This window comes from Martelella alba, assembly GCF_005217455.1.
Lineage (GTDB): Bacteria > Pseudomonadota > Gammaproteobacteria > Enterobacterales > Enterobacteriaceae > Acerihabitans.
The window spans coordinates 57,672-99,670 of the sequence record NZ_SZPQ01000023.1; the positions used below are offsets into that span (position 1 = coordinate 57,672).

The 41,999-nt window shown below is 56.9% G+C and carries 37 protein-coding genes; 12 read left to right on the plus strand and 25 right to left on the minus strand.

Annotation, left to right across the window (positions count from 1 at the left end):
- The first annotated feature begins 13 nt into the window (after positions 1-13).
- A complete protein-coding gene (gene pckA / locus FCN80_RS15920) occupies positions 14-1,633 on the plus strand; it encodes a phosphoenolpyruvate carboxykinase (ATP) (RefSeq protein WP_136991158.1) in 1,620 nt (539 codons plus the stop codon).
- An 85-nt stretch (positions 1,634-1,718) separates the two neighbouring features.
- Here pckA and envZ read toward each other — a convergent pair whose 3' ends face one another.
- From envZ to greB, 3 genes are all read right to left on the minus strand, one after another.
- Positions 1,719-3,041: a two-component system sensor histidine kinase EnvZ gene (envZ, locus tag FCN80_RS15925; protein ID WP_230492711.1), complete on the minus strand. Its 1,323-nt coding sequence runs from the start codon at positions 3,039-3,041 to the stop codon at positions 1,719-1,721.
- A 44-nt stretch (positions 3,042-3,085) separates the two neighbouring features.
- Positions 3,086-3,805 (minus strand): osmolarity response regulator transcription factor OmpR, encoded by a 720-nt coding sequence (gene ompR / locus FCN80_RS15930; protein WP_003853014.1) that lies wholly within the window; start codon positions 3,803-3,805, stop codon positions 3,086-3,088.
- 340 nt (positions 3,806-4,145) lie between these two features.
- A complete protein-coding gene (gene greB / locus FCN80_RS15935) occupies positions 4,146-4,628 on the minus strand; it encodes a transcription elongation factor GreB (RefSeq protein WP_136991160.1) in 483 nt (160 codons plus the stop codon).
- A 195-nt stretch (positions 4,629-4,823) separates the two neighbouring features.
- Here greB and FCN80_RS15940 point away from each other — a divergent pair, with 195 nt between their 5' ends.
- The 6 genes from FCN80_RS15940 (at position 4,824) to FCN80_RS15965 (ending at position 13,383) form a co-directional block, all read left to right on the plus strand.
- On the plus strand, positions 4,824-7,148 hold the full coding sequence (locus FCN80_RS15940) for a Tex family protein (RefSeq protein ID WP_136991161.1): 2,325 nt from the start codon (positions 4,824-4,826) through the stop codon (positions 7,146-7,148).
- A gap of 226 nt (positions 7,149-7,374) precedes the next feature.
- Positions 7,375-7,596 (plus strand): ferrous iron transporter A, encoded by a 222-nt coding sequence (feoA, locus tag FCN80_RS15945; RefSeq protein ID WP_136991162.1) that lies wholly within the window; start codon positions 7,375-7,377, stop codon positions 7,594-7,596.
- 129 nt (positions 7,597-7,725) lie between these two features.
- Positions 7,726-10,044: a Fe(2+) transporter permease subunit FeoB gene (gene feoB, locus FCN80_RS15950; RefSeq protein WP_136991163.1), complete on the plus strand. Its 2,319-nt coding sequence runs from the start codon at positions 7,726-7,728 to the stop codon at positions 10,042-10,044.
- A complete protein-coding gene (locus tag FCN80_RS15955) occupies positions 10,044-10,319 on the plus strand; it encodes a FeoC-like transcriptional regulator (RefSeq protein WP_136991164.1) in 276 nt (91 codons plus the stop codon). Before feoB ends, FCN80_RS15955 begins: the two co-directional genes overlap by 1 nt.
- Before the next feature lie 373 nt (positions 10,320-10,692).
- Positions 10,693-12,387, plus strand: a complete 1,695-nt coding sequence (locus FCN80_RS15960; protein WP_170975417.1) for an alpha-amylase family glycosyl hydrolase — start codon at positions 10,693-10,695, stop codon at positions 12,385-12,387.
- A gap of 18 nt (positions 12,388-12,405) precedes the next feature.
- A complete protein-coding gene (locus FCN80_RS15965; protein ID WP_136991166.1) occupies positions 12,406-13,383 on the plus strand; it encodes a LysR family transcriptional regulator in 978 nt (325 codons plus the stop codon).
- Here the strand turns inward: FCN80_RS15965 and mdcH are convergent.
- The 10 genes from mdcH to bioH form a co-directional block, all read right to left on the minus strand.
- Positions 13,364-14,299: a malonate decarboxylase subunit epsilon gene (gene mdcH, locus FCN80_RS15970; RefSeq protein ID WP_136991167.1), complete on the minus strand. Its 936-nt coding sequence runs from the start codon at positions 14,297-14,299 to the stop codon at positions 13,364-13,366. The two genes, FCN80_RS15965 and mdcH, sit on opposite strands and share 20 nt — an antisense overlap.
- A 63-nt stretch (positions 14,300-14,362) precedes the next feature.
- Positions 14,363-15,007, minus strand: coding sequence for a malonate decarboxylase holo-ACP synthase (locus tag FCN80_RS15975; RefSeq protein WP_136991168.1), 645 nt, complete (start codon positions 15,005-15,007; stop codon positions 14,363-14,365).
- Between the two features lie 14 nt (positions 15,008-15,021).
- Complete coding sequence (locus FCN80_RS15980) at positions 15,022-15,981, minus strand: AEC family transporter (RefSeq protein ID WP_136991169.1); 960 nt, start codon at positions 15,979-15,981, stop codon at positions 15,022-15,024.
- Between the two features lie 175 nt (positions 15,982-16,156).
- Entirely contained in the window at positions 16,157-16,963 is an 807-nt protein-coding gene (gene mdcE, locus FCN80_RS15985; protein WP_136991170.1) for a biotin-independent malonate decarboxylase subunit gamma, read from the minus strand.
- Positions 16,960-17,793, minus strand: a complete 834-nt coding sequence (locus FCN80_RS15990; RefSeq protein WP_136991171.1) for a biotin-independent malonate decarboxylase subunit beta — start codon at positions 17,791-17,793, stop codon at positions 16,960-16,962. The genes mdcE and FCN80_RS15990 overlap by 4 nt, the downstream gene beginning before the upstream one ends.
- On the minus strand, positions 17,786-18,085 hold the full coding sequence (gene mdcC, locus FCN80_RS15995) for a malonate decarboxylase acyl carrier protein (RefSeq protein WP_136991172.1): 300 nt from the start codon (positions 18,083-18,085) through the stop codon (positions 17,786-17,788). Before mdcC ends, FCN80_RS15990 begins: the two co-directional genes overlap by 8 nt.
- Before the next feature lie 24 nt (positions 18,086-18,109).
- Entirely contained in the window at positions 18,110-18,961 is an 852-nt protein-coding gene (locus FCN80_RS16000) for a triphosphoribosyl-dephospho-CoA synthase (RefSeq protein ID WP_170975418.1), read from the minus strand.
- The gene (gene mdcA / locus FCN80_RS16005; RefSeq protein WP_136991174.1) at positions 18,961-20,622 is read right to left on the minus strand and encodes a malonate decarboxylase subunit alpha; all 1,662 of its coding nucleotides are present in this window, start codon (positions 20,620-20,622) and stop codon (positions 18,961-18,963) included. The genes FCN80_RS16000 and mdcA overlap by 1 nt, the downstream gene beginning before the upstream one ends.
- Positions 20,623-20,879: 257 nt before the next feature.
- Complete coding sequence (locus FCN80_RS16010; RefSeq protein WP_136991175.1) at positions 20,880-21,149, minus strand: YdgH/BhsA/McbA family protein; 270 nt, start codon at positions 21,147-21,149, stop codon at positions 20,880-20,882.
- 94 nt (positions 21,150-21,243) lie between these two features.
- Positions 21,244-22,023 (minus strand): pimeloyl-ACP methyl ester esterase BioH, encoded by a 780-nt coding sequence (bioH, locus tag FCN80_RS16015; RefSeq protein ID WP_136991176.1) that lies wholly within the window; start codon positions 22,021-22,023, stop codon positions 21,244-21,246.
- Between the two features lie 49 nt (positions 22,024-22,072).
- Between bioH and gntX the strand changes: the two genes are divergently transcribed.
- Together gntX and nfuA are read left to right on the plus strand one after the other, a co-directional pair.
- Positions 22,073-22,759, plus strand: a complete 687-nt coding sequence (gene gntX, locus FCN80_RS16020) for a DNA utilization protein GntX (protein ID WP_136991177.1) — start codon at positions 22,073-22,075, stop codon at positions 22,757-22,759.
- Between the two features lie 59 nt (positions 22,760-22,818).
- Entirely contained in the window at positions 22,819-23,394 is a 576-nt protein-coding gene (nfuA, locus tag FCN80_RS16025) for a Fe-S biogenesis protein NfuA (RefSeq protein WP_136991178.1), read from the plus strand.
- A 50-nt stretch (positions 23,395-23,444) separates the two neighbouring features.
- Here nfuA and malQ read toward each other — a convergent pair whose 3' ends face one another.
- From malQ to glpG, 4 genes are all read right to left on the minus strand, one after another.
- On the minus strand, positions 23,445-25,565 hold the full coding sequence (gene malQ / locus FCN80_RS16030; protein ID WP_136991179.1) for a 4-alpha-glucanotransferase: 2,121 nt from the start codon (positions 25,563-25,565) through the stop codon (positions 23,445-23,447).
- A gap of 9 nt (positions 25,566-25,574) precedes the next feature.
- A complete protein-coding gene (gene malP, locus FCN80_RS16035; RefSeq protein ID WP_136991180.1) occupies positions 25,575-27,980 on the minus strand; it encodes a maltodextrin phosphorylase in 2,406 nt (801 codons plus the stop codon).
- Positions 27,981-28,210: 230 nt separating this feature from the next.
- On the minus strand, positions 28,211-28,969 hold the full coding sequence (locus FCN80_RS16040) for a DeoR/GlpR family transcriptional regulator (protein WP_136991181.1): 759 nt from the start codon (positions 28,967-28,969) through the stop codon (positions 28,211-28,213).
- 24 nt (positions 28,970-28,993) lie between these two features.
- Entirely contained in the window at positions 28,994-29,839 is an 846-nt protein-coding gene (gene glpG / locus FCN80_RS16045) for a rhomboid family intramembrane serine protease GlpG (protein ID WP_136991182.1), read from the minus strand.
- 416 nt (positions 29,840-30,255) lie between these two features.
- On the opposite strand from glpG, the gene FCN80_RS16050 reads away from it, so the two are divergent.
- Together FCN80_RS16050 and FCN80_RS16055 are read left to right on the plus strand one after the other, a co-directional pair.
- The gene (locus tag FCN80_RS16050) at positions 30,256-33,069 is read left to right on the plus strand and encodes a hypothetical protein (RefSeq protein WP_136991183.1); all 2,814 of its coding nucleotides are present in this window, start codon (positions 30,256-30,258) and stop codon (positions 33,067-33,069) included.
- 202 nt (positions 33,070-33,271) lie between these two features.
- Positions 33,272-33,469, plus strand: coding sequence for a hypothetical protein (locus FCN80_RS16055; protein WP_136991184.1), 198 nt, complete (start codon positions 33,272-33,274; stop codon positions 33,467-33,469).
- A gap of 76 nt (positions 33,470-33,545) precedes the next feature.
- On the opposite strand, the gene tnpC is transcribed toward FCN80_RS16055, so the two are convergent.
- The 3 genes from tnpC to FCN80_RS16070 form a co-directional block, all read right to left on the minus strand.
- Positions 33,546-35,120 (minus strand): IS66 family transposase, encoded by a 1,575-nt coding sequence (gene tnpC, locus FCN80_RS16060; protein WP_136991185.1) that lies wholly within the window; start codon positions 35,118-35,120, stop codon positions 33,546-33,548.
- A 361-nt stretch (positions 35,121-35,481) separates the two neighbouring features.
- A complete protein-coding gene (locus FCN80_RS16065; RefSeq protein ID WP_136991186.1) occupies positions 35,482-35,787 on the minus strand; it encodes a type II toxin-antitoxin system RelE/ParE family toxin in 306 nt (101 codons plus the stop codon).
- The gene (locus FCN80_RS16070) at positions 35,784-36,068 is read right to left on the minus strand and encodes a damage-inducible protein J (RefSeq protein ID WP_136991187.1); all 285 of its coding nucleotides are present in this window, start codon (positions 36,066-36,068) and stop codon (positions 35,784-35,786) included. Before FCN80_RS16070 ends, FCN80_RS16065 begins: the two co-directional genes overlap by 4 nt.
- A gap of 66 nt (positions 36,069-36,134) precedes the next feature.
- Here FCN80_RS16070 and FCN80_RS16075 point away from each other — a divergent pair, with 66 nt between their 5' ends.
- Positions 36,135-36,773 (plus strand): integrase core domain-containing protein, encoded by a 639-nt coding sequence (locus FCN80_RS16075; RefSeq protein ID WP_136991188.1) that lies wholly within the window; start codon positions 36,135-36,137, stop codon positions 36,771-36,773.
- A 985-nt stretch (positions 36,774-37,758) separates the two neighbouring features.
- On the opposite strand, the gene FCN80_RS26860 is transcribed toward FCN80_RS16075, so the two are convergent.
- From FCN80_RS26860 to FCN80_RS16105, 5 genes are all read right to left on the minus strand, one after another.
- Entirely contained in the window at positions 37,759-38,670 is a 912-nt protein-coding gene (locus FCN80_RS26860; protein WP_230492712.1) for a hypothetical protein, read from the minus strand.
- Positions 38,671-39,326: 656 nt separating this feature from the next.
- Positions 39,327-39,632, minus strand: a complete 306-nt coding sequence (locus FCN80_RS16090; protein WP_136991189.1) for a type II toxin-antitoxin system RelE/ParE family toxin — start codon at positions 39,630-39,632, stop codon at positions 39,327-39,329.
- Positions 39,629-39,892: a type II toxin-antitoxin system ParD family antitoxin gene (locus FCN80_RS16095; protein ID WP_136991190.1), complete on the minus strand. Its 264-nt coding sequence runs from the start codon at positions 39,890-39,892 to the stop codon at positions 39,629-39,631. The genes FCN80_RS16090 and FCN80_RS16095 overlap by 4 nt, the downstream gene beginning before the upstream one ends.
- Before the next feature lie 66 nt (positions 39,893-39,958).
- On the minus strand, positions 39,959-40,591 hold the full coding sequence (locus FCN80_RS16100) for a tyrosine-type recombinase/integrase (RefSeq protein ID WP_230492713.1): 633 nt from the start codon (positions 40,589-40,591) through the stop codon (positions 39,959-39,961).
- Between the two features lie 2 nt (positions 40,592-40,593).
- The gene (locus FCN80_RS16105; RefSeq protein WP_230492714.1) at positions 40,594-41,298 is read right to left on the minus strand and encodes a reverse transcriptase domain-containing protein; all 705 of its coding nucleotides are present in this window, start codon (positions 41,296-41,298) and stop codon (positions 40,594-40,596) included.
- Between the last annotated feature and the right edge of the window lie 701 nt (positions 41,299-41,999).

Here is a 41,999-nt window from a genome sequence, read left to right on the forward strand (position 1 = left end):
AAGGAGTCGTAAGATGGCAAGTTATGGTATAAGCGCGCATGACCTTGTCGGTTATGGCATTACCGACTGCAAAGAGTTGGTTTACAATCCGGGCTTCGAACAGCTGTTCCAGGAAGAGACTGCGCCCTCCCTGGATGGATTCGAACGCGGCACCGTAACCCAATCCGGCGCGGTGGCAGTGGATACCGGCATCTTCACCGGACGTTCGCCCAAAGACAAATATATCGTGCGTGACGATGTTACCCGCGATACGGTCTGGTGGTCGGATCAAGGCAAGGGCAATAACGATAATCACCCTCTCGACCAGGAAACCTGGAATCATCTGAAACGGTTGGTCGCCGCACAGCTCTCCGGCAAGCGCCTTTTCGTCGTCGATTCATTTTGCGGCGCCAACGAAAATACCCGTTTGAAAGTGCGTTTCATCACCGAAGTCGCCTGGCAGGCGCATTTCGTCAAAAACATGTTCATTCGTCCCACTGAAGAGGAACTGGTGGGTTTCAAACCGGATTTCGTGGTCATGAACGGCGCGAAAACCACTAACCCTGACTGGCAGAAACAAGGTCTGCATTCCGAGAACTTTGTGGCGTTCAACCTGACTGAGCGTATGCAATTGATAGGCGGCAGTTGGTACGGCGGCGAAATGAAAAAGGGCATGTTCTCCATGATGAACTACCTGTTGCCGCTGCAAGGCATTGCGTCGATGCACTGTTCCGCCAATGTGGGCGCCAATGAGGACGTGGCGATTTTCTTCGGTTTATCGGGCACCGGCAAGACCACCCTCTCCACCGATCCGAACCGGCGCTTGATCGGCGACGACGAGCATGGCTGGGATGACGACGGGGTCTTTAATTTCGAGGGCGGATGCTATGCCAAAACCATCCATCTTTCCCCGGAAGCCGAGCCGGAAATTTTTGCCGCCATCCGCCGCGATGCCCTGCTGGAAAACGTGGTGGTCAAGGCGGACGGCAGCGTAGATTACGATGACGGCAGCAAAACCGAGAATACCCGGGTGTCTTATCCCATCTATCACATTGATAATATCGTCAAACCCGTCTCGAAAGCCGGTCACGCCGCCAAGGTCATATTTTTGACCGCCGACGCGTTCGGGGTATTGCCGCCGGTATCCCGCCTGACGGTCGAACAGGCGCAATACCATTTCCTGTCAGGGTTCACCGCCAAGTTGGCTGGGACGGAACGGGGCATCACCACACCCACGCCGACTTTTTCCGCTTGCTTCGGCGCGGCGTTCCTTTCGTTGCACCCGACACAATACGCCGAGGTACTGGCTAAACGGATGAGCGCCGTCGGCGCCAAGGCCTATTTGGTGAACACCGGCTGGAACGGTACCGGTAAACGCATTTCCATTAAAGCCACCCGGGCCATTATCAACGCAATCCTTAACGGAGAGATCGACGAAGCCGAAACCATCACGCTGCCGATTTTCAATCTGGCCTTACCCATGGCGCTTAAGGGCGTCGAGGGCAATATCCTCGATCCGCGCGAAACCTACGCCGATCCGCAACAATGGCAGGAAAAGGCCGCCGACCTGGCCAGCCGGTTTATCAAAAACTTCGATAAGTACACCGATACCCCGGCAGGGGAGGCGCTGGTCAAAGCCGGCCCCATTCTCTGACACCCCTTGGAAACGTCGCCGACGGCGGCGTTTCCAGCTTCAACTTTTCCTGATATGCCCGACGGCCGTCATCAACGACGGCCGCTTATGCGTTTTTGCCAGCGCCTTTGCCGTTAGCCATATGTTCCGCAGCGCCGACCTGCAATGGCAGATAGGCGCGGATACGCAATCCCCCCCGCTCGCTGCTACCGATTTCCAGCGTACCGGCATGGGCGTCGACGATACGCTGCACAATGGCCAAACCCAGACCGGTACCGCTGGTGCTGCGGGCGCTGTCGCCCCGGACAAACGGCTGGAACAGGTACTTGAGTTGCGAAGGCTCGATACCCGGACCGTCATCCTCCACCTCGAACCAGACCCGCAAAGCTTCTTTGCCGCTGTTAACCTTGATCCAGCCGTTGCCATAACGGGCGGCGTTCACCACCATGTTGACCACCGCCCGCTTGATGGACAGCGGATTGACGTTCACCGTCAGCTCACGATCATACAATCCGGTTTCGATAACGCGCTCATAGCCGCTCTCAGCCGCCACCACCTCCATCAAAATGGCATTGAGATCGGCCAGTTCGGTCTGCATCTCCTGACCGGTGCGCAGATAATCGATGAATTGCTCGATAATGGCGTTGCACTCCTCAATGTCTTTATTGATGGATTCCGCCAGATAACCGTCTTCGGCGCTCATCATTTCGGTGGCCAGGCGAATACGCGTCAACGGCGTTCGCAGATCATGGCTGACGCCGGCCATCAGCAATGTCCGATCGTCGGCCAGCATCTTTACGCCGGAAGTCATTTGATTGAACGCCCGGGTTACCGATCGCACCTCGGAGGCGCCATACTCGCGCAGCGGCGGCGGGATCAATCCCTTGCCGACTTGCAGGGCGGCATGCTCCAGATCCACCAGCGGCCGGTTCTGCATGCGGATAAATAGCCAGGCGCCGCCGATGGCCAGCAGCATAATGGCCAGCGTATAGCGAAAGAGCGGCGAGAAATCCCCTTGATGGATTTCAGTTAATGGAATGCGTACCCAGATTTCCGGCGACAGCCAGGTTTTCAGCCAAACCACCGGCGAATTTTTGGTCACCTCAACTCGCACGTCGGTCGGGCCGCCGAGCTGCTGCGCCATCTGCTGACTCAAAAATTCGTAATGCTGCGCCCAGCGCAAACCGCTCTCTTCGGCCGCCGCCTTGGTGTATAGCGAGATGCCCAATTCGCGGTAGATTTCACGCCGGAAAGCCGGCGGGACTTCCAGCAGCGTGCCGTCTTCCAATTGCAAACGATCGGTCATCAGCATTCTGACCTCATAGGCCAGAACTTTATTGAATTGCTGCAAACTGGGCAGGATGGCGAAATTCAACACCACCAGGTAGGTCGTCACCAGGCTGACAAACAGCAAAGTAACGATTAACAACAGACTGCGTGCAAATGAACTGCGCGGTGAAAAGCGCCATCGCCTCATGCTTTACTGCCGTCCGGCACAAAGACGTATCCCAGGCCCCATACTGTCTGGATATAACGGGGATGGGCGGGATCCTCCTCCACCATCCTGCGCAGGCGGGAGATCTGCACATCAATGGAGCGCTCCATGGCGCTGTATTCGCGGCCGCGGGCCAGGTTCATCAGTTTGTCGCGGGACAGGGGCTCGCGGGGATGACTGACCAGCGCCTTGAGTACGGCGAATTCCCCACTGGTCAGCGGCATCGGTTCGTCCTCGCGGAACATTTCGCGGGTACCCAGATTCAATTTGAATTTACCGAAAGCGATAATGGCTTCTTCCTGGGAGGGCGCGCCCGGCAATTCGTTGGCCTGGCGCCGCAAAACGGCGCGAATGCGCGCCAACAGCTCGCGGGGATTAAACGGCTTGGGGATATAATCGTCGGCGCCGATTTCCAACCCGACGATCCGGTCCACTTCCTCTCCTTTGGCCGTGACCATGATGATCGGCATCGGGTTGCTTTGGCTGCGCAAACGGCGGCAAATCGACAAACCGTCTTCCCCCGGCAACATCAGATCCAGCACCATCAGATGGAAAGACTCGCGGGTCAGCAAGCGATCCATTTGTTCGGCATTAGCGACGCTACGCACCTGGAAACCCTGTTCTGTCAAATATCGCTCTAGCAATGCCCGCAAACGCATATCGTCGTCCACGACCAGGATTTTGTAATTCTCTTGCATTTCTCTTTTCTCCCAAAGGCGATATGCCCGTAAGCGTATTGTTCAGAAACCCGCAAGGCACGGACAGTGGTTTCAGGTGTATATTCTAAGCAAAATTGTTACAAAGCATATGGAAATACGTAGTTATCCACACTTTAGGCCGGCAAAACGCCTTATACGCCATGACCGGCTGGTGCCGGAAGGTTTTTATCCACAATTTACGCTCGAAAGGCGCGGTCCGTGGACAATACGGCTCCCGATGCGCCTGATTAAGTTTACCGTCATTTAACAGACAAATCCTTTTCGCCGCTCACACCTGTGCCACCGTAGGCTAATGGTCAGTACCGTTCAAACAATCGCACTATAGCGCTTCGGATTGATAGGCGATTTTGTTGATATACCAGGTCTTCGGTCCGCCTGGCGCATTCACCACCGCCTCATCATCCACCGCTTTTTTAATCAGCGCCCGCGCCATGGGAGAATCAATGGAAATGTAGGATTTATGCTTAAAGATCTCGTCCGGCCCGACGATGCGAAAATTGAGTTTTTCTCCCTGGTCGTTTTCGACCTCCACCCAGGCGCCGAAAAAGACCCGGCCCTCCTGTTGGGGCGAATAATCCACCACCCGCGCTTCTTTCAGCACTTTACGCAAATAGCGTACCCGGCGATCGATTTCCCGCAGAATCTTTTTGTTATAGTGGTAATCGGCGTTCTCGCTACGATCGCCCAGGCTGGCGGCCCAGGCCACTTTTTCGGTGATTTCCGGACGGTAACGCTTCCAGAGGTGATCCAGTTCGGCTTGGAGCTCCTCATAGCCCTGACGGGTAACAAGATTTGTTTTCATCGTGTCGTATCATGCGCGCGGTAAACTCTCGGTCGGGGAAAATATACCATAGTCGCCGGCCGAGGGATCCTTCGGGACGTTCGATAGCAAGCAATGTTATCGGCGCATTTATGCGTGCGGCTGGCATTTTGCCGGCGCAATCCGTATAACTGTCCTCTGCGAAAGTTCCTTATAACGTAATGACGATTGAACAGTATGTTAAACGAATCCTTAAATCGCCTTATCGCCACGGAGTTGCAAGCCCGCCCCGAGCAAATCGACGCCGCAATCCGCTTGTTGGATGAAGGGAATACCGTCCCCTTCATCGCCCGGTACCGCAAAGAAGTCACCGGCGGATTGGACGATACCCAACTGCGTCAATTGGAGACCCGCCTCGGCTATCTGCGGGAACTGGAAGACCGGCGACAGACAATTCTGAAATCCATCGAGGACCAGGGCAAACTGACCGAACCGCTGGCCGCCGCCATCAATGCCACGTTGAGCAAAACCGAGCTGGAGGATCTTTATCTTCCTTATAAACTCAAGCGGCGTACCCGCGGCCAGATCGCCATTGAAGCCGGACTCGAACCGTTGGCCGAGGCATTGTGGCAAAACCCGGACAGGCAACCGGAAACGGCGGCGATGGAGTATATCGATGCCCAAAAAGGCGTGGCCGATGTCAAAGCCGCGTTGGACGGCGCCCGTTATATTCTGATGGAGCGGTTTGCCGAAGATGCCGCCCTGCTGGCTAAAATCCGCCAATATTTATGGAAAAACGCCTATCTTGTCTCGCGGGTCATCGACGGCAAAGACGAGGAAGGCGCGAAATTCCGTGATTACTTCGCGCATCGGGAACCGTTGTCGCAGGTGCCCTCACATCGGGCGCTGGCCATGTTTCGCGGCCGTAATGAAGGGATATTGACGCTTTCCCTCGACGCCGACCCGCATAGCGATGAGCCGCCGCGCGAAAGCTATTGCGAGCAAATGATAGCCGAGCACCTGCGGGTCCGGTTTAATCAGGCGCCGGCCGACGCCTGGCGTAAAGCGGTGGTGAACTGGACCTGGCGCATCAAAATTTCGCTGCATATGGAAACCGAGCTGCTGGGCGCCATTCGGGAAAAAGCCGAGGAAGAAGCCATTTTGGTGTTCGCCCGCAACCTGCATGATTTAATGATGGCCGCGCCGGCAGGCCTGCGGCCCACCATGGGCCTGGATCCGGGATTGCGGACCGGGGTCAAGGTAGCGGTGGTGGATGCCACCGGCAAACTGGTCGCCACCGACACCATTTATCCCCACACCGGTCAGACCGCCAAAGCCGCCGCTTCGGTAGCGGCGCTGTGCCAAAAGCACCATGTGGAACTGGTGGCCATCGGCAATGGTACCGCCTCGCGGGAAACGGAACGGTTTTTTGCCCAGGTCAAGGAGCATTACCCCGCCGTGACCGCGCAAAAAGTGATCGTCAGCGAGGCGGGCGCCTCGGTCTATTCGGCTTCCGAGCTGGCGGCGCAGGAATTCCCTGAACTGGATGTTTCGCTGCGCGGTGCGGTGTCCATCGCCCGCCGGTTGCAAGACCCCCTGGCGGAGCTGGTTAAAATCGATCCCAAGTCCATCGGCGTTGGCCAATACCAGCACGATGTCAGCCAGAGCCTGTTGGCGAAAAAACTCGATACGGTGGTGGAGGATTGCGTAAACGCCGTCGGCGTAGATTTGAATACCGCATCGGTGCCTTTGCTGGCCAGAGTGGCCGGGCTGACCCGGCCAATGGCGCAAAACATCGTTAACTGGCGCGATGAAAACGGCCGTTTTCGCCATCGCGGCCAGTTGCTGAAAATCGGTCGGCTGGGGCCGAAGGCTTTCGAGCAATGCGCCGGTTTTCTGCGCATCAATCATGGCGATAATCCCCTGGACGCGTCCACCGTGCACCCGGAAAGCTATCCGGTGGTGGAACGCATTCTTGAAGCCTCGCGCCTCTCCCTGGATGTCCTAATGGGCAACGCCGTCGCGGTGCGCGCGCTGGATCCGGCGCGGTTTATCGATGATCGGGTCGGATTGCCCACCGTCACGGATATCCTCAAAGAACTGGAAAAGCCGGGTCGCGATCCTCGCCCGGAATTCAAAACGGCCACGTTCGCCGAGGGCGTGGAAACGTTACAGGACCTGACTCAGGGCATGGTGCTGGAAGGCACGGTCACCAATGTGACCAATTTCGGCGCCTTCGTGGATATCGGCGTGCATCAGGACGGTCTGGTGCATATCTCATCGCTGGCCGCGCATTATGTGGATGACCCGCATAAGGTGGTGAAAGCCGGCGATATCGTCAAGGTCAAGGTGATGGATGTGGACTTGCCCCGTAAACGTATCGCGTTATCCATGCGCCTCGACGAGCAACCGGGGGAAACCGCCCCCCGGCGGGACAACGGCGATAAGCGGCGCGACGGCCCCACCAGGCCGGCGGGAAAACACCGCCAGGGCAACGGCGCCCCCGCCGGCAATAGCGCCTTGGGCGATGCCCTGGCCGCCGCGTTCGGCAAAAAACGGTAACCGGGTTACGGCGGGGCGCGACCGTCCCGCCGCGATGCCATTCGACATATTTAGAGCATGATACAAATATTAGGTTATAAATATAATTTCAATAAATTAATATTCGCTTATCATCGAATTTATTTAAAAAGAATTTTCATTTGCAAATGAATCTCATTGATGATAAAAATGCGCCATCGATTTTTTTGATAGGTTTTCATTCCTGTTTAACCAGAAAGAAGACGATATGCAATTTTTATCGCGCCGGCATTACCTTATTACCGGTTATGAAACCGGTATTGCGCCGGCCTACCGGCAAAAACTGTTATCCATGGGGCTCTTGCCCGGCGCGCAATTCCAAGTGGTACGTGTCGCGCCATTGGGCGATCCCTTGCAAATTGAAATTCGCCGGACACATTTATTTCTACGGAAAAAGGATCTGTCTCAATTGATTGTGGATATACTCTAAATATGTCGAGTGGCATCGCGGCGGCAAGCGAGCGCGGCCCACAAAGGCAATCTCAAATATGACGAGTAAACACAGGCATCATAAATATGCCTTTCCGATCTTAATTTCATCACGGATGTCCCGCTGGATATGAATAAGCTTATTATCGCACTCATTGGCAACCCCAATGCCGGTAAAACGACCTTGTTCAATCAACTGACCGGCAACCGGCAACGCGTCGGTAATTGGGCCGGCGTGACGGTCGAGCGGAAAGAAGGCGATATCCAGGTCGGTCGGCGGCATATTACCCTTATAGATTTACCCGGCACCTACTCATTGGCGACGCCCCATGCGCAAACATCGCCGGACGAAGGCATCGCCCGGGATTATCTCCTGGCGCGCCAGGCCGATAGGCTCATCAATGTGATTGACGCCGCCAACCTGGAACGTAATCTTTATCTCACTTTGCAGTTACTTGAATTGCGCATTCCCTGCGTTCTGGCGCTCAATATGCTGGATATCGCCCGCCGACAGCGCATCTTTGTCGATCCGGCCGCCCTCTCCCGCCGGCTGGGTTGCCCGGTAATACCGTTGGTGGCGGATATCGGACAGGGGATCGCCGAGCTGAAACAGGCGATCGTCCGGCCTATCGGGCATCCGCCCCCGCCGCCAGTGGAGTACCCGCCGGCCATTCTCGCCGCCGCCGCCGTTTTGGCCTCTCATCCGGATTCATGCGCCGCCGGACAACCTGAGCCCCGGACCGCCTTGCATCGCCTGGAACAGGGGGAAAATACCGGTCTTCGGCCGGACGCGGCCCCCCGAAGAGAGGAGCGCGTGCGGACCGAACTGGCAGACGGATTAAGTGAAGATCCGGCGCTGGTCATCGCCGATTGCCGTTATCGCGCCATCGACGACATCTGCCAATCCGTCGCCAGCGGCCGTGGCGAAACCTGCCTACTCACACGGCGACTCGACGCGCTGGCGCTCAACCGCTGGCTCGGCATTCCCTGTTTTCTGCTGGTGATGTATCTGATGTTCGTGCTGGCCATCAATGTCGGGGGCGCATTCAAGCCATTATTCGAACTGGGCTCGGCGGCATTGTTTATTGACGGCGTTCAATGGCTCGGCCACCTGCTGCATGTCCCCGACCGGCTGACCCGATTGCTGGCGCAAGGGGTGGGTTGCGGTATTGGCACCCTGTTGCCGCTGATACCGCAAATCGGCCTGATGTACCTGTTTCTGTCATTACTGGAAGATACCGGTTATATGGCCCGCGCCGCTTTCGTTATGGATCGCCTGATGCGGGCGCTCGGCCTGCCGGGCAAATCCTTCGTGCCGCTGATTATCGGTTTCGGCTGCAATGTGCCGGCGGTCATGGCGACCCGGACCCTGGATACCGCGCGGGAACGGTTGATAACCATGATGATGGCGCCGTTTATGTCCTGCGGGGCGAGGCTGGCGATTTTCGCCGTCTTCGCCGCGGCCTTTTTTGAACATCATGGCGCGGCGCTGGTGTTTTCCCTCTATCTGCTGGGTATCGCCACCGCCGTTCTGACCGGATTGCTGCTAAAGGCGACCCTGCTGCGCGGCGAGGCGCCGCCGTTCATCATGGAACTGCCGACATATCATCTGCCGCGCCTGACAAATCTGCTGCCGCAGACCTGGCAGCGGTTGAAAACCTTTTTGCTGCGGGCGGGAAAAGTCATTATCGCCGCCGGCGTCATGATTGGCTTGTTGAGCGGCTTCACCTTGCGCGGCGCGGCGACCGACGCCATAGAACAGTCGGCGCTGGCATCGGTGGGCAGAACCCTCACGCCGCTACTGTCTCCCTTGGGGGTGCGTGGGGACAATTGGCAGGCGACAGTGGGATTGATGTCCGGCGTGCTGGCCAAAGAAGTGGTGATCGGCGCGCTTAATCAACTTTACGGCGCGCAAGCCCCGGCCGGGGCGGCATTCGATCCCGGGCAATTCGATTTGACAAGACGGCTTGGCGAAGCGCTGACGGAGACCGGTCGGCAGCTTCACGCGCTGGCCGTCCCGACTTGGCTGGTCAATCCCATCGGCGCCAGTCGGGGCGACGCTGAATTAACGCCTGGCGCAATGGTCGCCCTGGGCGAAAAATTCGGCGGCGCGTCGGCCGCCTACGGTTACCTGATATTCGTGTTGCTCTATATGCCCTGTATCTCAGTGATGGGCGCTATCGCCCGGGAGAGCAACCGAAAATGGATGTTGTTATCCATAGTCTGGAGTATCAGCATCGCTTATTCGCTATCGGCCCTGTTTTACCAGGCGGCCATTTTACCGGAACAACCGTGGACGAGCTCGATGGCCATATTGCTGATAATGACCGTCAACGGTCTGATGATACTGACGCTTTACCTGCTCGGACGGCGTTTGCGCGATAAGGCCACGGCGGCGCCGGCATGCCGCCCGTCATCCAGAATGACGTGCCATCAGGGCGGCGAATAATGGGTTCCGGTCTGTTACAGTTGCGCGACGCGTTGGCCCTGTGCGGCCGGGCCAACGCCGCCGGATTAAGCGCCCGATTGAATATGTCCGTGGCGATGGCCGGCGCCATGCTGGAGCAATTGGTGGCGATGGGTCATGCCGAACGCGTGGAGCCCACCCCGCGGTCAACGGCGAAGACCTGCGCGGGATGCCGTCAGTGCCCGTCCTCTACGCGGATATATCCGCCTGTTTATCAATGGCGGCCGTCCGCCACCCGGACAAACACGTGTGTATGACGGCCCTCGGGCTATCAAAAGCACCCGACCGGATCATTTTCCGAAAAATGTCCCCTTCATCCCGTGAATTCATGTTTTCGCCGGCGGCGCGGACAAATTGATTTGCGCTTTCGCCGCCAATGGCTACATTGACAACAGGGCTTGAATGCCACGGTGATACCCGTCGTCTTTCACGTTGCCGGTTTTCCCGGACCCTCGCCCGTGTCGCCAAGGGCATCCGTGCTCACGGGGCATCGTTCGTGGATAAGCGCCGCAACTTCGGGGCATGGCGCGCGTATAGGCCGGATCATTCAAGTTGCACCACGGCGGCAGGTAAGCGACGCCTTCGTCGGGAACGCACTGCATGAGGATGTCGTCGCATCAACAAGGTACAATGATGGAAGCCATCACCCGCTTACTTGAAGAGATTTACGCCTCGTCCATCACTCAGGCGCAACTGGATACCATCAAAAGCCAAGTCAGCTTTGCCAAGTCGACGTTGCAGCAATCGCGAAAAGCCCACTGGGATCAGAAAGACGTTATGCTGATAACCTACGCTGATCAGTTTATGGAGGCCGAGCAGCCGACGCTCGCCACCCTGACCCGCTTCTTCGATCAACGATTGAGAAATACATTTAATCTGGTCCATCTCCTGCCGTTTTATCCCTACTCATCCGACGACGGTTTTTCGGTTATCGATTACCACCAGGTGAACCCTATTGCCGGCAGTTGGCAGCACATCAGCGCCTTGCATGAGTCTACGCGGTTGATGTTCGATTTCGTCTGCAACCACATTTCAGCCCACAGCAAATGGCTGGCGGGCTATCTGCAACAGCAGACCGAATACGAGAACTATTTTATCGCCCTGCCCCCCGCCACCGACTTGAGCACCGTCACGCGTCCGAGAACCTCGCCTCTGCTAACGCCGTTTACCCTGAATAATGAGGAAACGCGCTACCTCTGGACGACCTTTAGCGCTGATCAGGTGGATTTGAACTTTGCCAATCCCCGCGTTCTTATCGGCATCATCGGCGTACTGCTGCACTACCTGACGCAAGGGGCGGATTACATCCGGTTGGATGCCGTGGGCTATTTATGGAAAGAGCTGGGCACCCGCTGCATTCATCTGCCCAAAACCCATCTGCTGGTCAAATTGTTTCGCGCCATCGCCAACGAGGTGGCGCCGGGAACCGTCATCATTACCGAAACCAATGTACCGCATAAGGACAACATCAGTTACTTCGGCGACGGTCGCGACGAGGCGCAGATGGTGTACCAGTTTCCTTTGCCGCCACTGGTGCTGCACGCCATCCATAACGGCAGCAGTCGCGCGTTGCGCCATTGGGCGGCTTCCTTGGAAACAGGCCGGAAGGACACGACGTTCCTTAATTTTCTCGCCTCCCATGACGGTATCGGCATGAACCCGCTACGGGGCATCCTGCCGGAGGTGGAAATCGATAATCTGGTGCGCGACCTGGAAGCCGAGGGCGCGCTGGTGTCCTATAAGCAAAATACCGACGGCACCACCAGCCCTTACGAAATTAATGTGACTTATCTTGACGCGCTCAATCTGCGCAAAGACAATGACGACACCCGCCTGCGGCGCTTTTTGCTGGCGCACGCCATCTTGCTGGCGTTTCCCGGCGTGCCCGCCGTTTATATTCAGAGCATTCTCGGCTCGCGCAACGATTACGAAGGGGTCAAGGCCGCCGGCCATAATCGGGCGGTCAACCGGGAAAAATATCCGCTCAAGGAGATTGAGGCGGCATTACAGGATGAAACATCGCTGCGTTCGCGTATTTTCCACCGCCTGAGCGGGCTGATCCAGACGCGTCGCCAGCAGCCGGCCTTTCACCCGGACGCCGCCATGGAAGTGCAGGATAGCGACAATACCTTACTGGTCTTTTACCGGCGGCATGAACGGCAACACATGCTCTGTGTCTTTAACCTGAGTGGCAAAACCGTCTCACTGCCGTTGCCGCAGGGGCATTACCGGGACGTCATTCGCGGCCGGGATATCGCCGGCGGGGATCCGCTATCGCTGGATCCCTACCAATTCTACTGGCTGGCGGATACGGCTGCGCCCTGAATGGAATGGCGATTCGATATGATCGACAACGATATTACTTTTCGCAAATTGGAAATTTTCCTGGCGTTTATGGATAAGCTTAATATCGGCCGCGCCGCTGAACAGCTGGGCTTGAGCGCGGTCAGCGTACACCGCGCGCTGCACACGCTGGAAGAGAGCGTTCGCTGCCCGCTGTTTATTCATCAGGGCCGTAATCTCACACCGCTGCCTGCCGCCGAAACCCTGGCCGAATACGCCCGCGAAGTCGTGGACTTGATGCAGCGGGGCGTTGGGGAAACCCGCAAGCGCGGCGGCATCGGCCAAGGCCGGCTGCGATTGGGGACCATGTATTCATTAACCCTGGATACGGTGCCGCGCCTGATTATGGGATTGAAGCTACGCCGGCCGAACCTGGAGCTGGAGCTGCTCATGGGCTCGAATCAGGACTTGCTGGTACGGCTGGAGGATCAGCGATTGGACGCCATTTTGATTTCGGTGAGCGACAGTGAAATCGACCCGTCCCGTTTCGAGACGTTGCCGCTATTCGATGATGACATCTTCCTGGCCACCCCGAAAGAGTCGGCCCATCAGGTTGCCGGACCGGCGGATTTGCGCGACTTTCGCAATGAAAAGTTCGTTTCGCTGACCGAAGGGTTCGCCACTTATCAGGGCTTCAAGGAAGCCTTCCACATTGCCGGCTTCGAACCTCAGATGGTCACCCAGGTTAACGATATTTTCTCAATGATAAACCTGGTGCAGGCCGGCGTGGGTTGCACATTGCTGCCGGGACGCGTCAGGGGGATTTACGGCGCCTCCCTGCGGCTATTGCCCCTGGCGACGCCCTATCAAATGAAACAGACCATCGCGCTGGTCTTCGCCCACGCCCGCGAGCACGATCCTGATTTGCTGGCGCTGGTGGCGGAAGGGAGGATGTATACCCTCAATCATTACCACGCCGGTTCGGCGCGGTCCGCCGTAACGGAACAATGCGTTATCCTCAACGATCTTCCGACTTAAGCCGCCGGGCCAGCCCGAGGATGAGCGATAGGGAATTCTGGCTGAATGCCACCGCCTCGCCCTGCTCCATTACCCTTTTGGTGAGGCCGGTCAATACCGCGCCGGGCGGCATTTCGATTGCCAGCCGGACATCCCGTTGATAGGCGCTTAGCATGGCATCCTGCCAGTGAACCGGTCGTGCCATGTTCATCGCCAGGTCCTCGGCGATACGCTTCGGCTGGACGAGTACGCGGCCGGTGCTGCCGCTGAGATAGTTCAGCGTCGGACGCCGCAGCTCAACCGAAGCGAACGCTTCGGCCAGCGCTTCAGCCGGTTTATCCAGCAACGCGCAATGGGACGGCACGGCCACCGCCAGGCGCTGCGCGCGGGCCGCGCCCTGTGCCATCGCCTGCTCGCAGACTTCAGCCATGGCCGGCTCGCTGCCGGCTATCACAAACTGATCATCCGCATTCAGGTTGGCCAGATAGACCGGGCGGTCGGGGCCATGGACCCGGGAAATCATCCCCTCCAGCATAACCCGAGACAATCCGGTGATGGCCGAGAGGCCGTAGCCGGCGGGATAAGCGCGCTCCATCAGCTCGCCGCGCAGCGCCACCAGTCGCAACCCCGCCTCATAGTCCAGCGCGCCGGCGACCACCGCCGCGGGAAAGGCGCCGATGGATAATCCGCTGGTGTAATCGGCAACGACGCCGGCCCGCAACAGCCGGCGTGCGTGGATGACGCCGGCGATATACAGGCAGAGTTGCACAGCGCGGGTGGATCGCAACGCCTGGGCGTCATCCAAATCCAGCGCCGGTTTGCCCAGCACGTCCGAGGCGCATTCAAGCAGTCGCAGACTTTCCTCATCCTCCGGCAGTCGATGCAGCATGCCGGGGGTTTGGGCTCCCTGGCCCGGAAACGTCAGCAGAATTTTCATCAGATCCTCCTCGTGGCCCCAACGATGCCGCCTCGACATGGCGATGCCTGTCGCCGCGGCCGGCTAGCGATGCCCTGCCGCCGATTGTTCTGCCCACGGCCAGGGATTGTCGGTCAGTAACGGACCCGTGGCGGTCTTCACCATAACCTTGCCGCCTCTGAGCCATTCCACCAGCGCGCACCCCCCCAAGGGCGTTTCCAGTTGGATATCCGCCCGACAGGGTAAAGCGGGCAGCATTACGGCCAATGACGCCGCATCGGCCGCCGGCAATGGCCGTGGGCAACGAATAAGCAGATCCAGGTCGCTGTCCGCCCGGCACACCCGTATGCCAGTGGCCAGCATATAGCCGCAACTGCCGGTCACCCCCCATGCCCAAGGCCACTTCTGCCGGGCGACATGGCGCAACGCGCGCAATACCGGCAGTTCGTCGTTTTGACCGGCGGGAGTGTTTATCCACTGCCGGACCAGCATTTCCGGCGTAACCACACGGCGAACATGCTCAACGGCGACCCAGGCCGCGACCCGTTCACGTCGTTGCGCGCCCCGTATACCCACCGGGATAAATCCCGCCGGTCCCCTATCCCTGCGTACCACCACCGGCCATACCGGCGACCAGGCGCGCGTTACCCAATCCGGGGGCGGCGCGGGAAAAGACAGGTCCCGCGCATCGCCTAGCCACAGCAGGTCATGGGGTTCGGGCTGATGCATAATCCCTCCCGCCGTTACATTCCGGCGGTTAACGTGATAAACAACGGCAAGGTCAGAACACACAATACCGAGCTTATCAACAAAGTGGCTTCGGCATCCGGCGACTGCACGCCGAACCGGTTACCGAAGACAATACCGAAAAACCCTGCCGACAGGGCAATCATAAGCACCGCCGTGATGGCTACCCGGCCACTGATACCGAACGCCGCCACCAACCCCATGGCAATAAACGGCTGTATGATATTTTTAGTAACGCAGGAAAGCAGTACCGGACCATTGATTTTCAACCGGCGGGCCGACAGGATTACCCCGGTCAGAAACAGTGCGGAGGCGGTCGCGGACAACCCCAGGGGTTTGATGGCGGACAGAACGATATCCGGCATGGACAGGCCCAGCGCCGACAACACTACCCCCAGCAACGGCCCCCAGACGATGGGCTTTTTAATTGAACGCCACATCAGTACCGGCAGCAGCGCCAGGCTTGATCCACGGTTTTCGCCGCTGGCCCGCGCTTTTTCCCGTTCGAGAATCAACAGGCAGAACGGCGTCATCAATACCGAGCCGCAGGCGATGGATACCGCCACCGATAACGATGTGGCGGAACCCTCGCCCAACACGCTGTTTAATATTGGCAGGCCCAAGGCGGCATAATTCGGCAGGGCGACGGTGAGAGTCAATACCGCCGCATCCTGGGGGGATTTTTTGAACACCTTGGTACAGATAAAATAAAGCGCCGCATAAGCAATCCACATGGATAACGTCAGCAACAGCACCAACGGCGACTGGCCGATGATGCCCCGCCAGGGCGTTTGTACCGTGGCGCTAAACAGCGCGGCCGGTAAGGCGAAATCCATCACATACACATTCAGCAGCGAAACATTGGTGTTGTCGACCATTTTCGCTTTGCCGGCGTAGTAACCCAACAGCATAATCACAAAGATCGGCGCCAGGGCGTGTAAAATCACATAAGTCATATAACCATCCGTTAAGTAGAGTAAAAAGAGGCTGGGGAACGCCGGTTGCGATAGGTATTGTTATTGTCTCGTCGACGTCAACGGCCCACGCCCGCCCAATCCATTGCCGTGTGAAACGTTGGCGGGCGGGCCGTCGACATAAAGAGGCAGGTGTCTCGGCCGGTTCCGGGTCGGGCTACCACTCCCGGCGCATACGTTCCCTCACCAACTGGGAACTTTGCCGATTGGCGGCGCCCAGGCGTCCGGCCAGGGTCGTCCCCTGCCGGCGGCATTGCTCTTGCGCCTGGGACAGCGCGCGAGTCACCCGGTCGATATCGTCATCGCCAGCCCGATCGGGATTGGCGATATCCAATAATTGCGCCAGCAGGCCCAGCGTGGCGTAATTTTCGATGTCATAGGCCATAGGCGGAATGGTTTTCGCCAACTGTTCAAGCGCATCCACCGAACGCAGCGTGATGCGGGCGGCGGAATCCTTGCCCATGGCATGAATCATGACCGCCGGGTCGTTAAACGCGATCAGTTGATTGGCCTGGTAACCGTGGGCGAGAAACGCGCCGGACATGGCTTTTCCCACAATCAAGGCAATGACCGGATGACCGGCCAGACGAGCGCCGGCATAAGCCGACGCCGCCCCCGCCAGTGACTGGTGAATGCCAAAGGCCTCCTCGCGCCGGCCATACGCCTGGCTAGGCACGTCCACAATGGCCACGATGGCGCGCTTGTCATCGCGATCACGGTCCTCGGCCACCGCCTCGCTCACCACTTCGTCCAGCGTCCAGCCCTCCAGTAAGCCCACTTCCCCGCGCGCGGCGCGCGGATAACGATTATCCGCATCGGGCACTACGGCGATATAGCGGGCCGGACGGCCATCTAACCGGCCATCGGCCACCTTGACCGAGGGACATTGCCCCTGGCACAGCGTTGCGTCTTTGGTCAACAGGGAGAACCAATAATCTCCCCGGCTCAGATAGGGTGTGTTCATATGCGTTCCTCCCGGTTGAACAAAGCCAGAATCTGCGGTTTATCCACCTGTTGGCGGGTATCGAATGCATTGAGCCGATGCAGGTAGTCCTGATAAGCATCCGTACGAAGCTTGGCCGGCGCCCCTTCTTGCAGGAACTTCAGCGTGGTGTGTTTCACCTCGTCCAGAGAGTCCGCCACCAGCGCATCGACGAAACCCGCCTCATAGCGTACTTCACCGCCGGTCATCCGCCAGATAAACGGCCTGTCCCGCGAGTCGTATTCCTCCAATCCCGCCTCTTGCTCAATGACTTGCGGACCATTCAGGCCCAAACGCGCCTCCCGGGTTACAATCAATCGGCTGCACAGGCCGGCGGCAATGGACATGCCGCCGAAACATCCCACGGTGCCCGCCACGATGCCGATGACCGGCGTGTAACGACGCAAATCGACAATGGCGGCATGGATATCCGCGATGGCCGCCAGGCCGAGATTCGCCTCTTGCAGGCGCACGCCGCCGGTTTCCAGCATCAAGATCGCCTGCGTGGGGATGCCGCGGCGATGATCTTCCGCCGCCATCTCCAACGCCGCCGCCATCTTGGCGCCGGAGACCTCGCCCATACTGCCGCCCTGAAACGCGCCTTCGATAGCCGCCACGACGGTGGGTTTACCGCCCAACGTGCCCTTGGCCACCACCATGCCGTCATCGGATTGCGGGACGATGCCTTGCGGTTCCAGCCAGGGCGACATGATGTGTTCGAACGGCCCCAGCAATTCCCGGTAGCTGCCCTCATCCAACATGGCTCGGGCCCGTGCGCGGGCGTTCAGTTCGATAAAACTTTTCTCAGACATGGGCCGCCTCCTCGAAAACCTGTTCGATGCGCAGACGGGCCACGCCCGGCGTCGCGCCGAAATCGTTGATGTCCAACCGGCCGGCCGGTAAATCCCGCGCGGCGCCCACCCGGTCGATCAGATGCTGCCAACGTTGCCGCCCGCCCGATACAGACGAGCATATCGTCACATGCAGCGCGCGGTCGGCGGCGGGCTCATACAGCGCTTCCAGATCGCCGGAACCCACCACGCCGGCCAACGCCTTGCCCGGCAAGGGGCTGCCGGCGGGAAAATCTAATTCGATTCGTTCCATAGCATCCTCAATTCATGTCAGTGATCAGGCGCCAGCCCAATCAAGGAAAATGGCGGCGGCCAGCAAGTCCGCCGCGCCGCCCGGCGAGGCGTTGGCCGCCAGCATGGCCGCGTCCAGTTCAGCCAGCGCTAAACGTCCGGGGGGGCAAGAAACGCCGCCGGCCGCCAGCACGGCGGCGGCGCCGCGGTGCATGGCCTTCAAGGCCGGCATCCCGCCCCTGTGCAACACACAGGTGTCCGTTAACGTACACATTATGGCCATCAGGGCATCCAGCCGGGCGTCGGTTTCGCTCGCGCCCCGCCGGCGGCTTTGCCGCAATTGCGGTAATGCGCGGTCGATGACGTGGGGAAAGCCTTGTACGGCTTCTTCCCTGGCGCCCGGTACCTGATAACGCTGAACCGCCAACCGCCCCTTGCTGAAATTTTTCGGACGGCGATTATCCGGCAACGCCGCCAGGCGCGCGGCGGCGGCGGCGATATCTTCCGCCGCGGCGACGCCGCCCAGCATGGCGCTGCCGCTCACCAGTAGGCCCAATGCCCAGATGGCGCCGCGATGCGTGTTGACGCCGCCGGTAGCCGACATCATCTCCTGCTCGCCCTGACGGCCCAGGCGACCGACCTCCTGGCGCAAGGCCATGTCCGCCGGCCTCAGCCAGCTATGCAGCGCTAACCGCTGGAAGGTGGGTCGCAGGCTTCGGGCGGATCGCAACATCAGCGTCAGCGTCAAATCTTGATGCGCCCCGCTGCCGCGGCTATCCACCAAACCGGGTTTGGGACTGAGTCGCGCCTCCTGGCCTAATGCCCGGACCGCCAGACCGGCCAGCCGATGGGCTTGCGCCTCGGTGTCGTTGAAACCCGCTACCGGCCGCGTGTCCATTACCAGCTCCGGAATTTGGCCGGCGGCTGGTACAATCCGCCGGACCATTCCACCAGTTCGCCAATACTGCCGGCGGCCAGCAGCGAACGGCTGGCTTCGGTCCGCCGGATCCCCATATCCTCGGGGAACGCCACCAACCCGCGGCGACGTAAATCGGCCACCCGGGTGGCGTCGACGCCCAACCCGATATCAGTGATACCCGCCACCGCGGCCACCATCGCCCGCCGCTCTTCCATGGAGCGCGCCCGGTAAAGATAGGCGATGCCCTCTTCCGTCAATACATGGGTCACGTCATCGCCATAAATCATCACTGGCGCCAGCGGCATACCCGCTTCCCGGCCGACATCCACCGCTTCCAGTTTTTCCATGAACGACGGTTTGGCGCCGGCCTGATAGGTTTCCACCATCTGCACCACCAGCTTCTGCCCGCGCCGTATCGGATCCGGCTCTTGGATCATATCCAGCCAGGCGGGCGTGGCGTGGCGGCGACCGTGGGGATCATGCCCCATATTGGGCGCGCCGCCGAAACCGGACAGCCGTCCCCGGGTCACAGTGGATGAGTTGGCCAGGCCGTCTATCTGCAAGGTGGAGCCGATAAACATGTCCACGGCATATTGGCCGGCTAACTGGCAAAAAGCCCGATTGGAACGCATTGAACCGTCGGCGCCGGTGAAAAACACATCGGGCCGGGCGCGAATATACTCTTCCATGCCCAGTTCGCCGCCAAAGCAATGCACGCTATCCACCCAGCCGCTTTCAATGGCGGGAATCAAGGTCGGATGGGGATTCAAGGTCCAGTGCCGGCAGATTTTGCCTTTCAGACCGAGCCGCTCGCCATAGGTCGGCAAGAGCAATTCGATGGCGGCGGTATTGAAGCCGATGCCGTGATTGAGGGATTGCACCTGGTGCTCGGCATAAATGCCTTTGATGGCCATCATGGCCATCAACACATGCACCGGTTTAATTAAACGGGGATCTCGGGTAAACAGCGGTTCGATAAAAAACGGTTTATCCGCGACAACCACAAAATCCACCCAGGAACCGGGAATATCCACCCTGGGCAGGTCGCTATCGTCGTCCACCAGTTCGTTGACCTGGGCGATAACGATACCGTCCTTGAATGCGGCGGCTTCAACCAGCGCCGGGGTATCCTCGGTACTGGCGCCGGTATACAGGTTCCCCCGGCGATCGGCTTTGAAACCGGCCACCAAGGCGATATTGGGAATTAAATCCACGAACAGGCGGGCGTACAATTCAATATAGGTGTGTATGGCGCCGACTTCCAGTAACCCATCTTCCAGTAGTTGGGCGATGCGCAGACTTTGCGGGCCGGAATAAGCGAAGTCCAGCTTGCGGGCGATGCCCTTTTCAAACAAATCCAGGTGTTCCGCACGACTGATGCTGGGCATGATCAAATGCAGATCGTGGACTTTTCCCGCATCGACGGTCGTCAGCATTCGGGAAAGAAAATCGGCCTGTTTCTGGTTATTGCCTTCCAGTACCACGCGATCACCCGGCGCGATCAGCGTCTCCAGAATGGCGGTCATATTCTCGGCGCGCAGCACTTTGCCGTCGGCCATGGCGCCGATGCGCTCCAGGCGGCGTTTTTTCTCCGTACGCCGCGAGTCCCAGACTTTGGCGGGCGCTTGATTGAGCGGCATGATTAATCTCCTCGGTACGTGAATGTCGTTTCAGAGAGGTTTTGCAAACGATGGGGGGAGTGTAGGGCGCGGCGGTGACGGCCATCAATTAACCTCGGCGACCAATCGTTAGCCTGACAGTAATGGAATCGGAAGGACGCCGTTAACCCTGCCGGCGGGCGATTTCAGGTAACAGGAGATGCCGACGGGGCCCAAGAACATGAGATACCGCCAAAGGGGCGTCTTTCCGGCCGGCGGTATGTCCGCCGGCCGGCCGCTTATTTGTACACTTCGGCGGTGGCGCTAAAGCGGCCATGCTGACGGCCGGCGATGATAACATAGTATTTGCCGCCCTTTTCGTCCGCACGTTTGGACAAAATAGCCTTGGCGTCCATCGGCGATGAGGCTTTGGCGGTGGTGTGCACGGTGCCGATCTTGGTGTAGCCGTTATCCTTGGCTTCCTTCGGCGTAATTTCCTCGGCGGCCAGCGCGTATGAGCAGAACATGAAACCGGCTAACGCCGCGGTAGTCAGGCAGAGTCTCTTCATGGGGGAATCCTCTTGATTAAAAAACCATCGCTGTTCGATGTTTTTTTAGTATGGAGGAGTCCGGATGATTGTCCGTTAACGGCCCGGCAGCAAGTTATTTCCCATACAATGGCGCGGCGAAATCGATAATGTGCCGGCAAAACACCTCAGGATGAGAAATGAAAGGCGCATGAGCGGCTTTGGCGATCATGGCGCTGCGACTGCGCGGCCAAAGCGTATCCAGCAAAGAGGCGACCTTGCGCGGCACCAGACCGTCCAGATAACCGTACAAACGTAAAAAGGGCATCTCCAGCCCGGCCATGGCCTGACGTAAATCGGCGGTACGCAGGATATCCAGCCCGCCGGCCAACACCTCAACCGTCGGCAGCGGCTGGCCGAGCACGGCGCCTTTCAATTGACGGGTATCTTCCCGGGCGGTCGCGGTGCCCAGGGTTTGCAAGGCCAGAAATCGCTCTACCGTGCGCTGGAAATCCTGTCGCAATTGAGATTCGAACCCTGTCAGGACTTCTGGCTTGATACCCGGCCAATCATCGCCGGCGGTAAAACAAGGCGAGGATGCCACGGTCATCAGACCCGAAACCCGTTGCGGGCAGGTTAAGGCAATTTGCGAGGCAACCAGACCGCCCAGCGACCATCCCAGCCAAAGCGCCCTGTCCGGCGCCTGTTCCGCCACCGCCGCCGCCATCCGCGCGAGCGGCTGCGCGCCGAAACCCTGGCTGCATCCATAGCCCGGCAAATCCACCAAATGCAGCCGGAAATGCGGCGCGAGTCGCGGCAAAATGCAAGCCCATACCTGGGAATTCAGGCCCCAACCGTGCAACAGCACAAGTTCGGCGACGCCGTTGCCGGTCGTGTGCCAATAAAGCGGCATCATCGGTTATAGTCTCTCATAGCAAAAAACGATAGGTTAAGGATAACCGGGTATGTTGACAATCGGCGCACTCTGCTGGCTTTGCCGCCAGCCGCTGTGGTTCAGCCACCATGGCATTTGTCATCGCTGCGCCCTTTTGGCGCTTTTTCAGCGCGAGCCCTGCTGTCCCCGCTGCGGGCTGCCCTCCGGCGGCGGCGTCCGCCCATGCGGCCGTTGCCTGCTGCGGCCGCCGCCCTGGGCATCGCTGCTGTACGTTGCCGATTATCAACCCCCGTTAAGCACGCTGATCAAAAAACTAAAATACCACGACGGCACCGGGCTGGCCCGCGTTCTGGCCCGATTGATGTTGCTGCGCTGGCTGGAGGCATACCGTGCGCGCCATATTGGCAAGCCGGACCTGATACTTAACGTGCCTTCCCATGCCTACCGGCACTGGCGCAGGGGATATAATCAGTCGGCGCTGCTGGCAGGCCCGCTCGCGCGCTGGCTCGGCGTGGAGCACCAGCCCGACGCGTTATTGCGCTGCCGCGCTCGCGCGCCGCAGCAAGCGCTGGATGCCCATGCCCGCCGGCGGAATCTGCGCGGCGCGTTCGCCTGCTGTCAGGATGTGGCGGGCAAGCGCGTGGCCCTGGTGGATGATGTGGTGACGACCGGCAGCACGGCGGAAGAATTGAGCCGGCTATTATTGTCCCGACGGGCGGAATCGGTGCACATTTGGTGTATATGCCGTACCTTGTAGTCGAGAGGGCAATGGAGGTATTATAATTGACTAGAGTAGTCAACTATTGAGTGAATGCTATGATTCGAATTACCGATGCTGCCCAGGAACATTTTGCTAAATTACTGGCCAATCAGGAACCCGGCACCCAGATTCGCGTATTCGTGATCAATCCGGGCACCCCTCACGCGGAGTGCGGCGTTTCCTATTGCCCGCCCGATGCGGTGGAGGCCACGGATACGGCGCTCAAATTCGACAGGCTTACCGCTTATGTCGACGAACTCAGCGCGCCTTTCCTGCAAGATGCGGAAATTGATTTCGTCACCGATAAGCTGGGGTCGCAGCTTACCCTGAAGGCGCCGAACGCTAAAATGCGCAAGGTCAGCGACGACGCTCCGTTAATCGAGCGGGTCGAATATGTACTGCAATCGCAGATTAACCCGCAATTAGCCAGCCACGGCGGGCAGGTCAGCTTGATGGAGATCACCGAGGATAACCTGGCCATTCTCCAGTTCGGCGGCGGTTGCAACGGCTGTTCAATGGTGGACTACACGCTCAAGGAGGGCATCGAAAAGGAACTTATGGAAAAATTCCCCGAATTGAAAGGCGTACGCGATCTGACCGAGCATCAGCGCGGCGAGCATTCCTACTACTAATCGCTCGGCGACGTGGCCGGGCTGGTCGCCATCAGCCCGGCTCAACCGTTTTAATCCTGTGTCACGCTGGCGGCCGCCTCGGATTGAGCGATGACGGCGGCTTTATCGCGCAGCCGCCCGACCTCCCGCAATAACCGGACTATCCGCAAATCCTTGAATATTTCCTCGACCTCGCGATTAAGTTTGCGCCGCCAGTTGGGATAGTGATCGGTGGTACCCGGCACATTGACCGGCGACGCCATGTCCAGCCAATCCTCGGGCTGCAATCCCAACAGCGCCGAACGGCTTTGCGCCGCAAAGCGGTGCACGCCCCGATTCAGGACAGGCGTCATCGACACCCGTTCGGCGTTTTTGCTCAGCCTGTCCGGCACGCATCGCCAATCATGCAGCGCATCAAGCAATGCCTGGCGCGCCGTCTGGCGATCGGACAACAATCGTCGATATACCGTCTCGTCAGGATAGAGCGACAAACGTTCGCCCAACCGCAGATCCTCGCACTGCCAGAAACCACGCAGGGTGGGCAGATCATGGGTGGTCAATGTCGCCATGGCCTGAGGGACATACTCGTCTGGGCCGCGAAATGAAGAATTCTCCTTTCTTTCGAAAAACAGAACCTTATAGGAATATATGCCGGCAGCCCGCAGTTTTTCGATAATCTCCGGCGGTACCGTGCCCAAATCCTCGCCAATGACCATACATTGATGACGCTGACTTTCCAACGCCAGCACCGCCAGCAGATCGTCCACCGGATACCGGACATAGGCGCCTTCTCCCGCCGGCTCATCCTTTGGAATCCACCACAGTCGCAGCAGCGACATCACATGATCGATCCGCAACGCGCCGCAGTGGCGCATATTGGCGCGCAGCATCTCGATAAAAGGCTCATAGGCGCGGTCGATCAAAACATTCGGGTCCTGAGGCGGCAATTGCCAGTTTTGTCCTTGCGGACCCAACTGATCGGGAGGGGCGCCAATAGTGGCCTGCAGGCAATAAAGAGTGCGATCGCTCCAGGTTTCCATTCCCCAGAAACTCACCCCCACGGCCAGATCGCGATACAAACCTATTGGCATTTTGTGTTTGCGGCACAGCAGATAACATCCCTCCAACTGCCGCGCCGCCAGCCATTGCAACCAGCTGAAAAACAAAATATCCCGCCGATGTGTTTTGCGAAACGCGTTGACTTCGTTATCATCCGCCCGGCGATACGCCTCCGGCCACTGCTGCCAGCCCTCCGAGACCTGCCCCGTCAAGGCCAGATAGCGGTGCAGCGCATCGAAGGTCGCCTGTAACTCTAGGCTATAGCCGTTTTCCCGGATGAAATCATCAAAGGCGCGCCATTGGGCATCGTCCGGCGCGCGGGCCATAAACTGCTCAAAGGCGAAAGCCAGTCCGGTCATTTTCAGCGCCATGACGCCGGGATAGTCCACCCATTCGCTCTGGCGCAACGCCGCAAGCGTCGCCTGAGTGGCTGGTTTTCGCCACCATTGGCGTGCCTCGGCGCTCTGCTGGAAATCCTCCAGCGTGGCGACATCAATGTAAATCACATTCAGCCAACGTCGCGATGAAGGGCTGTAAGGGCTGGCCCATCCAGGCAGCGCGGGGTACAAGGCGTGAATGGGATTCAGCCCGACAAAGGCCCCGCCCTGTCGGGCCACGCCCGCAATCATCGCCGCCAGATCGCCAAAATCGCCAATTCCCCAATTACGCGCCGAACGCAGGGTATAGAGCTGAACCGTGGCCCCCCACAATTTTCGGCCGCGCAGCAAAGCCTGGGGTTCATAACAGCGGGCAGGCGCGACGATCACCTGGCAGCGCCAATGGCTTAGTCCACAGCGCAGGGCCAGCCGGTGATAGCCTGTGGGCAGCCCTTCCGGCAACGTGAGCACGCGATTGACGATTTTTCCCTCATGCTGGCGTCCTGATTCTTCGGTCAGCACCCATTCACCAGGCGCCTTAAGGCCAACGGTTCGCCGCGCCGTGGCCCCTGAATGTAACACCCAAACCGGCGGCAAGGGCGTTGTCACGGCGGGATCATCGGTTAATCCCGCCATGGCGCCAAGCAGGAGGTGTTTGGTGCGGTCGCCGATGAGCTTTTGCTGCCCCCAGGCATCGACATAATCCGGCATGATCCCCGCCCGCTCGGCGGTCTGCTCCAAAAGCTTGGGATCCATCGACGCTCCTTAGCGTTTGGCTTGCCATATGTGTTGCTGATAATCGCGAATTGAGCGATCGGCACTGAAAAATCCCACTCGCGCGGTATTAAGCACCGCGCTGCGCGTCCATGCCTCCGGCTGGCGATAGCGCGCGTCCACCCGTTGCTGCGCTTCGCAATAAGCGGCGAAATCCGCCAGCACCAGATAAGGATCGCCGCCCTGCCGCAAACTGTGCAGCAACGGATCGAAGGCATGCCGATCCTTTGAGCTGTAGGCGCCGCTGGCCAGTTCGGTTAAAATCCCCTTGAGCATTTTGTCTTTTTTAAGCCATTGCGCCGGTTGGTAGCCCTGGGCCTGTAGGGCTTTTACCTGCTCGACGGTATTGCCGAAGATAAAAATATGATCATTGCCGACCTGTTCGGCAATCTCCACGTTGGCGCCATCCAGGGTGCCAATGGTTAATGCCCCGTTCAGGGCCAGTTTCATGTTGCCGGTGCCGGAGGCTTCTTTGCCGGCGGTGGAAATTTGTTCGGATACATCGGCGGCCGGAATAATCCATTCCGCCAGCGAGACCCGGTAGTCCGGCAAAAAAACCACTTTCAGCTTGTCTTTGATCTTGCGGTCGTGGTTGATTTTCGCCGCAACCTGGTTGATGGCGTAGATGATGTTTTTCGCCAGCGCATAACCGGGCGCGGCCTTGGCGGCGAACAGCACCACCCGCGGCACGATATCCAAATCGGGATCGTCGCGGAGCCGGCGATATAGCGACAGGATATGCAATAGATTCAGGTGTTGGCGTTTATATTCGTGCAACCGCTTAATCTGCACATCGAACAGGGCGTCGGGGTTGACGGTGATATCGGTCAACTGCTTGATCTTGGCCGCCAGCCGCTGTTTGTTGTCATGCTTGATTTGCCGATATTGCGCGCAAAAATCCGGCGCGTCGGCGTAAGGCTCCAGTTCTTTGAGTTTTTCCAGACGGGTCACCCAGCCTTTACCTAGGGTATCGTCGATAAGCTTCGCCAGCGCCGGATTGCATTGTTTAAGCCAGCGGCGCGGTGTGATGCCGTTGGTCACATTATGGAACTTCTTCGGCCAGAGCTGATGGTATTCCGGGAACAGATCAGTTTTCACGAGATCGGAATGCAGGGCGGCCACGCCGTTAACGGCAAAACCGCACACCACGCACAAATTGGCCATGCGCACCTGCTTGTCATAATGCACCGCCAGCTTCGCCCAGACCTGTTCATCGTTCGGCCAATGCTTATCCACCTGTTTGCGGAAACGACGGTCAATTTCCACAATCAGCGAAAAATGACGCGGCAGCAGGGTGCGAATCAATTTTTCATCCCAGCGCTCCAACGCCTCCGGCATCAAGGTATGGTTGGTATAAGCGAAGGTGCGCGAAGTAATCCTCCAGGCCTCCTCCCAGGATAATTGGTGCTCATCGATCAGGATCCTGAGCATTTCTGGAATGGCGATGGTGGGATGGGTGTCATTGAGTTGAATCACCTCGTGATCCGGCAAACTTTCAATGGATCGGCCGGCCAGATGGTGCCGGCGCAGGATATCCGCCACCGCGCAGGCGCACTGAAAATACTGCTGCATCAAGCGCAGTTGTTTGCCTTCCAGATGGTTATCATTGGGATAAAGGACTTTGGTTAATTTGGCGGCGTCAATGCCCGTCCGCTCCGCCTTGAGAAATTTGCCATCATTGAACAGCGCCAGATCGAAAGGATGCGGATGCACGGCCCGCCAGAGACGCAACGGCAGCGTTATGCCGTTTTCGTAGCCCACGACCGGCAAATCCCAGGCTTCTCCCTCAAGGATAAAGGCCGGTTGCCACAGCATGCGGCCTCCATCGCCCTTACTCACCTTGCCCCCCAGCCCAACCCGCACATTCAGGGCAGGATTATGCCGGAACCAGGGATAGTCATGCCGATGCCAGTCATCGGGCATTTCCACTTGCCGACCGTCGGAAAATTGCTGGCGGAACAAACCGTATTGGTAATTCAGGCCGTAACCAATGGCCGATTGCCCCACTGTCGCCATCGAGTCCATGTAGCAGGCCGCCAGACGGCCCAGCCCGCCGTTACCCAACGCCGGATCCGTTTCCTGTTCCAGCACATCGCTAAGATTGATCGGGTAGTGGTCCAGGATTTTTTTTACCTCGTCATACCAACCCAGATTGATAAGATTGTTGCCGGTCAACCGGCCGATGAGGAACTCCATGGAAAGATAATTCACGCGGCGATGGTTTTTTTTGTCCGGACGCATTTCCGGCTGCCAAGGGATGATTTCATTCACCGCCGCGCTAACCGCATGCCACCACTGCAACGACGTCATTTCCTGCGCGCTTTGCAAACCCAAATGCCGCCACTGGCGATCCAGGGCGGATTGAAAAGCAACCTTATCGAACCTGATTTTCGGCATAAGAGCGTCTCTATCCTGTGGGTATTAAGTTGATCAACGCCGGATACGGCCCGACATCCCGGATGGCATGTCGTTATCACGGACAACCCCTGTAAACACGCGCCAATGCCTTGGCGACGGCGCCGTGCTCAAATAAGCTTACGAAAACAGCGTTTTTTCCGTAATGATCAAAGAATAGTCAACACCCCCGAAAAGGGCGCCGGTAACGGAAATTTTTCCGATTTACCGGCTTAGCACAGCTCCAGCTTCACTTCCGATTGTTCAATAATGCTCATCACGCTTGGCGGAGGCATCTGATCAGTGAACAGATAATCCACCAGCGACATTTTGCCAAGATTAACCATGGCGTTGCGGCCGAATTTGGAATGATCAGTCACCAGCATGACACAACGGGAATTATCGATAATCGCCCTTTTGGTCCGGACTTCATGGTAATCGAACTCCAGTAGCGAACCGTCCATGTCAATACCGCTGATACCGAGAATGCCATAATCAAGACGGAACTGGGAGATGAAATCCAGCGTGGCCTCCCCCATGATGCCGCCATCGCGGGTGCGGACTTCGCCCCCCGCCAGAATAAGGCGGAAATCTTCTTTGGCGGTAAGGATAGTGGCGACATTCAGGTTATTGGTAACTACCCTCAGCCCCTTGTGGTTAAGCAGGGCGTGAGCCACCGCCTCCGGTGTGGTGCCGATATCGATAAACAACGTGGCGCCGTCGGGGATCTGGCTGGCGACACGGCGGGCGATCCTGGCTTTTTCCGCCGACCACATGCCCTTTCGATCATGATAGGCGGTGTTGACGGAACTGGACGGCAAAGCCGCTCCGCCATGGTGGCGATGTATTTTGTTGTTTTCGGCCAGATCGTTCAGATCGCGCCGGATGGTTTGCGGGCTGACCGCAAAATGCTCGACCAACTCTTCCGTACTGACATAACCTTGCCGACGAACCAATTCAATAATGGCATCATGCCGCTGCGTTTGTTTCACGTGAATTCCCCTACTGCCCGAACCTTACCGACGACGCGCAGTCCCGGCGCCGCGGCGGGTATCCCAGAAAGCCAATAACAGCCCGACGACCAGCCCCGCGACATGGGCGGCATTGGCGATAGCGATGCCTAAAATATCGAAATAACCCGCAATAAGCCACAGCAATGCAAAGACGATCACGCCGCGCGGCATTTGCAATGGCCCATCCGGATGCTTTTCGCCGTACCACCACACATACCCCATCAAAGCGTACACCACGCCGGACAGACCACCGAACAGCGCGCCGCTGAAACGGAACTGCACCAATCCGCTGACCACCGCCGCCACAATGGTCAGCACCGCCAGCGAAAATGAGCCGCGATGCTTTTCCATGGCGCAACCCAGGTACCACCACCACACCAGATTAAACAGGATATGCAACAGGGAAAAATGCAGCAAAATATGGCTTACCCAGCGCCAAAGCTGACCATACTGTCCGGGACCGCTCGGAAAAGCCAGCCAGCGCATTACCGCCACATCGCCGAAGATATTCATCAGCGCGAACACCAGGATACAGCATATTGTGACACCCAGCGTCAACGGCCCCGCCCGGCTGCGCAGCGCCGGCAGCCAGGATGCGGCCTGATAGCGGAACTGACCGCGCCCCGCCGTACCGGCATGCCAGCTGGCGGCCTGGTAACGCGGATGCAACGGATCGCGCAAGAAGACATCCAGCGCCTCTTCCACCCGGGGCAAGACGTTGTCATCCACCAACCACAATTCCACGGCCCGGCCTTGCGGATGCATTTCCATCGCCACACCCTGGGTTTTCATATAATCGATAAACGCCTGGGCCAGACGGGGATTCGATAAGGTCGTAACGCGGATCATGGCGGCGATGCCATCCTTATTAGTGTCGATTCGTTAAACGATTTCCCGCTTCGCCGGCGCCGTGCGCGGACAACGGGATATCAACCAGTTAACAGCATATCATGTTTGCCGACCACTCCCCCAGGGCTTAAAACAGGAAAACCGCGCCGGATTTACGGCCGCGCCGCGCCGTCCGCATCCGCCCGCCGAAAATCGGTCTGTCCGGACGTCATGAGGCCTCGCTGGGCGAAAAAGTACTGTCGATGGATTTAAACACAGGCCGTCAACCGCGCGAATGGCGTCGTGACCGGCCGGCAAGCGCACCGACAGGTGATGAAAAGAGTGTTTCGACATCCGTCGGCTTCTTTCGCCAATCTTTTCATCATATACCCTAACTCATTCATATTGCAGCATGACGGCAAACAAGGAGAGAGGGTATGTTGATCGAAGCGTCGGGCCGTAACAACATCTCTGACAGTTTATATGGCAGTCTTCGCCACAATGGGGAATCTCGGCGATACATTCATGAATTTAATCGATTACTGGGGGATATCAAACATATCGGCAATGGCCGGCCAAATGATTTCGCCGCGCCGCCGCGATTGGGGAGAAACCTGTCCAAAACGGCCCGCTGGATTTATTATTTTACACTGTCGCCCATAATGCATGCCGGCCCGCCTAAACAATCCCATGAGATTTCCACCCACCCGGTCGACAATCGGTCGCTCCGGCAACCCCGGACTTCGACGGAAACCTCCCCGCCTTCGCTGTTCAAGTCCGTTAACGGATCCTATCCGCCCCCCCTTTGGACCGGGCAACACCCATCAGGCAAGCTTAGGCGGAAAAGAGAGAGCATCGCACAGACGCCGACTTCCAACGAGGAAAGTATTACCCCCCGGTTGTTCCCCGCCGGCGTGGCGGATAATCATATCCTTGGCTATCTGTGGCAGAAAGGTTGGCTGCCCGCCGGGATGAGAATGTCCGACGTCGGGCTGATCAATATCCTTCTGGATGTCATTGAGCGTTTTCCCAGGGAGATTATCACACTGGCGAAAAGCCTGCTGGCGGGTTCCGGCATGTATGGCGGACTGGATGGCGAGATTATCGATCAGGGCTATGCGACCGAAACCCTTCATGCCTGGATATCATCCAAACTGTTTCATCAAGGGTTACCCTTTTATCTGGCAAAGCTATTTTCGGAATGCTGCCGGGAAGCGGCGATTTCAGGGCAATATTTTTGTCATCAAAACGCATTCCAGAAACTATTGCATCTCACAATAGACCCTATCATGAGTTTTACCGAGACGTCTGAGCAGCCAGAGAGTATCACTCCCGCCGCACGGCAATATATTCTGGGGAAAATGGTATATCCGCTGCTACCGACATTAACACTGTGGCCTGAAGATGCGCCTCAGCAGATCAAAATGGGAACGGTAGAATGGGGTTATTATCACGTTGGCGCCAGCTATATGAATATCTCACATCTGAACGTGCGACATCTCGACCTTGAAGAATACATTTCTCTCGGCATACTGCTGGAGACCATGCTATCCTCAACCGTGCTGGCCCCTTCGCTGATTCGGCTTTTCCATATTCCTGCGCTGTTCGCTTATATTCAACGTCACCCATTTACACAAAACAATTTACAATCGATCGATATCATGCAGGATGGCGTGGTGAAATCCGACATCATGGAAGAGTTTTTTTCTGCGTGTGATGAATGGAATATGCTGAAAAACCCGCCATCCTGCTACGATGAAATCGTTAAAACATACAAGACCCGGACACAGTTGGCACAAGAAATTCTGACATCCACTTGCCGGTTCGAAGAAGGTAAAGACATCTCTTCTCTCATTAGCAATTACAAATTATTCCCCGGCAGCAGTTTTTGCTGGGATAATGTCATACCAGGTAAGGAGCGATCCCGCGCATTGCCTCATCTTGATGAGCTATTCCAGCACCAGAACGTGCTGATCGCCAATGCCTATTATGTCGTTCATAAAATGCTGGTTCATGAAATGTTGAACGAACTCGGATCAGCGGATGTCGCCTTTCTCGCCGATGCGACCATCGTCGAGATGAACGCCAGCTTCCGCCATGATAGGATGCCGGTGACCGCATGGGGCTATTTATCCCAGATGGAGTATAATCATTTACATCTTCCGAGAGGCATCAAGATTTATTCAGCAACGCGGGAGGGCGAAGAGCGTTGTTATGCCATACACAGCGACCATTTCATCGATTTGCTGGTGCGGGTGGACAGAAACATTGACTGGTATAGCAACTTAATTGAAAGCGATATCTCGCAGATAGACAAAAAACATTTGCAGTTGGTTCTCTCGCCCACCCTGCGCGGGAAAATGAAGGCGGCGGATCAGCGCCTGGAATACTTCGTCAGCAAGTTGGCCCGTGTCCATCAGAAAGTCTTTTTGCGCAAGATACAGGATTATGGCTACGACTCCACCTTTTTCCAGAAAGTTAAAAATTTTCTATACTCCTTGATCCCTTTGCGCGATTGCGTGAATCACATACGCTTTAAAGAGGAGGAACAAGCCGTGGTAACCTGCTCGGCTGATATCGTTGCCTTATTACCCCTAGTGGGTAAGGGACTTAATATCGCTGCCAAGGCATCAATGCTACTGCATTTTCGCACGTGGATCATTATGCAAAAGGCATTCTCTAGCTTTGCATTGCGGGAAACACTGCATTATGCCATGGAAAAGAGCCTTATTACACTACCCAAATATTCATTACTCCCGATTGCGCAAAACTTGAATAGAAAAGCACTGAGTGCCTATGCTGTGGAAGTGATTAAATTATTCGATCCCGGGATTGAAAGCCTGGTCGCATTGAAACGTATTTTATCCAAAAATATTTTTTTGGTGATCAAAGCGACAAGATACCGACATCCGGTATTGGAAAGGCTTTACCACATTATGGAGCCGCATTTTCGTATCAGTTATGAGGCTGCCAGTGGTAACATTGATAAGTTGGCATACCTATCGGGCTCCAGACAACAAATTCCCATTGAAAAACTAATTGGAGATAAATTTGAAGGTAAAGAAGTTTACCTTCGTATTGATCCGGGCACCGGCCGAATTTATGGCACAAAATATATCCTGACGGAGGATAATCTGCTGGAAGCCATTATTACCCCCAAGTTTCCCTTTTTGAAGCATAGTCGAAAACGGCATTTGGACGAGTTTTTATTCAGGCTGGCCAATAACACGCTTTGGACTGAGGGACGGTGACGCAATCGCTGCGATATAGACTTCAAATAATTCAAGTTTCATCGCGGCGGCAAGGAGACCCGCCGGGATACGCTGATATGCGACACCCGGTTCATCTTTTTCTTCATGATTTACAGCTAACGACGAATGTTTAAGCGGCTTTGACAATGCTTTACCACCGTTACTCTAGGATGCAGTCAATCAGCCCCCGGAGGACATTGCGATGAGTAACAAATCCCCTTTAGCTCTCTTGTTCCTGTTCATCACGTTCGGCTCCCTTGCTAAAGATATCAGCCATTTAAAAGTACTCTCTTACCATCGAGGGGGCTTTAATAGCCATAACGCATTTGCGGATACCGCGGAAACACCGGATGAGCACATCAGGGAAAAGCAGACCAAAGCAACGCGGCAAGTCGCATAGGATAACGGCATTTTTCTTCGTTGCACGGTTGACCCGTTGGGGGGAAACAACACCAGACACCGCTTCGGCGGGCGGGTTAATCAAAACGGTTCTCAGCGTAGGGCAACAGTTCGCTGATCCGATTGCCGGGCCAGTCCGGTAGCCGGGCCAGTACTTCCCGCAGCCAGAGGTACGGGTCATGGCCGTTGAGTCTGGCTGTTTCCAGCAGGCTGAGGATAGCCGCCAGGCGCTGACCAGCGCGCAACGAACCGGCGAAAAGCCTATTTTTTCTACCTGCCGCCACTGGCCGCATCAGGTTTTCGCAGTGGTTGTTATCAATGGGCAACCGTCCATCCTCCAGATAACGCACCAGGGCCGGCCAGCGGTTGAGGGTGTAGTCCAACGCCTTGCTCAACCTGGAGTGCGGAACGGCCTGCGACTGTTGCAACAGCAGCCATTGATGGAAGGCCTCCATTTGCGGCTTGGCGTAGCGCTGCCGCCACCGGCGTTTTTTCACTGCCGGCCGGGCTTCGATTGTGCGCTCAAGCTGGTACAATCCACGGAGGATATTAAGGGCGTGTTTGACCACCGGGCTGGGGTTGGCGGTTAATGGTTCGGAAAACTTGCGCCGCACATGCGCCAGACAACCGGCTTCGGTCACCCGGCTCAGGTCGAACAGCGCCCGTCGGCCGGCATTACCGTCCACCACCAATGTGCCATGCCAGCCTTTGAGCACCTCACGGGCATAATGACCGCCGCATCCCGGCTGACAATCATACAGGACGATGACCCGCCCGGCGTCCTGGACAGTGACATAAGCCCACAAATAACCGCGCTGGCTTTTACCGCGAACGGCATCCAAAAGCAGGAGCGGGGTTTCATCGGCTTGTAGCACCGAGTGGCGCAGCAAGTCGCGGTGCAACGCCTCGGCCAATGGTCTGAGCGCCGCTCCCACCGCACCGAACCAGCCGGCCAGCGTGCTGCGAGAAATATCGGCGCCGCCGCGCTGATAGATATCCCGCTGGCGGTAAAGCGGCAGATGGTCAAGCGCTTTGGCGCATACCACCCGGGCCAACAGTCCCGGGCCGGGCTGGCCCGTTTCTATCAATTGCGCCGGCAGCGGCGCGCTGACCACGATGTCGCAGCGCGGACAACCGAGCTGCGGGCGGATATGGCGATGAACGATAAAACGGTCGGGCGCATACTCCAGCCGTTCGCTGACCTCATCACGGATAAAACGCAGGGCGTGGCCGCAGCGCGGGCAGATATCCGTGGCCGGGGCCAGAAGGCTATCCTGGCGAGGCAACAGTGGCGACAGTGGCCGACGTTTGGGCCGTTCCGGCTTGTGGGCAGCTGCGCCGGGCAGTTGCGCCACCAGTTGCCGGGTGATATCAGCGGCGTCGGCATCAATATCCTCGTCGAACAGCTCGCGCTGCTCGCCGTGAAAGGCATCGCTTTTGTGGCCGAAGCGCCAGCGACGGGCATTTTCCAGCGCCTCTTCCAACTGCCGGATATAGCGTGTCTGTGCCTGATTTTCCTGCGCCTGTCGTTCAAGGTCGGCGCGCAATGATGAGACAACGGCTTCCCGGGCCTGGATTTCCGACAGCAGTTTCAACGCCAGAGCGCGCAGGTCGTCGGGATTTTGTGAGGCAAGCAGCGAGTCGATATCCATGGGGCGATTTTAGCGAAATCACCGATTATTATCATTTAAAATCAATATATTGACTCACTTATTGGTTTATTTCCGTTGAGTGAGTGCAGGCCGCTGGCCTGTGTCCCGCCAAAGCCTGATGACACACGTCCCCCCTACCCTCACCATTGCCATTGCCATTGCCATTGCCCTCAACGCGCAATTTTCACGCGGCCAGACGTTTTTGCCCCAACAGTGTATCAACGTATTTCTCACCGGCGCTTATACGAAGCGATAAGTTTTCATACCGAGGCGATGGGGCGGGGAGCAGAGGGCAAGAGGTGCGCCAGGGATGGCGCGCCTCTTGCCTGTCACCGTACCCCGCGACCTTAAAGAGGGCAAGCTAATGTCGGCGGTAACGGCTCACTATATTTCGCGCTGTATGCAGCAAACGCATGATACGCACTGCATTGGCGTTTACGGTGTACACCATGATGAACGGCAAGCGTGGTACAACAAGTTTGCGCTGGCGGGGCAACTTCCCTGCTTGTACCCCGGCTAGCGGAGTTTCTTCTAATAATGTCGCCATGGCATCAAGCTTTTCATCTACCGTACCGGCAACCTCAACTCCCGCTTCTTGGCAGAGGTAGACATAGATAGCTTCTTTATCCGCCAACGCTTCTTTTTCCCATTGCACCACTGTTGTCACAGTTTTCCTTGCATCGCGAGTCGTTTAAGTTTGTCCATTCGAACACGCATTTCTTCATGGCTCACGTATTCGCCTTGCCCAGATTCATCGCGTTCGAACGCTTCTTCTATTTGCCGCTCTAGCCAGTATTCATGCGCATGGCTTTGATGTTCCCGCTCATCTTCAGCAAGTTCTTCCGCACGCCGGCGCATCAGCTCTGTTAGACTCACTTTCTGTCTTTCCGCCGCCTGGGTCGCCAGACGCTTCGTCTCTTCATCTATTCGGAAGTGGATCGTGCTCATTGGGGGCCCCTATTGTGGTGTCATTTGTGTTGTCATTTTACACATTGACCCCACTGTTGTCAGCTTTTGTGGCTGTCCGCTAATGCGCCGGTCTCATCTGGCTCTTGGACATTCTGCTCCTCTTGCGCCGTCAAGTCGGTCAGCAGCCCGTTTAGCCGTAAAATTGTCGGTTACGAGGTCCATAAAGAGGAAAACGGCGAGCAGGCCGCCACGCTGCTGTACCGCACCGTATTACGCGAACAGTGTTACCGGCATCCGTTGGTATTACACGCCGACAATGGCGCATCGATGAAATCCCAGACGTTGAAAGCGAAACTGGAAGAGCTGGGCATTATGGGTTCACATAGCCGACCGCGAGTCAGCAACGATAATCCGTATGTGGAGTCGCTGTTCAGGACGCTGAAATATATTCCGTCGTGGCCGTCCTCAGGCGCCAAGGATCTGGATGACGCCCGGCGTTGGGTCGAGGGCTTCAGCCGGGGGTATAACGAAAAACACCGGCATGGAGCCATCGGTTATGTCACACCGGCACAACGGCACCAGGGAAAAGATGTAAACCTGCCGGCAAAGCGAAAAGCGTTATACGAATCGGCCAGAAAAGCTCGACCAGAGCGGTGGTCAATGTCGTGCCGTCAATGGCAACGGGTCGAGGTAGTAATGCTGAATCCAGATAAGCCGGAAACCGGGCTAAAATCTACCGCGTAAAAATGAATAAGGGTGCCAACTTCGTTGACAGCTACCGTGTGCCCCGCCGGGTAACATGGCTAAACCGACCCTCCCCGCCAGATGAGCCGATACCTTGGCGTTCCCTTCCGCGATATCCCCGGCAAGCTGGGCTTTTTCATCTGTACCTGCGTCCGGTATCTCACCCAGCCACATTCCCAGCCCGGAACCCGCTGCCGCACCGCCCAGGAAGTTATTCTCCACAACAATGCACTCTGACGAGCATCCCTGCATATTTAGCCACTTTTCCCTGTTCAGTCAGTGGGTTACCTTCCGTTTTTACTACTGCTTCCTCCCCCAGGAAGACGAAGACCCCGACGCGCGTTTTTCGCCTCGTCGCGTGGTCTTGCCTTAACAGATTATCAACGTGTTTCTCTACGGTGTGTATACAGGCAAGGGGTTTTTACACCGAAGCGGTGAGCTGGGTCACAGCTTGCGACGCACAGGATGTGCTAGTGCCGCGAAGCACATGGATGTGCGAGAGCGGCCTGTGACCCGGCGAACCGTCTGCCGGGCGCGGGCTGGCGAAGCCCGCAAGCGACGCCCTGCGGCGCTCGGTAACACGGAAGGTTGAGTGAGCACCAAGCCTGCATGACCGCGCCGGGCCGGGGTGGGGGGCGTAAGCTGGCCGGAACGAGAACGAGCTAGGCGCGCAGCGACTGCGAGCCGTGACGGGCAGACGAAGCCGGGCGGGCATTAAGCCCTTGAGCGGAGGCCGTCAGGCCGACAAACCTACTACTTGTATTTTCATACATTTCTATAATAAAAGAACCATATTATCAGCCCAATAGGATATCCAATCAGAGATATCTTGAAGCAGAGCAGTGTATCCATCATTGAAATTGGGAATTTATTATTTATATCCCAAGTTAACCATGCCCCTAGTAATCGGCCAAACATAGTCAAAATAAACATCAGCAATGGCATGGTGATGCATAGATATATGCAAAAAACTAATGATCTTTTACTATTTATCATCATTTTTACCTCCAATATCTTTCAGCTTGTCTTGTGCCATTTCTGATACTGCTGATGCACCTATGTTACCTGAAATAGATGGCAATGGATGTATAGGAGCGGGTTTTGTTATCGTCCATACGCCTGTTGGCACCCACTCATACTGCTTAGACACAGGATTTAATATCTTGTCCATCGGTATTTTAATAATATTACCAGCAGCATACCCCAGCGATGCACCGGTCTTACTCAGTAATGCGCCCATCATGGGATCATCACCTTTTATCTCAGCCGAGTAGTAACCGCCTGCTGCATTCCAATATACTGTTGGGTTATAAGTTTTACCGCCTGTTATCATACCAATAACCCCGGCACCGATGACATCTGACAGTGTTACTTCTCCCGTGGTGCCATACTGAATCGCTGAAACAGCCGTACTTGATACACCCGCCGCAATTAACTGTTCTTTTTCTCCGGCACCCTGAATAATGGATTTTGCGCCCATCACAATGACAGGCCAGGACGTAGGATCGCTGACGACAGATAACACCCTATCACCAGTGGTTATATTGTCTTTAAGGAATTTAAGATCGTTATTATTGAGATAATTTACCAATGCGGCCGCTTGAGGATCTTTTAATTTCTCATCCAACCGAAATTGCGAAGAATGAGCATCATTTGCAACATTGGTTTCGCTTTGTATTAGCTCTTCCCAGGTGACACAAGCCACCCCGCCACCGTCACAGGTTTCAGCTAATTCCTTGCTGTTTTTATTACTGATATCGAGATACTTCTGGATAACCGGTGAGGGATCATCACCGCTTTCTTTACATTCTTCGAGTTCTTTATCAAGCTGCCGGGCGTCTTTAGCACTCAGGAAGTTATTCTCCACAACAACGCAACCCGAGGTAAGCTCTCTCATCGAACGTCACTTTTCCCTGTGCTATCAGCATATTAACCGACGTTTTCTCCAGTGTCTCTTACCTTTCCGGACCGAAGACCCCGACGCGCTTTTTCCGCCCGTTTACGCGCCGTTGCCAGTGCAGCGTATCAACGCTTTTCTCTCAGATTCTTATACGAAGTGGTTTTTACATCGCGGCGGTGAGGCGGGGCGCAGCTTGCCTGCGGCCCGCCTCACCGTTTGCCGGGCGTGGGCCGGCGAGGCCCGCAAGCGACGTTGCGCGGCGCTCTGAAGCACGGACGGCTAAGGGAACGAGGGTTTTGCATGACCGCGCCGGACCGGGGCGGGTAGCGTAAGCTGGCCGGAACGGGAACGAGCGAAGAGCGCAGCGACTGCGGGCCGTGACGGACAGACGCAGCCGGGCGGGCATGTAGCTTTTAAGCAGAGGCCGTCAGGCCGACAGCCCTTTAAGGTGTTGATGTGGGTGTTGACCTTGGCTGAGGATGGACGTCGGTGTTAGCGCCGCCAGGGACGGCGGCTTCACCCCCGTGGCTTAAGGGATAACGGAAGGTAGGAGCAGAGGGCAAGCCGGGACCGACAAGGGCAAGAGGCGCGGCCCGGGACGGCGCGCCTCTTGCCTATCACCACACCCCAGCGGCCTGACAGAGAGTGGGCTGCTATTGACCGTCCGGCGGCCAAGAGAACAGGCCGTCGATATCACGTGACCCATGCACCACGCGTTCGATTCTGACCGCACTATCTGATGTGCTATACACGAAGACATAACGCCCATAAGCACAACTCCTGACGCTGTACCCTAGTTCAGGGCGTTCACGGTATATCCAGGGATTATCAGCTATCAGACGACATTGCTGATAAAGCTCTTCGGTAAAACTTAGCGCCCGTCCTGGGTTATCTTGCGCGATGTAGTCGCCTATCGCCTCGATATCTTCTTCCGCCAACGGCGATACCGTTAGTTTCATTCCGTTTTATTACTTTCCATCATGCGCCGATATTTTTGTGATAAGCGTCCGAACACCTCTTCCGCCGTTTTTCCTTCACCGCTGTTCATACCCAGTTCCACCGCTGCGCGCAGCGCCTCTAACTTCTGTTGCTGTTCGCGCTCTTCCAGCGCGCGTAGACCGGCGCGGATGACTTCGCTGACATTGTTATAACGGCCACTGTCGATTTGTGCACGGATAAACTCTTCGAAGTGAGGACTTAATGCGATACTGGTTGTCATGGTGACCTCTCGATGCAGGATAATATCTATTACTATCTGTTAGTATCTTTGAAGGTTTCATCGACGTCAACCCCTCTTATGAGGTGTTTCATTTTCTTCTGCCATGAGGTCGGCCAGCAGCCCGACATCGTCGTCATGCTCCAACCTCTCGCCGTTCGCCTGTTCCGCCGGATGGGTCGCCGCATGCACCGCCTGCAACGCCCCGATGCTCACCTGCGTGTAAATTTGTGTTGTTTCCGGGCTGGCGTGACCCAGCATCGCCTGTATCCAGCGCACGTCCTCGCCGTTTTCCAGCATTTGCGTCGCCATCGCATGCCGGAACAGATGGCACGCGCCCGGCTTATCGATGCCTGAGCGTTTGACATAAGCGCTAGTCAGGTTGGTGATGGCATTGGGCGTCAGCCCCTCGCCCTTGTGCGACATGAACAACGCATGCGTCGGGAAGCCTCGTTGCAGTTCACCGCGCGCACGGTGCAGGTAGGCCGTCAGCCAGCCCAGCGGGATAACCCGGTCTTTTTTGCCTTTGCCCAAGCGTACCGTCAGCGTCCGCCGGCTGCGGTGGATATCATACACTTCAAGGGCCGCCAGCTCTGAGCGCCTCAGCCCGCTGGCGTACAGCACTTCCAGCAGCGCCCGGTCGCGCAAGCCCGCCGCCGTCTCGATATCGGGTAGCGCCAGTATTTTCTCTACCTCGTCCACGGTCAGGATAGGGAGATCACACCACCCTGAGGAGTTCCTGCAACCGGAAAGGACAGAACGTCATTTTCCATGACGCCTGCTTTCAGCCATTTATCAATCAGTTTTCGAATGACGCCATCAGTCACTCGCCTGTCAAGAAATTCCCTTAGATGCTGATAGTTTATCGTATCGAAATATTTTCTGATGTCGATATCCAGTATCCAGCGGCCTCCTTCATCCATTATGTGGTTTCGCAGATATTGCAGGGCATGGTGGGCGGAACGCCCCGGTCGAAACCCAAACGAGCATGAGTTAAAGCTTTGTTCGTAGACCGGTTCCAGTATCATGACCACTGCACGCTGAACTATCTTATCCTCAAATGTAGGCAGTCCCAGTGGACGCCGCTGACCATCACTTTTGGGAATGTATACCCGTCGGATGGCTGGTGCCCTGTAATCGCCCGATTTGATTCTGCAAAGTAACGATTGCAGATTTTGCTCCAGATGCTCTGCATATTTCTCTGCGGTCTGCCCATCCACACCTGCCGCTGCATTTTTCCGCGTCAGTTCCCAAGCTCGATGAAGCCAGTCATAGTCCAAATAATGGTGGAGCGACGAGAAAACCCTTTCAGGGGCATTTCTTGCCAGTGTGGCTATCTGTTGTTGTTTCGTTGACACGATCCCGGGTCTCTGTGTATCCGTCATGTTTCCCTCCAACAGGTCAATCATTGTGGTGTCTCCTTCCCTCGTTCGGATCCTCTGCGGCCGAGTTCTCCGCTCTCATCGGTACTATGAGACACTAAGACTCCCATCGCTTAATCTCTGTTCGCTTATTTATTCGCTTACCGATACCCGCGCGTTACCTCTTATTCGCTCTACCCGTGATGAGGTAATCACAGGCAGCCCGGCTATTTTCAGCCATATAGCCAATGGCAATGCCACACGGGTCAGCGATGGATCTCACAGGTTCCTGAGAAATCCACTCTGTACCTTTGCCCTGGACTGAGATCCCGACTGGCCCATCCTGCCTCACCCTAACGGCAGAGTTGGTGCTGCCCCCATTCCCAACACAATGAAGTCGCCAGCATGTACATGATTTCGGGACTTAACTCCACGGCTTTAGCACCCGCTGTCTACGCTTCACGAAACACATTGCTGTGCTCCATGCAAGACTCGCTTCCGGCTGGTGGTTAACCTTTACCGGGAGGGGGTTTAACCCTCCGGATTTCAATAAATGATTTCAGTTATAACTCGCTCAGTTATTTTCCACCTTCATTTTCAGGCTTAGCCTGTCGCAAGCTGGGACCATGCCCGGCGCAAATATATTGAAGCGGGCAAAGCGGTGCCCAAGGGAAGCAAAGCTCAGCAAGGCAAACCCACCAAAGCGGATGTGGCGCTGGGTTACATCAGCAAACTGTATAACATTGAAC

Excerpts from the sequence above, each read along its gene's own strand:
- pckA (WP_136991158.1), top strand. The coding sequence starts at position 14 with ATGGCAAGTTATGGTATAAGCGCGCATGACCTTGTCGGTTATGGCATT.
- ompR (WP_003853014.1), bottom strand. The coding sequence starts at position 3,805 with ATGCAAGAGAATTACAAAATCCTGGTCGTGGACGACGATATGCGTTTG.
- greB (WP_136991160.1), bottom strand. The coding sequence starts at position 4,628 with ATGAAAACAAATCTTGTTACCCGTCAGGGCTATGAGGAGCTCCAAGCC.
- FCN80_RS15940 (WP_136991161.1), top strand. The coding sequence starts at position 4,824 with ATGTTAAACGAATCCTTAAATCGCCTTATCGCCACGGAGTTGCAAGCC.
- feoA (WP_136991162.1), top strand. The coding sequence starts at position 7,375 with ATGCAATTTTTATCGCGCCGGCATTACCTTATTACCGGTTATGAAACC.
- feoB (WP_136991163.1), top strand. The coding sequence starts at position 7,726 with ATGAATAAGCTTATTATCGCACTCATTGGCAACCCCAATGCCGGTAAA.
- FCN80_RS15955 (WP_136991164.1), top strand. The coding sequence starts at position 10,044 with ATGGGTTCCGGTCTGTTACAGTTGCGCGACGCGTTGGCCCTGTGCGGC.
- FCN80_RS15960 (WP_170975417.1), top strand. The coding sequence starts at position 10,693 with ATGATGGAAGCCATCACCCGCTTACTTGAAGAGATTTACGCCTCGTCC.
- FCN80_RS15965 (WP_136991166.1), top strand. The coding sequence starts at position 12,406 with ATGATCGACAACGATATTACTTTTCGCAAATTGGAAATTTTCCTGGCG.
- mdcH (WP_136991167.1), bottom strand. The coding sequence starts at position 14,299 with ATGAAAATTCTGCTGACGTTTCCGGGCCAGGGAGCCCAAACCCCCGGC.
- FCN80_RS15975 (WP_136991168.1), bottom strand. The coding sequence starts at position 15,007 with ATGCATCAGCCCGAACCCCATGACCTGCTGTGGCTAGGCGATGCGCGG.
- FCN80_RS15980 (WP_136991169.1), bottom strand. The coding sequence starts at position 15,981 with ATGACTTATGTGATTTTACACGCCCTGGCGCCGATCTTTGTGATTATG.
- mdcE (WP_136991170.1), bottom strand. The coding sequence starts at position 16,963 with ATGAACACACCCTATCTGAGCCGGGGAGATTATTGGTTCTCCCTGTTG.
- FCN80_RS15990 (WP_136991171.1), bottom strand. The coding sequence starts at position 17,793 with ATGTCTGAGAAAAGTTTTATCGAACTGAACGCCCGCGCACGGGCCCGA.
- mdcC (WP_136991172.1), bottom strand. The coding sequence starts at position 18,085 with ATGGAACGAATCGAATTAGATTTTCCCGCCGGCAGCCCCTTGCCGGGC.
- FCN80_RS16000 (WP_170975418.1), bottom strand. The coding sequence starts at position 18,961 with ATGGACACGCGGCCGGTAGCGGGTTTCAACGACACCGAGGCGCAAGCC.
- mdcA (WP_136991174.1), bottom strand. The coding sequence starts at position 20,622 with ATGCCGCTCAATCAAGCGCCCGCCAAAGTCTGGGACTCGCGGCGTACG.
- FCN80_RS16010 (WP_136991175.1), bottom strand. The coding sequence starts at position 21,149 with ATGAAGAGACTCTGCCTGACTACCGCGGCGTTAGCCGGTTTCATGTTC.
- bioH (WP_136991176.1), bottom strand. The coding sequence starts at position 22,023 with ATGATGCCGCTTTATTGGCACACGACCGGCAACGGCGTCGCCGAACTT.
- gntX (WP_136991177.1), top strand. The coding sequence starts at position 22,073 with ATGTTGACAATCGGCGCACTCTGCTGGCTTTGCCGCCAGCCGCTGTGG.
- nfuA (WP_136991178.1), top strand. The coding sequence starts at position 22,819 with ATGATTCGAATTACCGATGCTGCCCAGGAACATTTTGCTAAATTACTG.
- malQ (WP_136991179.1), bottom strand. The coding sequence starts at position 25,565 with ATGGATCCCAAGCTTTTGGAGCAGACCGCCGAGCGGGCGGGGATCATG.
- malP (WP_136991180.1), bottom strand. The coding sequence starts at position 27,980 with ATGCCGAAAATCAGGTTCGATAAGGTTGCTTTTCAATCCGCCCTGGAT.
- glpG (WP_136991182.1), bottom strand. The coding sequence starts at position 29,839 with ATGATCCGCGTTACGACCTTATCGAATCCCCGTCTGGCCCAGGCGTTT.
- FCN80_RS16050 (WP_136991183.1), top strand. The coding sequence starts at position 30,256 with ATGTTGATCGAAGCGTCGGGCCGTAACAACATCTCTGACAGTTTATAT.
- FCN80_RS16055 (WP_136991184.1), top strand. The coding sequence starts at position 33,272 with ATGAGTAACAAATCCCCTTTAGCTCTCTTGTTCCTGTTCATCACGTTC.
- tnpC (WP_136991185.1), bottom strand. The coding sequence starts at position 35,120 with ATGGATATCGACTCGCTGCTTGCCTCACAAAATCCCGACGACCTGCGC.
- FCN80_RS16070 (WP_136991187.1), bottom strand. The coding sequence starts at position 36,068 with ATGAGCACGATCCACTTCCGAATAGATGAAGAGACGAAGCGTCTGGCG.
- FCN80_RS26860 (WP_230492712.1), bottom strand. The coding sequence starts at position 38,670 with ATGAGAGAGCTTACCTCGGGTTGCGTTGTTGTGGAGAATAACTTCCTG.
- FCN80_RS16090 (WP_136991189.1), bottom strand. The coding sequence starts at position 39,632 with ATGAAACTAACGGTATCGCCGTTGGCGGAAGAAGATATCGAGGCGATA.
- FCN80_RS16095 (WP_136991190.1), bottom strand. The coding sequence starts at position 39,892 with ATGACAACCAGTATCGCATTAAGTCCTCACTTCGAAGAGTTTATCCGT.
- FCN80_RS16105 (WP_230492714.1), bottom strand. The coding sequence starts at position 41,298 with ATGATTGACCTGTTGGAGGGAAACATGACGGATACACAGAGACCCGGG.